The organism is Mycolicibacterium sp. Y3 (assembly GCF_051188035.1).
In the GTDB taxonomy this organism is placed as follows: domain Bacteria; phylum Actinomycetota; class Actinomycetes; order Mycobacteriales; family Mycobacteriaceae; genus Mycobacterium; species Mycobacterium fluoranthenivorans.
Genome location: NZ_JAVQLT010000001.1, coordinates 2,117,581 through 2,175,251, shown reverse-complemented (window position 1 = coordinate 2,175,251; position 57,671 = coordinate 2,117,581). Strand labels below are relative to the sequence as shown.

The following is a 57,671-nucleotide window of genomic DNA, read 5'->3' as shown; positions in this document are numbered from 1 at the left end:
CACTTCCTGCAATCGGCACAGGCGTTGGTCGATCGTGGCGTGCTGACCGTCCCGGAGGGGGCGGCCGAATGACCGCAACGCCGGCCTCCGATCGCGCATCGCAGCTGTACGCGGCGGCCGTCGAGTTGTTCATGGCGAACGGCTACCGCGAGGTCGACGTCGCCGAGATCGCGGCAGCTGCCGGCGCCAGCCACGGCACGTTCTACAACTACTTCCGCAACAAGCGCGACGTCCTCACCGCCATCCAAGCGACCACCGAGGCCGAGATCCTCGCCACGGTCAGCCCTGCCGAAGGTGCGCCGCCCCCCACCGCCCGCGAGGACTTCATTGTCCAGTTCCAGGTTCGGATCTCCGGCGCCATAGCCTATTTCGTCGAGCGCGCAGAGTTCATGGCATTCATCGCGCTGACCGCCGCCGGGGTCGATGACGCCGCACTCGCCGCCACCCTCACCACCTATCAGCGCGCGGCCCAGCAGTTCACCCGGCTCTTCGAGCACGGCCGCGAACAAGGCTGGGTGCATCGCGATCTCGATCTCGATGTCGCGGGACAAGCTGCGGTGTCCGCGATCATCACGACGGTGCTGCCTGCCCTGGTCGGCGGCGCCGACGAGGTGGACGTCGAGGAAGCCACGGCGCTGTGCACCAACTATCTCCTGCACGGGATGCGCGGCCTACCGCATCCTCGTTGACTCCCACTGCGCGATGCGCCGGCCCATCGCGGTGGCCGGCTCCCCGCCCAGAATCCACTCCTCCGAGATCGCCCGCCAAGGCCCACTGGACTGCAGATCGCCCAGTAGCGCACACACACTCATCTCGGTTCGGCGCGAGAACAGGTGCTCACGCGGAACTCGTTGGCGGTATATGCCTTTGCGGAACTCCGAGCGAGGCAGGATCGCCTGGGACAGCGACCGGTAGGCCACCTTGGGAGTCAAGGTGACCACACCGGGCGCAAGATGCCAAGCAGCCACAGTGGTCAGGTAGTCCATCACCATCTCTTCGGGCATCGCCGTCTCGTCGACGATGAATCCGCCGGCGCGGGCGAACTCATAGGCCGTCCGAGAATCCCCGGCGAGCACCGCACCGAGAACCTTCCGTTCCAGCTCGAGCTGCGCCGAGTCCATCGCCAGGTACAGTCCGAAATCCACGAATCCCACCGCACCGTCGGCAAGCACCACGATATTGCCCGGATGGGGATCAGCACAGAACCGCCCGGTGGTGTGCACACCACCGCAGTAGAAGCGGTAGACGGCCTCACCGAGGTGGTCCGCCACTTCCGGTCGCACCGGACCGAGTTGGTCGAGCGTGGTGCCGTCCAGATACTCACTGGTCAGTATCTTTGCCGTACAGAGACTTTCAATGGGTTCAGGGATACGGAACACCGGATGGCCGAGGTGGTCCTGGTACGCCTGGCGGTGATTGGCGAACTCCCGCCGATAATCCAGTTCGAGCAGAATCTGATGACTCAGCTCGTCGACCAACTCCTCGAGGCCCACATTCGGTAAATCGCGGGACCGCAAACGGACCAGCAGCGCAAGGTTTTTCAGATCGGCGCGCACCGATGACTGGGCCGACGGGTACTGCACCTTGATGGCCACCGCCCTGCCGTCGTCGAGTTCGCCGCGGTAGACCTGTCCCAGCGAGGCCGACGCCAGCGGTTCGGGTTCGATGGACACCAACCGCCTTCGCCGGTCCCCCAGTTCGCGGTCGATGACGCGGAACATGGCCGCATTGGCGACCGCGGGTGCACGCCGGTACAGCGGGGCCAGTCGCCGGGAGAACTCATCGCGCGCCTCGGCCGAACTGAGCCCGAGGTTCAGCAGCGACAGCGCCTGCCCGAGTTTCATCGCGGCGCCCTTCATCGCGCCGAGCGCCGACACCAGATCGTCGGCAAGCCGCAGCACCTCGGCATCCCGGGCGGCGGCTTTCTCGTCGTCGGACATGAACGGTTCTCGCGCCCGCCGGAGGGCCCCGCGCGATACGTGCGTGACCGCCACTTTGCTCAGACGTGCGCCGCGGGCCACCCGGCCATGCGGCTGCCGATCGTCAGGCATCCTCACGCCCACATGTCAGTACAGCAATCATGTTTCAGTTGCCGTTGCGGCGAGATCGTCATCAGAGGATGACCAGCAGCAGCTATGACCACGTCTGTACGCCCCCCATTGGCCGTAACTTGGCGAATTCGCACGTCGGCGATCCGTCGACGGTGGCACAGAATTTTCCTGAGTGCAACTTTGTGCGCGGAGTCGCCAGCGCGCCGCAGCAACCTTCTGGAAATTAGTCGACTGGGATGTCAGTATTGGTCAGATTCGCGGCCCGCGGTACGGGAGGACCGACAGGGCTGCACAGGTGACACCACAGGGGGAGACAGATGACGACGGATATCACACGCATGGCGTGGCGATCAGGCTGGACCGGTACTGGTGCGCGGCGCCGCAACGACGCATGAATCCGAATGATACTCGACCGTTGCTGCAGAAGATCGACAAGGGCTTGGCGTCGTCAGCCCGCCCGGCGCTGGTGTTCATCCACGGCGCCGGCCATTCGGCTCAGTGCTGGGACGAGCATTTCCTGGACTACTTCGCCGACCGCGGTTACCGAGCCATCGCCCCGGACATGCACGGGAGAGGGCGCGGCGCCTCCGTCGCCGACCGCGTCAGTCGCGTCCACGCCCTCGCCGCCGATCTGCCGTCCGCACCGATCCTGATCGGCCATGCCAGCGGCGGGTACCTCGTCCAGGAATACCTGCGCACACACCGCAGTCCGGCGGCGGTGTTGCTCTGCTCCGCCCCATCGCGTACTCACCTGTCGGCGATGATGCGCGAAACCCGCCTGCGCGATCTGCTCTTCGGCGCGGGCACTGCGGATGCACTCGTCGAAGCGTGCTACGCCGACAGGGACGACGACGCCCTGCGCTCACTGTCCCCCGCCCTGGACCCGACGCACGCACTCAGACCGAAGCTGCGACTGCTCAGGCCCTATGACACGCTGACCCCCCTGCTGGTCATCGACGGCAGCCGGGATTCCTGGGACCCCTCGGTGGCCCAGTCACTGGCCCGCGACTACCACACCAAAGCCGAACTGATGCCCGGCCTGCGGCACGACGCGATGCACGGACCCGGATGGATGGCCGTGGCCGAACGCATCCGGCGCTGGGTCGAGGCCGTACACCTTCGGGTCTCCGCTGCGCGGACCATCGGCCCACCGGATCGGGTACACCGATTCGGCGTGGTGGGCACGTCGGCCCACACCACCGTCACACCGAGCAGTCCCCCGTGGGGAGGACGGCGATGACCGCGGTGCAGCACTCGCCGCCACATTGATGTCGTTTTCCCGCTAGTAGTGTCGGTGGGTGCGTGTCAGGCTGAAGGCATGCACGACGATTTCGACCGCTGTTACCGGGCCGTCCAGTCCAAGGACGCCCGCTTCGACGGCTGGTTCGTCACCGCCGTACTCACCACTGGAATCTATTGCCGCCCAAGCTGCCCCGTCCGCCCGCCACTGGCCCGCAACGTCCAGTTCCATCCGACGGCGGCGGCCGCGCAGCGCTTGGGCTTCCGAGCCTGTAAGCGGTGCCGCCCCGATGCGTCGCCGGGGTCTCCGGAATGGAATGTCCGCGGCGATGTGGTCGCCCGCGCCATGCGGCTGATCGCCGACGGCACCGTCGATCGGTCCGGCGTCACCGGACTGGCGGCCCATCTCGGCTACACCACCCGGCAGTTGGAACGGCTCCTCCAGGCCGAAGTCGGCGCCAATCCGCTGGCGCTGGCCCGGGCGCAGCGCACCCAGACCGCGCGCATCCTCATCGAGACGACCGACCTTCCCTTCGGGGACGTCGCCTTCGCCGCCGGGTTCGCGAGCATCCGCCAGTTCAACGACACCGTCCGTGAGGTCTGCGCCCTCACCCCCACCGACTTGCGCCGACGGGCGCGGACCAGGTTCGGCCGCGAGGACCATGCCACCTCCGATGTGCTGTCGTTGCGGCTGCCGGTCCGGACGCCGTTCGCCTTCGAAGGACTGTTCGGGCATCTGGCCGCCAGCGCGGTACCCGGCGTCGAGGAGGTCCGCGACGGTGCCTATCGCCGGACGCTTCGCCTTGCCTTCGGGTCAGCAGTGGTGAGCCTGACACCGCAACCAGACCATGTCCGCTGCCGCCTCGTGGTCGACGACTTCCGTGACTTGTCGGCGGCCATCGCCCGCTGCCGGCGGCTGCTCGATCTCGATGCCGACCCCACGGCCGTGGTGGAGGCGCTGAGCACCGACTCGCACCTCGCTCCGTTGGTGGCCAAGGCACCTGGGCAGCGCATACCGCGCACGGTGGACGAAGACGAACTCGCGATCCGGGTGGTTCTGGGGCAACAGGTGTCCCTCAAGGCCGCGCGCACGCATGCCCACCGGCTTGCGGTCCGGTACGGCACGCCCATCGCAGATGCGGGTGGCGCCCTGACACATACGTTCCCCTCGGTGGAACAACTGAGCGAGATGGACCCGCACCGGTTGGCCATGCCCGGGGCGCGACGCCGAACCCTCATCGCCCTGGTGGCCGCCCTTGCCGCCGGCGAGGTGGAGCTCGATGCCGGCGTCGACTGGAACCGGGCCCGGGCTCAGCTGCTGGCCTTGCCGGGGATCGGTCCGTGGACGGCCGAAGTGGTGGCGATGCGTGGGCTCGGGGACCCGGATGCCTTCCCCGTCACCGATCTCGGCGTCAGGGCGGCAGCCGCGTCTGTCGGGCTGCCTGCCGCAGCGGCCGCCCTCACCGCGCACAGCACGCGGTGGCGACCTTGGCGTGCCTACGCCACCCAACATCTGTGGACCGCATTGGACCATGCCGTCAACGACTGGCCGCCCACCGAGAATCAACAGGAGAAACGATGATGAGGTTCCGCTCGATCGGCAGTCCCGTGGGGCTGCTCACGTTGGCGGGGCGAGACGGACGATTGATGCACCTTCGTATGGTGGATCAGACGTACGAGCCGGACCGCGCCGAGTGGCAGCTCGACGAACACGCCTTTCCCGAGGCGGTGGAGCAGTTGAATGCCTATTTCGCCGGTACTCGCACGCATTTCGACCTGGATCTCGAATTGATGGGGACCGCATTCCAACGCAAGGTGTGGCAGGCGCTGCTGACCATTCCTTTCGGCGAAACTCGGTCATACGGCGAAATCGCGGAGCAGATCGGCTCGCCCACCGCATACCGGGCAGTGGGATTGGCCAATGGTCATAATCCGGTGGGCATCATCGTGCCGTGCCATCGAGTGATCGGCGCCAATGGCAATCTCACGGGTTATGGCGGCGGATTGGACAAGAAAAGGGCGCTCCTGGAAATGGAGAAGAGCAGGAATTCGCCGGCACTGTTCTGAAAACGTACGGAGGGTTTTGGCAGGGACGAAAATGCCCCAATACACAAATGCCTCGGCCCTCCAACTTTGTGGTTGGAGGGCCGAGGGCTTTAAATTGTGTTCGGCGGTGTCCTACTTTTCCACCCGAAAGGGTAGTATCATCGGCGCTGGTAGGCTTAGCTTCCGGGTTCGGGATGGGTCCGGGCGTTTCCCTACCGCTATGGCCGCCGTAACTCTATTCACTTTTCAGTGACCCCCTTCTTGAGGGGGAAATCTGTGGGTGTGTTTTGGTGGTGGGGTGCAGTCAAAATATTGTTTGATCTGCTGTGGATATTGTGTGGTTGCGGGCAATGTGTTGTGCGTCTTTTTTCTTACACATGGTTTTGATTTGTTACCCCACTTTTGTTGGGGTGTGTGTAAGTTTTCGGCCGGTTAGTACCAGTTCCCTGAACCTATTACTAGGTGTACAGGTCTGGCCTATCAATCCCGTGGTCTGCGGGGGGCCTTATCCCTCTAAAAGGGTGAGAAGCCTGGTCTTGGAAGAGGTTTCCCGCTTAGATGCTTTCAGCGGTTATCCTGTCCGAACGTAGCTATCCAGCCGTGCCCCTGGTGGGACAACTGGTAAACCAGAGGTTCGTCCGTCCCGGTCCTCTCGTACTAGGGACAGGTTTCCTCAAGCTTCTGACGCGCGCGGCGGATAGAGACCGAACTGTCTCACGACGTTCTAAACCCAGCTCGCGTGCCGCTTTAATGGGCGAACAGCCCAACCCTTGGGACCTGCTCCAGCCCCAGGATGCGACGAGCCGACATCGAGGTGCCAAACCATCCCGTCGATATGGACTCTTGGGGAAGATCAGCCTGTTATCCCCGGGGTACCTTTTATCCGTTGAGCGACACCCCTTCCATTCAGAGGTGCCGGATCACTAGTCCCGACTTTCGTCCCTGCTCGACATGTCCGTCTCGCAGTCAAGCTCCCTTGTGCACTTACACTCAACACCTGATTGCCATCCAGGTTGAGGGAACCTTTGGGCGCCTCCGTTACATTTTAGGAGGCAACCGCCCCAGTTAAACTACCCACCAGGCACTGTTCCTGAACCGGATATACGGTTCGAGGTTAGAGGCCCAATACGGTCAGAGTGGTATTTCAACAATGACTCCACACACACTGGCGTGCATGCTTCACAGTCTCCCACCTATCCTACACAAACCGAACCGAGCACCAATACCAAGTTGTAGTGAAGGTCCCGGGGTCTTTTCGTCCTGCCGCGCGTAACGAGCATCTTTACTCGTAGTGCAATTTCGCCGAGTCTATGGTTGAGACAGTTGAGAAGTCGTTACGCCATTCGTGCAGGTCGGAACTTACCCGACAAGGAATTTCGCTACCTTAGGATGGTTATAGTTACCACCGCCGTTTACTGGGGCTTAAATTCTCCGCTTCACCCTTACGAGTTAACGGGTCCTCTTAACCTTCCAGCACCGGGCAGGCGTCAGTCCGTATACATCGTCTTGCGACTTCGCACGGACCTGTGTTTTTAGTAAACAGTCGCTTCTCACTGGTTTGTGCCACCCCCCACCGCTGCCGGCCGCAAAGACCATGACAGTAGGAGGTCCCCCTTCTCCCGAAGTTACGGGGGCATTTTGCCGAGTTCCTTAACCATAGTTCACTCGTACGCCTTAGTATTCTCTACCTGACCACCTGTGTTGGTTTGGGGTACGGGCCGTGTGTGAGCTCGCTAGAGGCTTTTCTCGGCAGCATAGGATCACCGAATTCGCCTCAATCGGCTATGCATCACCTCTCAGGATTCATGAGACCCGGATTTACCTAGGCCTCTCCCTACCGGCTTGCCCCAGTATTACCACTGACTGGTACGGCTACCTTCCTGCGTCACCCCATCGCTTGACTACTACCAGAGAAGGTCCCGCGCAGCCTGTGCAATCCTCACACCCGAAGGTGATCGGTAACGCACATTTTGGGCGGTTAGTACCTCTGATTCATCATGGGCGCGCACACACGGGTACGGGAATATCAACCCGTTGTCCATCGACTACGCCTGTCGGCCTCGCCTTAGGTCCCGACTCACCCTGGGCGGACTGGCCTGCCCCAGGAACCCTTGGTCTTTCGGCGGGCAAGGTTCTCACTTGCCTTATCGCTACTCATGCCTGCATTCTCACTCCCACACCCTCCACAGCTCCATTACCAGGCTGCTTCACTGGGTGCAGGACGCTCCCCTACCCATCCAACAAATGTTGAATGCCGCGACTTCGGCGGTGTGCTTGAGCCCCGCTACATTATCGGCGCACAATCACTTGACCAGTGAGCTATTACGCACTCTTTCAAGGGTGGCTGCTTCTAAGCCAACCTCCTGGTTGTCTTCGCGACTGCACATCCTTTTCCACTTAGCACACGCTTAGGGGCCTTAGTCGGCGATCTGGGCTGTTTCCCTCTCGACGCACGGAGCTTATCCCCCGCCGTCTCACTGCCACGCTTACACTTACCGGCATTCGGAGTTTGGCTGACGTCAGTAACCTTGTGAGGCCCATCGGCCATCCAGTAGCTCTACCTCCGGCAAGAAACACGCAACGCTGCACCTAAATGCATTTCGGGGAGAACCAGCTATCACGGAGTTTGATTGGCCTTTCACCCCTACCCACAACTCATCCCCTCAGTCTTCAACCTAAGTGGGTTCGGGCCTCCACGCGGTCTTACCCGCGCTTCACCCTGGCCATGGGTAGATCACTCCGCTTCGGGTCCAGAACACACCACTACACCAACCCCTACGGATTGGATACGCCCTATTCAGACTCGCTTTCGCTGCGGCTACCCCACACGGGTTAACCTCGCGACATGTCCCTGACTCGCAGGCTCATTCTTCAAAAGGCACGCCATCACCCCACGACAAGTCGAGGGCTCTGACGGATTGTAGGCACACGGTTTCAGGTACTATTTCACTCCCCTCCCGGGGTACTTTTCACCATTCCCTCACGGTACTAATCCGCTATCGGTCATTGGGAAGTATTCAGGCTTACCGGATGGTCCCGGCAGATTCACAGCAGATTTCACGGGCCCGCTGCTACTCGGGGACAGTTCCACAACAGGGTGCACATTTTCGCGTACCGGGCTCTCACCGTCTACGGCAGGCCATCCCAAGACCACTTCCGCTAACACACACCTTTATCACTGTTGCCCTCATCGGCGGATGAGAGAAGAAACGCCCCACAACCCCGCACACACAACCCCCGCCGGGTATCACATGCATACGGTTTAGCCATCCTCCGCTTTCGCTCGCCACTACTCACGGAATCACTTTTGTTTTCTCTTCCTACGGGTACTGAGATGTTTCACTTCCCCGCGTTCCCCCCCACACCCTATATATTCAGGTGTGGGTAACACGACATCACTCGTGCTGGGTTTCCCCATTCGGACATCCTCGGATCCACGCTCGGTTGGCAGCTCCCCGAGGCATAACGCAGCCTCCCACGTCCTTCATCGGCTCCCAATGCCAAGGCATCCACCATGCGCCCTTAAACACTTACAACACAAAAAAACCAGAATAAAGAAAAAAGAAATTGCACATCACAACACACAAAACAATGAAACCACCAACCCGAAGGCCAACAGCCACACATTCTGCGTGCAAGATGCTCGCAACCACTATCCACAAATCAAACACCACACCCCACCACCAAAGCAGGGCAACAACAAACACCACCAACCCCAACGGGTCGAAGGCCGACAACCCCACCCCAAAAGGTCGGGCATCGCAGGGCCTGTTGTCTCAAAGCCCAATAGTGTGTCTGGCAGTTCTAGCCCCCGAAAAAGGGACCGAAGTTTGTCGTGCACCAGACCAACCTCCACTACAGAGGCCGGCCATCCAACGAATCGACCAAGGTCACCGAACTCCCACACGATGTGGGCGGGCCTGGTTCTCGTGGTGCTCCTTAGAAAGGAGGTGATCCAGCCGCACCTTCCGGTACGGCTACCTTGTTACGACTTCGTCCCAATCGCCGATCCCACCTTCGACGGCTCCCTCCACAAGGGTTAGGCCACCGGCTTCGGGTGTTACCGACTTTCATGACGTGACGGGCGGTGTGTACAAGGCCCGGGAACGTATTCACCGCAGCGTTGCTGATCTGCGATTACTAGCGACTCCGACTTCACGGGGTCGAGTTGCAGACCCCGATCCGAACTGAGACCGGCTTTACAAGGATTCGCTCCACCTCACGGCATCGCAGCCCTTTGTACCGGCCATTGTAGCATGTGTGAAGCCCTGGACATAAGGGGCATGATGACTTGACGTCATCCCCACCTTCCTCCGAGTTGACCCCGGCAGTCTCCTACGAGTCCCCGGCATAACCCGCTGGCAACATAGGACAAGGGTTGCGCTCGTTGCGGGACTTAACCCAACATCTCACGACACGAGCTGACGACAGCCATGCACCACCTGCACACAGGCCACAAGGGAACCAATATCTCTACTGGCGTCCTGTGCATGTCAAACCCAGGTAAGGTTCTTCGCGTTGCATCGAATTAATCCACATGCTCCGCCGCTTGTGCGGGCCCCCGTCAATTTCTTTGAGTTTTAGCCTTGCGGCCGTACTCCCCAGGCGGGGTACTTAATGCGTTAGCTACGGCACGGATCCCAAGGAAGGAAACCCACACCTAGTACCCACCGTTTACGGCGTGGACTACCAGGGTATCTAATCCTGTTCGCTCCCCACGCTTTCGCTCCTCAGCGTCAGTTACTGCCCAGAGACCCGCCTTCGCCACCGGTGTTCCTCCTGATATCTGCGCATTCCACCGCTACACCAGGAATTCCAGTCTCCCCTGCAGTACTCAAGTCTGCCCGTATCGCCCGCACGCCCACAGTTAAGCTGTGAGTTTTCACGAACAACGCGACAAACCACCTACGAGCTCTTTACGCCCAGTAATTCCGGACAACGCTCGGACCCTACGTATTACCGCGGCTGCTGGCACGTAGTTGGCCGGTCCTTCTTCTGCACATACCGTCACTCGCGCTTCGTCTGTGCTGAAAGAGGTTTACAACCCGAAGGCCGTCATCCCTCACGCGGCGTCGCTGCATCAGGCTTGCGCCCATTGTGCAATATTCCCCACTGCTGCCTCCCGTAGGAGTCTGGGCCGTATCTCAGTCCCAGTGTGGCCGGTCACCCTCTCAGGCCGGCTACCCGTCGTCGCCTTGGTAGGCCATTACCCCACCAACAAGCTGATAGGCCGCGGGCCCATCCCACACCGCAAAAGCTTTCCACCACACCCCATGAAGAATGCGGTCATATTCGGTATTAGACCCAGTTTCCCAGGCTTATCCCAAAGTGCAGGGCAGATCACCCACGTGTTACTCACCCGTTCGCCACTCGAGCACCCCGAAGGGCCTTTCCGTTCGACTTGCATGTGTTAAGCACGCCGCCAGCGTTCGTCCTGAGCCAGAATCAAACTCTCCAAACAAAAACCCCCACACCCAAAGGCGCAGGCAGAATTCGAATCAGAAAAATCCGATCACTAACAAAAGACACCAAAACTGGCATCCAAAAAAACAGCCACCCACCAAACTCAGGAAGACGGGAATCCCCCCAAAAACGAGTGGCCAAAAAACAACAAACAAAAACCACCAAACACACTATTGAGTTCTCAAACAACAGACTTGATTTTGTCGAAGCTACCCGTTTCGGGGCAACCCTGCCAGCTTAAACTAACTTGTCCGGCGAGTCAAGCTTCTCTGTCTCGCGTTTCCGCGGCGACTTCAAAAGATTAGATCCACGTCCGCCGCGAAGTCAAATCCCCTGGTCAGAGGCTTGTGACGGTGGTACGCCCGTCTCAGATCAGCTTACCCGCTCGATCTCCGCGCCCAGGCTGGCCAGGTTCTCGACGAACAACGGGTAGCCCCGATCGATGTGGTAGACGTCGTGCACCTCGGTATCGCCGTCGGCGACGAGGCCGGCGAGCACCAAGCCCGCCCCGGCCCGGATATCGGACGCCCACACCGGAGCGCTCGACAACTGGGGCAGACCACGGACCACCGCATGGTGACCATCGGTCCGCGCGTCGGCACCGAGCCGGATCATCTCCTCGACGAAGCGGAACCTCGCCTCGAACACGTTCTCGGTGATCATCGAGGTCCCCTCCGCGATGCACGCCAATCCGATCGCCATCGGCTGCAGATCGGTGGGAAATCCCGGGAACGGCAGCGTCGCCACATTGACCGCTTTGGGCCGTTCGTACTGCACCACCCGGAAGCCGTTGTCATGTTGGGTGACCGTCGCCCCCGCATCGTGCAGCTTGTGCAACACCAGCTGCAGGTGGGCCGGGTCCACACCCGTGACCGAGATGTCGCCGCGTGTCATCGCCGCCGCGATCCCCCAGGTGGCCGCGACGATGCGGTCACCGATGACGCGATGTTCGGTGGGATAGAGCCGGTCCACACCGGTGATCGTCAGCGTCGACGAGCCGGCCCCTTGGACCTGTGCCCCCATCTGGTTGAGCATGTCGCACAGGTCGACCACATCGGGTTCACGGGCCGCGTTGTGGATCGTCGTCACACCCTCGGCCAACACCGCGGCCATCAGGATGTTCTCGGTCGCACCCACGGAGGGAAACTCCAGCTGGATCTCGGCGCCGCGCAGATGATCGGCCTCGGCCACGACACAGCCGTGCTCGATATTGCAGCGGGCCCCGAGTTGGCGCAGGCCCGCCTGGTGCATGTCCAGCGGCCGCGATCCGATCGCGTCGCCACCGGGCAACGCCACCTTGGCGCGTTTACCGCGCCCGACCAGCGGACCCAGCACACACACCGAGGCCCGGAACTGTCTGACCGCGGCGAAGTCGGCGTCGTATTTGGGTTCGTCCGGAGACGCGATCCGGACCGTGGAGCCGTCGAGTTCGACGGTCGCCCCCAGGCCGCGCAGCACCTCGGCCATCAACGGCACATCCAGGATGTCCGGACAGTTGGTGATGGTGCTGGTGCCCTCGGCCAGCAAGGACGCGGCCATCAACTTCAGGACGCTGTTCTTGGCTCCCCCGACGGCGACTTCGCCCGATAACCGACTACCACCGGTCACCACGAAACGCTCGCTCACGCGGGCCAGTGTAAGCAGATCAGCGGCCAGAATCAGAACGCGTGGCCAGGTTGCGATGCGGCTGTGACCGGTACGGTTCAACCATGGCCGTGCACCTGACCCGCATCTATACCCGTACCGGCGACGACGGGAGCACCGGGCTCAGTGATTTCAGTCGCGTCTCGAAGAACGACGCCCGATTGCAGGCATATGCCGATTGCGACGAGGCGAACGCCGCCCTCGGTGTGGCCATCGCCCTGGGCAGTCCCGCCCCCGAGATCGTGGCCGTCCTCCGCCAGATCCAGAACGATCTGTTCGATGCCGGCGCCGATCTGTCCACCCCGGTCGCGGAGAACCCGGAGTACCCGCCGCTGCGTGTGCCGCAGGAGTACATCGACCGGCTGGAAGGGTGGTGCGATCGGTTCAACGAGGGCCTGGCTCCGCTGAACTCGTTCATCCTGCCCGGCGGCACCGCGCTCTCGGCCCTGCTGCACGTGGCACGCACGGTCACTCGCCGCGCCGAGCGCTCGGCGTGGGCCGCGGTCGAGGAGTACGGGGATTCGGTGAACGTGCTGCCGGCCAAGTACCTCAACCGGCTCTCGGACCTGCTGTTCATCATGTCGCGAGCGGCCAACCCGGATGGCGATGTGCTGTGGAAGCCCGGCGGCGGGCAGGCCGACCAGCCGAAAGAGGATCGCTAGCCGGTTCGACGCCGAGTGCGGCGGGACGGGCGGGACTCCACCCAGGAGGTGAACGCGGTGAGCGCGCCGCGGTCGAGGGCGACCTCGTAGCCGTGGCCGGAGTCGCGTAGTTCCAGGATCACGATTTCCTTGGTCATGATGTCGAACTCGTCCCCCCGGGGGGAACGGCGACCGACCACTTCCAAGGCCAATCGGCTGAGCCGCCGATCGGGCCACCAACGAAGGCTGGACAACCGGTAGAAGCCGGCTTCGCCGCCGCGATAACGCATGACGCCGTGCCGCCAACCCTGCCCTCCGACGGCGGGATAGTCGCGCAGGATGGCGGCGGTGCCACCAACCTGTCGCAACTTCCACAATCGGTACACCAGGGCGGCGACCGCCAGCATCAGCACACCAATGAGCGCGACCATGATCCACATGAGCGCGCTCATCGGCCGTGACCTTTAGTCGAGCTGCCCGACGGCGCGCAGACGAGCACGCCCCCACGCCGCGGTGGCGGGGTCGTCGGATTCGGAATCCCGCTTTGCCGAGTCGGCATCCACTTCCGATTCGAACTCGGCGTTCTCGACCAGGATGCTCACCCCGGTCTCGGAGACCGACAGGAAACCGCCGTCGATCGCGATACGCAGATCGTCCTCGCCCTCGCGCTCGACCCGGACCATGGCGTCGTCGACCAGCTGAGCCACCAGCGGGATGTGCCGCGGCAGGATGCCGATCTCACCAGCGGTGGTACGGGTGAACACGAACGTCGCCTTACCCGACCACAGCGCGCGCTCGACTGCGACGATCTCGACGTCCAGTTCAGCCATTGGACACCACCAATCCGCTCTTCGCGTGCATCACAGCTTGGCGCCGAGGCTTTCGGCCTTCTTCGCCAGGTCGTCGAGACCACCGATGAGGAAGAACGCCTGCTCGGGCAGGTGGTCGAACTCGCCCTTGGCCAGCTTGTCGAAGGCCTCGATGGTCTCCTTGAGCGGCACGGTCGAACCCGGCTGACCGGTGAACTGCTCGGCGGCCATCATGTTCTGGCTCAGGAAGCGCTCGATCTTACGGGCCCGGTACACCAGGACCTTGTCCTCTTCGGAGAGCTCGTCGATACCGAGGATCGCGATGATGTCCTGAAGATCCTTGTAGCGCTGCAGGATCCGGATGACTTCCTGGGCGACCCGGTAGTGCTCGTCGCCGACCACGCTGGGGTGCAGGATCGTCGAGGACGATGCCAGCGGATCCACCGCGGGGAAGATGCCCTTGGAGAACACCGCACGAGAGAGCTCGGTGGTGGCATCCAGGTGGGCGAACGTGGTTGCCGGCGCCGGGTCGGTGTAGTCGTCGGCGGGCACGTACACGGCCTGCATCGAGGTGATCGAGCGACCACGGGTCGAGGTGATCCGCTCCTGGAGTTCACCCATCTCGTCCGCCAGCGTCGGCTGGTAACCCACGGCCGAGGGCATACGACCGAGCAGGGTCGACACCTCGGAACCGGCCTGGGTAAACCGGAAGATGTTGTCGATGAACAGCAGCACGTCCTGGCCCTGCTCATCGCGGAAGTACTCCGCCATGGTCAGCGCGGACAGGGCCACGCGCATACGCGTGCCCGGCGGCTCGTCCATCTGGCCGAACACCAAGGCGGTGTCCTTGAGCACGTTGGCATCCGCGAGCTCGACCCAGAGGTCATTGCCCTCACGGGTGCGCTCCCCCACGCCGGCGAACACCGAGGTGCCACCGAAGTTGCGGGCGATACGGTTGATCATCTCCTGGATCAGCACGGTCTTGCCGACGCCGGCACCACCGAACAGGGCGATCTTGCCGCCGCGCACATACGGGGTGAGCAGGTCGACGACCTTCAGACCGGTCTCCAGCATCTCGGTGCGGGGCTCCAGGTCGGCGAAGGCCGGCGGCTTGCGGTGGATCGACCAGTGGTCGAAGTCCTTGCCGTAGCCCGGCTCGTCGAGGCAGTCGCCGAGGGCGTTGAACACGTGGCCCTTGACGCCGTCACCGACGGGCACCGAGATCGAGGCACCGGTGTCGGACACCTCGGTGCCGCGTACCAGGCCGTCGGTGGGCTGCATCGAGATGGTGCGCACCAAGTTGTCACCGAGGTGCTGGGCCACCTCGAGGGTGAGGGTCTTGGCCAGCGCGCCATAGGTGATCTCGGCGTGCAGTGCGTTGAACAGTTCGGGTACGGAGCCGCGCGGGAACTCCACGTCGACCACGGGGCCCGTGATTCGCACGACCCGGCCTGCGGTCTTTTCTGCGGTAGCAGTCATATTCTTCTTCGCTTTCCTACGAGGCCTACTTGGCGTCGGCGAGCGCGTTGGCGCCACCGACGATTTCGCTGATTTCCTGAGTGATCTGCGCCTGACGTTCACGGTTGGCCGCCAACGTGAGCGCCTTGATTAGATCGTCGGCGTTGTCGGTGGCCGACTTCATGGCGCGCCGGCGCGACGCCGACTCCGAAGCCGCCGCCTCCAGCAGCGCGGCGTACACGCGGGTCGCGATGTACCGCGGCAGCAGCGCATCGAACAGGTTCTCGGCGCTGGGCTCGAACGAATACAGGGTGTGCGGTCCGGTCTCCTGCACGCCGACGTACTCGACGACCATCGGCGCGATCCGCAGGGCCACCGCTGTCTGCGACAGCATGGACCGGAATTCGGTCGACACGATGTGCAGTTCGTCGACGCCGAGGATGCCGTCGGCACCCGCGTCGTCGCCGTCGTCGTCCGCACCGGACTGGAAGGCCGCCACCAGGGTCTCGGCGATGTCCTTGGCGTGCTCGTAGTCCGGCCGCTCCGAGAAGCCGGTCCAGGACTCGGCCACGGCACGCTGCCGGAAGCTGTAGTAGCCCAAGGCCTTTCGACCGACGACGTAGAGAACCGGCTTCTTGCCCTCCTCACGGAGCAGCGAGAACAGCTCCTCGGCGCGGCGCAGCACGTTGGCGTTGTAGCCACCGCACAGGCCGCGGTCCGAGGACACCACCAGGACACCGGCCCGCTTGGGGTTCTCCCGCTCGACGAGCAGCGGGTGATCCAGCGCGCTGGCACCGGCGAGCTCGGTGAGCATGTTGGTGATCTCGGTGGCGTAGGGCCGGGCCGCGTCGACCCGGGCCTGCGCCTTGGCGATCCGCGACGTGGCGATCAGCTCCTGTGCCTTCGTGATCTTCTTGATCGACGAGGCGGATTTGATACGTCCGCGTAGCTCGCGAAGTGTGGCTGCCATGGGTTACCTAGGCCTTCTTGGGAGCCGGCTTGCGGACCTTGACCGATTCCTTCTCCAGGTCCTCGGGGTCCAGTGCTTCGGCCTCGGCGTCCTTGACGACCACCGAGCTGCCGTCGGTCGCCGAGAAGCCCTTCTTGAAGTCGTTGATCACCTTGACCAGGTTCTCCTCGGCCTCCTCGGAGAGCTTCTTGGACTCCTTGATCCCGGTGAGGATCTCGGAGTGGCTGGCCTTCACGTGCTCCAGGAACTCGTCGACGAAGCGCGAGACATCCTCGGCCGGAACCGAATCCAGATGGCCCTGGGTGCCGAGGAAGATCGACACGACCTGATCCTCGACCGCCAGCGGGCTGTACTGCGCCTGCTTGAGCAGCTCGACCAGGCGCACACCACGGTCCAGCTGGGCCTTGGATGCGGCGTCCAGGTCGGAGGCGAAGGCCGCGAAGGCCTCCAGCTCGCGGTACTGCGACAGATCCAGACGCAGCGAACCGGCGACCTCTTTCATGGCCTTGATCTGCGCGGCGCCACCGACGCGGGACACCGACACACCGACGTTGACGGCCGGTCGCACACCCTGGTTGAACAGGTCGGACTCCAGGAAGCACTGGCCGTCGGTGATGGAGATGACGTTGGTCGGGATGAACGCCGAGATGTCGTTGGCCTTGGTCTCGATGATCGGCAGCCCGGTCATCGAACCGCCACCGAGCTCGTCGGAGAGCTTCGCGCAACGCTCCAGCAACCGGGAGTGCAGGTAGAACACGTCACCGGGGAACGCCTCGCGGCCCGGCGGGCGACGCAGCAGCAGCGAGATGGCGCGGTAGGCGTCGGCCTGCTTGGAGAGATCGTCGAACACGATCAGCACGTGCTTGCCGTCGTACATCCAGTGCTGCCCGATGGCCGAACCGGTGTAGGGCGCCAGCCATTTGAAGCCGGCGGGGTCGGAGGCCGGGGCCGCGACGATGGTGGTGTACTCCATCGCGCCGCCCTCTTCCAGCGCCCGCTTGACGCTGGCGATGGTGGTGCCCTTCTGGCCGATCGCGACGTACACGCAGCGCACCTGCTGCTTGGGATCGCCGGTCTCCCACGCCTCGCGCTGGTTGAGGATGGTGTCGACGCAGACCGCGGTCTTGCCGGTCTTACGGTCACCGATGATCAGCTGGCGCTGTCCGCGGCCGATCGGGGTCATGGCGTCGATGGCCTTGATACCGGTCTGCAGCGGCTCGCCGACGCCCTGACGCTGCACCACCGAGGGCGCCTGCAGCTCGAGAGCGCGGCGGGACTCGGCGGCGATGTCACCCTGGCCGTCGATCGGCTGGCCCAGCGGGTTGACGACGCGACCCAGGAAGGCGTCGCCGACGGGCACCGAGAGCACCTCGCCGGTCCGCTTGACCTGCTGGCCCTCTTCGATCTTCTCGAACTCACCCAGGATCACCGTGCCGACGCTGTGCTCGTCGAGGTTCAGGGCCACGCCCAGGACGCCGCCCGGGAATTCCAGCAGCTCCTGCGTCATCACCGAGGGCAGGCCCTCGACGTGGGCGATGCCGTCACCGGCGTCGACGACGGTGCCGATCTCTTCGCGCTCGGTGGCGGCGGAAAACGAGGATACGTAGTCCTCGATGGCACCTTCGATATCAGCAGCCGAGATTGTCAACTCTGCCATGGTTTTTCGTCTTCCTACCTTGGGTTTTCTGGGGGTTCGTGGGGTGTCAGTCCGGCAGGCCGGTTTGGGCGGCAGCCAGTCGTGACGCGATGGAGCCGTCGATCACCTCGTCGCCGACGGCGATCGTGAGACCGCCGAGCAGGTTCGGATCGACATGCAGCTGGATGGCGACCGGGTGGCCGTAGATGCCGGTGAGCACCTCAGCCAACCGGGCATGCTGGGCCGCAGTCAGATCGGCGGCGGCCGTCACATGGGCGACGAGCTCACCGCGTCGCGCCACGGCGAGCTCGGCCAGGTCGATGACCGCCTGGTCGGCGCGCTCACCGCGCAGCAGTCCGACGGTCTGCGCCAGCAGCGCCCGGGCGGTGCCGTTCGCGGTGCCGAGAACCTTGTCCAGCAACGCAACTCGGCCCTCAGCCGGCGTCGTGTAGTCACTGAGCAGGGCGGACAGCCGGGGCTCGGCGTCCAGAACACGACCGAACCGGAAAAGCTGGTCCTCCACGTCGTCGACCTCACCGTCGACCTGCGCACGCTGCAGCAACGCCAGCCGTGCGGTGTACTCGATACCGTCGACCAGGTCGGCCTCGGCCGACCAGCGCTGCGCGACGGCGGTGCGGACCAGAGCGAGCGCGGGCTCACCGATCTTGCCGTTCAGCAGCCGGTCCACCAATGCGATCTTGGCGTCGGCCGAGTCGGACGGCTCGGCGAGGTGTTTGTTGAGCGCACCCTGGGTGATCAGCAGACGGGCCACCGCAGCCAGATTGCCGGCCAGCGCGGTCAACCCGTCGGCGTCCAGGCCTGCTGCGACAGTGTCGAACTCACCGGTCAGCGTCGCCACCGCCGCACGACTGGCGGCCCGCAGACCGGCGGTCGCAGCGGTGTCGATGACCACCGTGGACGGCGCCATCGCAGCCAGATCGGCCAGGAAGCGGTCGACCGTTGCGGCCTGCGCCGAGGGATCGGCCACGTGGCCGCGCACCAGGTCACCCGCCTTCACGACGGCCTCGTCACCGAGGCCCTGGCGCAGCTGCCGGACCAGCTGCTGGCGTGCCAGCTGAACCTGTTGTGCGCCCTGGGCTTTGATGCGCTCGGCGTCAACCCCGGCCTGCTCGGCCAGCGAGGCGGTGATCCGCACAGAGTCCTGGCGGGCCTCCTCGGTGACCTTCGAGGACTCGGCGGCGGCATCAGCCAGCGCCTTGGCGTGCATGGCGTCGGCGTCGGCGAGCCGCTGTGCTGCCTCGGCACTCTCGGCCAGAGCGGTGCGGACGGCGTCCTGCTGCTTGGCCATGAGCGTCTTCACCGGCGGCACCACATAGCGCCACAGGATGTAGGCGATCACGGCGAAGCCGATCAGCTGCCCGATGAAAATCGACATCTACTTGTTCCGTCCCGATTTCACGTCGACGCCGAGGATGCGGCTGGCCAGGGTGGCCGACAGTCCGTCGACCGAGGAGGCGAGCTCACTTTGAGTGGCCGAACCCTGTTGGGACAGCTGCTCATTGGCCTGGCGGAGGGTCTCAGCGACCTCACCGCTGGCCTCGGCCCGCTTGGCGTCCACCACCTCACGACCGGCTGACCGGGCCTCATCGCGAATCGCGGAAGCCTCGGTGCGTGCGCCGGCCATTGCCTGGTCGTAGTCGGCCTGTGCGGCCGCTACCTGCTCGGCCGATTTACGGCTGTCCGCAGCGGTCTTGGCGAGCATCGTCTCACGCTCGGCGAGGACCTTGCTGACCGGCGGCACAACCCATTTCCAGATCACGCCGAGCGTGATCAGGAAGATGATCAGCACGGCGAAGAAGGTGCCGTTGGGGAGCAGGAAGTTGCTCTGCCCCCCGCCGCCTTCTTCCGCTGCCTGGCTGGACGCCAGGATGTTGATGCCGTCCGCGAGGACAGTCGAAGCGAGTTCACCCATGCTTACGGATTACTAGCCCGTGTAGGCCGGCGTGGCGAAGACGAACAGCGCCATGAATGCCAGGTTGATGAAGTAAGCGGCTTCCACCAGACCGACGGTGATGAAGAACGGGGTGAACAGCCGGCCCTGGGCCTCGGGCTGCCGGGCGATGCCGGAGATCAGCGCGTTACCGGCGATACCGTCACCGATACCGGCGCCGATCGCGCCGCCACCCATGATCAGGCCGCCGCCGATCAGCGCACCCGCCGTGATGAGGGCGTTTGCATCCATTCCTATTTCCTCCTTGATAGCTGGTGGCGTTGCCACCAGGACTTCTGGTTCGTACGGTTCAGTGCAGTGGTCGTGATGTGGATCAGTGGTGCGCGTTCTCTTTGGTGTCGTGGTCGTCGTGGTCCAGCTCCATCGACTGGCTGAAGTACAGGATCGTCAGCAGTGCGAAGATGAAGGCCTGGATCAGACCGACGAAGAGGTCGAACGTCTTCCAGATGGCGTTCGGAGCCCACTGGATGTACCAGGGGAACATCGCGATGAGTGACACCAGGATGCCGCCGGCGAAGATGTTGCCGAAGAGTCGCAGTGCCAGCGAGATCGGCTTGGCGATCTCCTCGACGATGTTGATCGGCGCCAGGATGCTGACGTGGCCCTTGAGCACCTTGATCGGGTGACCGATGAGCCCGCGGCGCCAGAAGCCGGCCGCGTGGTAGCAGAGGAACACGAACAGCGCGAGCGCCAACACGAAGTTGATGTCCGAGGCCGGCGGCTTGTACCACTCGGCGGCGGCCCCGTCGGCCCCGCCGTACTGCAGCGGGAGCACGGCCAGCCAGTTCGAGACCAGGATGAAGGCGAACAGCGTCACCGACAGCGGCAGCACGAAGGGGGCGATCTTCATGCCGATCGACCCTTCGATCTGCTGGCGCATCTGGATGGTCAGTGCCTCCCAGAACAGCTGCACCCCGCCGGGCACACCCGTCGACGTCACCTTGGCCTTCAGCACGAAAGCCAGCCCGATGATGATGACGGCCGTGATGGCGGTCGCGAGGATGGTGTCGCCGTTGAACGTCATGCCCAACCACTCGAACACCATCGTGTGGTGCCCCACGTGGATGGCGGCGCCGCCGCCTCCCTCGGCGCCCTCAGCGGCGAGAACGATCTCATTCATCTGTGTCAGCTCAATCCTTCGATTCCGTGCCGGAGGTGTCGGGAGTGCCTTGGACGTCCAGTCCGTCTTTGCGGATCTTCTTCAGCACCGGCAGGCTGGTGGACAGCACCAGCAGCGCCTGGAAGATCGCCAATCCGAACAGGACGGCGATCCCGCCGTGTGCTTTGAAGCCGATCGCGACGGCCAGTGCGACGGCGGTGATGACCAACAGTCGCGTCGCGGAGTTTATGGCCATCTTCTTCTTGAGTGGGTGGTCCTCCGCCGTGATCGACTCGACGGCGCGGCGCACCAGCAGTGCGTTGAGCAAACCCAGTCCGAGGCCGACACCGAAGAAGACGCCGAAGAAGATGTGACCGGTGTACCCGGCGGCAAGAATGGCCAGGGCGGTGAGAACGAGGCAGACGACGAGCAGACGCAACGGGCGAAATGCCACGGAGGGGAACACCAACGGCGCATCCTGCGCTGGCGTCGTCACCTGGCTCACCTCAATCCCGCGTCGTCGAGGGCGTTACTCATCTGTCCTGCAAAATTCCTGTGCGTGCCCGCCGAGCGTATCGGAGGGCGACGGGCGCGCTGGAATCACCCAAGGGGTAGCTCCCTTTGTCGGTCGTAAATCGGTGCCAATCGGTCTTTCGACCGACGCGCCGGGCCGGCAACCCGTGAGGTTTTTCGGGTTATGGGCAGAACCGTACCACAAGGTAGGAGGCCCAAAAACAGGCCTACTACTTTTTGTCGTACAAACCCTCCGGACGGTCAGTCGACGGACTGTTCCCTACGCCGCAGCAGGGGAATCAGGGTGACGATGCCGGCGACCACGATGGCCGCCAGCATCACCGCGCCGGTGTATCGAGGGTCGAAGAAGATGGTGCTCGCGGCTCCCAACGCGACGATTCCCACCCACAAGTAGATGAGCAAAACCACCCGCCGATGCGAGTGCCCGATCTGCAGCAAACGGTGATGCAGGTGCATCTTGTCGGGGCTGAACGGGCTCAGGCCCTTGCGGGTGCGACGGATGATCGCCAGCAGCATGTCCAGGGCCGGCACGAACATGACCGCGACCACCAGCAGGAACGGCGACAGCAGCGCGAACACGTCGCGGGCACCGTAGGCGTTCTGCGAGATCGGGCCCGCGGCCGTCGTCGACGCCGCGGCCAGCATGAGTCCGATCAGCATCGAGCCCGAGTCACCCATGAAGATCTTGGCGCGGTGGAAGTTGTGCGGCAGGAAGCCCAGGCACGCGCCGGCCAGCACCACCGAGATCATCGCGGGCGGATAGAACAGGACGTCGCCGCCGTGGTCACGCAGCAGCCCGACGGAGAAGATGCAGATGGCCAGTGCGGTGATCAACCCGAGGCCGGCCGCCAGCCCGTCGAGCCCGTCGACGAAGTTCATCGCATTGACGATCGACACCGTCAGCGCCAGGGTCAGCAGGATCGAGGTGACTTGATCGAGGACCAGCGTGCCCACCCCGCCGATCGGGATGTAGAGGACGCTCCACGCCACCCCCATCGTCACCAGCACACTGGCGGCGGTGATCTGGCCGGCGAATTTGGTCAGTGCGTCCAGCCCCCACCGGTCGTCGATCAGGCCGACGAGCATGATGAGCCCGCCCGCGACGACGACGGCGGGCATACCGGTGGAATAGACGAAACCCCGGTTCAGCGCCGGTAGTTGCGACGCCAGCAGGATGGCGGCGGCCACCCCGATGTACATGGCCAACCCACCCATCCGGGGGGTCGGCTGCAGATGGACATCGCGTTCCCGCGGATAGGCGACCGCGCCGACCCGAGTGGCGATCACCCGGGCCCAGCCGGTGGCGAAGTACGTGATGATCGCGGCGGTGAGACCGACCAGGGCGAGCTCCCGCAGCGGGACCCCGGCGCCCCGGTCCGACAACGCCAGCACGGCTACGTTCACCACCCGGTGAACCGTACGCGACGAAGCTGAGGGTCAGATTCGGCGGGCTGGAGCGCAGCGACCCGGGAGATCAACCCAGCAGAGTCTCGGGTTCGGCACCGAGCACCTTGGCGATATCGGCGACGCTGACGGGTCCTTCGCGCAGCACCCGGGGGCTCTCGCTGGTGAGGTCGACGATCGTCGACGCCGCACCCTGCGGGGACGAACCGGCGTCCAGGTAGACCTCGACCCGCTCCCCCAGTTGACTCCGGGCCTCCTGAGCTGTCACCGCGGCCGGGCTACCCGAGATGTTGGCGCTGGACACGGCCATCGGCCCGACCTCGCGCAGCAGCTCGATGGCCACCGGATGCAACGGCATACGCAACATCACGGTGCCGGCCGAGTTGCCCAGGTCCCATTGCAGGGACGGGGCGTGCCGCACCACCAGGCTCAGCGCGCCGGGCCAGAACGCCTGGATCAGCTCGCGCGCCGCCGGCGGCACCGCGTACACCAGACCGTCGATCGTGTGCCAGGAACCGACCAGCACACCAACCGGCATATCCCGGCCGCGGCCTTTGGCGGCCAGCAGCGCGGCCACCGCGTCGCCGTCGAAGGCATCGGCACCGATGCCGTAGACGGTGTCGGTGGGCAGGACGACCAGCCGGCCGCCCTTGGCGGCGCTTATCGCGGAGGCCAGCCCGGTGGCACGCTGATCGGGGTCGGCGCAGTCAAACAGCTCAGACATAACGTCAGCCTCTCACCCGTTCCTGGTAGCCGTCACGAAGCGGGGCCGCCCGGTGAGATCTCGGCGGGCGGTGATGTCGGTGAATGCCGCCGACCGGTCGAACAGTTCGACCGTGGCGGATGAGGTGGTGTCGTCGTGTTCGACGCCGATTCGTCCACCCGGCCGCAGGAGCCGGGCCGCCGCTGTCACGATCGGCCCGATGACCGACATGCCGTCCGCTCCGCCGAACAGGGCGTGCTCCGGATCATGTTCTGCGACTTCGGGATCCAGCTCGGCACCGAGCGGGATGTAGGGCGGATTGCTGACGATGAGATCGACGGCTCCGTCGAGTTCGGCCAGCAGGCCGTCGGCGGTGACGTCGGCACGGATGAGCTGCACCGCCGTGCCACGGCAGTTCAACTCGGCGTAGCGCAACGCCTCGGCGGAATCCTCCACCGCGATGACCCGGGCGTCCGGCCGGTGCCGAGCCAGCGCCAACGCGAGTGCGCCCGACCCCGTGCACAGGTCGACGATCACCGCATCGGCCGGCAGTGGCTGGGCCTGCGCCCATTCCAGCAGCGCCTCGGTCTCCGGGCGCGGGATGAACACCCCGGGCCCGACATGCAGTATCAGCGGACCAAACGCTGCGGTTTCGACGATGTGCTGCAACGGAATTCGCAGCGCACGACGGGACACCAGGGAGCGGTAGCGGTCGATGAATCCGGGATCCGGTTCGAATACCGCGAGCCTGCCACGATCCACACCGGCGACGTGGGCGGCAAGCGACTCGGCATCCGCACGCGCGGAATCGATACCGGCGGCCGACAGCGTGGCGGTCGCGTCAGTGATCGCCTGCCGGACCGTGGGGCTCATGCCTGTTGCAGGCGCGCCTGCTTGTCGGCGGCGGCCAAGGCGTCGAGCAACGCGTCCATATCACCGTCGAGCACCTGATCGAGGTTGTGTGCCTTGAAGTTGATGCGGTGGTCGGCGATCCGATTCTCCGGGAAGTTGTAGGTGCGGATCCGCTCGCTGCGGTCGACGGTGCGGATCTGGCTGGCCCGGTCGGCCGACGCGTCCGCCGACGCCTGCTCCTCGGCGAGCGCCTGCAGCCGGGCGGCGAGCACCACCATGGCGCGGGCCTTGTTCTGCAGCTGTGAGCGCTCGTTCTGGCAGGTGACGACGATGCCGGTGGGCAGGTGGGTGATCCGGACCGCCGAGTCGGTGGTATTAACTCCTTGGCCGCCCTTCCCTGAACTCCGGTAGACGTCGATACGCAGATCGGACTCGTCGATCTGTACGGCCTCGACGTCTTCGGGCTCGGGATAGACCAGCACGCCGGCGGCCGACGTGTGCACCCGGCCCTGGGATTCGGTGACCGGGACGCGCTGCACGCGATGCACGCCGCCCTCGAACTTCATCCGGGCCCACACACCGTCGGCGGAATCGCCCTTACTGGCGATGGTGATGGTGGCGTCCTTGTAACCGCCCAGGTCCGACCAGGTCTCGTCGAGGACCGTGACCGTCCAGCCGTGCCGCTCGGCGTAGCGGATGTACATCCGCGCGAGGTCGGCGGCGAACAGCGCCGATTCCTCGCCACCTTCACCGGACTTCACTTCGAGCACGACATCGTCGGCATCGTGCGGATCGCGCGGGGCGAGCAGGTCGACGAGCCGGGCGTCGAGTTCGTCGACCCGGGCAGCCAGCTCGGGCACCTCGGCGGCGAACGCCTCATCCTCGGCGGCGAGCTCGCGGGCGGCCTCCAGGTCGCCGCGGGCGGCCTCCAACTTGCGGTAGGTCGACACGATCGGGGACACCTGCGCGAAACGACGACCGACACGTCGTGCCGCACCGGCATCGGCGTGCAGCGCAGGGTCGGCGAGCTGGCGTTCGAGATCGGCATGCTCGGTCAGCAACGCTTCGATCGGAGAAGGTGAACCGGTCATCGTGACCTCCAGTAAACGCAGATCGGCGCCCGGCCTGACAAGAATCTGACAGAACGGGCGCCGATGGGACAGCTAGTTGTCGGCAGCAGCCTTGGTGTTGCGCTTGCCGTACCGCTTCTCGAAGCGGGCCACGCGGCCGCCGCTGTCGAGGATCTTCTGCTTACCGGTGTAGAACGGGTGGCACTGCGAGCAGACCTCGACCACGATGTGGCCGCTGTCCTTGGTGCTGCGGGTGGTGAAGGTGTTGCCGCAGCCGCAGACCACGGAGGTCTCGACATAGTTGGGGTGGATACCCGATTTCATGGTTTTCCTCTTCAATCGTTGGCCGCCGGGTCGCCCGCCTCTGACCTGAGGACGTACGGACGTGAACCGGAACCGAGGGTCGACGGTCCATTATGCCAGGTCAACCGTCAAGTGCGAAAACGCACGATCACCGGCCGCTATTCCCGGTCCCGCGCCGCTATCCGAGGTGCGCCGCATACGCGGTGCCGTCACGCCTCCAGATGGTCCGGCCCTGCGGATCGGTGCCCATCGCGACCAGCTCGCGTTTGAGGATCTTGTTGGTCGCCGTGCTCGGCAGATCCGCCGCGATCCACAGGTAGCGCGGCCAGGCCTTCGGCGAGAGATCGGGCTGGGCGGCCAGGAACTCGCTGAATTCCGCGGGCGTCAGTTCCGCGCCGTCGCCCAGCACCACGGCAGCCATCACCTGGTCACCGACCAGCTCGTCGGGCACCGGATAGACGGCGACCCGGTTGACCGCGGGCAGTCGCAGCAGGATCCGCTCGATCGGGCCGCTGGTCAGGTTCTCGCCGTCCACCCTCATCCAGTCCGCGGTGCGACCCGCCAGGTAGATCCAGCCGTCCGCGTCCTGGTAGGCCAGGTCGCCGGACCAGTACACGCCGCCGCGCATCCGTTCGTCGGTGGCGGACTTGTCGTTGTAGTAGCCGCGGAACAGCCCGCTGCCCGAGGTGTTGACCAGTTCACCGGTGGCTTCGTCGGCGTTGATCAGCGCACCGGTGTCGTCGAAGCGCGCGACGGCGCACGGTTCCCCGGTCTCCTGGTGGTAGATCGCCACCCCCGGGAAGCCCTTGCCGATGGAACCGGCCGGGCAGTCCTCGGTGCGGGTGATGATCACGGCGGTCTCGGTGGAGCCGAACCCGTCCCAGACGGTGCAGCCGAAGCGGCGGCTGAACGCATCGATATCGCGGTCGGCCGCCTCGTTGCCGAAGGCCACGCGCAACGTGTTGTCGGCGTCGTCGGGTTGTTCGGCGGTCGCCAGGATGTAGGCCAGCGGCTTGCCGACGTAGTTCATGTAGGTGGCCCCGTAGCGGCGGATATCGGGCAGGAAACCCGAGGCGGAGAAGGTCGCGGGCGCCATCGCGGCCCCAGCGTTGAGCGCCACGCTCCATCCGGCGTAGACGGCGTTGGAGTGGAACAGCGGCATGGACAGGTAACAGGTGTCGGTCGAGTCCAGTTCGTAGCGCTGCACCAGGGCACTGCCCGCGAAGAGCACCGTCGCATGGGGCACCTCGACGGCCTTGGGATCGCCACTGGTTCCCGAGGTGAAGATCATCATGAACGTGTCGTCGGCGGTGACCTCTTTGTGCGGTGTGAGGTCCGGGGCCCCGGCCAGGAGCTGCGCCCACTCGTCGCTGCCGGTGTCGTACACCGTGACGCCGGCCAGATCGATCCCGTCGAGCAACGGCTTGTGCTCCGCATCGGTGATCAGGATCTGGGTGTCGACCTTCGCGATATCGCGGGCCAGTGCGTCACCGCGCCGCGTGGTGTTGACGCCGCACAGCACATATCCCCCGAGTGCGGCCGCCGCGAGCGCGGTGAGCATGTCGGGGGTGTTGCCCAGCAGCGCGCCGACATGCATCGGCCGCTCCGGATCCGCACGTCCGATGAGTGCCGCGGCTTGCCGCGTGGCGTCTGCCACGTGCGCACGCCAGGTCCAGCTCCGGTCGCCGTGTTTGACCGCGACGGTGTCCTGGTCGGCCCGTTCGCGCAACAACTGCTGGAGCGTGTCGGCCACAGCTGACCCTCTCGACGACGGTGAACATATTTGTGAAAGTGTCTACCATGGCGGAGGGTGTGCACCACAGCCGCGCCGCCATTGGCACAATCAGTACAGCCCCACCCCGTACATATGACCAGGAGCCGGCACCTTTGACGAGCACCACCAGCACCACCACCGCTCGCGGCGTTCGTGATCGGCTGATCGACGCCGCCGAAGTCTGCCTGCGCGCCAAGGGCATCCGGGCCACCACCGTCTCCGAGGTGGCCGAGGGCGCAGGGGTGTCCCGCGGCTGGCTGTACCGACACTTCCCCGACAAGGTGACCCTGCTGGGCGCCGCGATCGTCCGCCTCAACGAGGCGTACTGGTCCGAGGCGCACGCTGTCCTGGAGCAGGTCGAGGGCCTGGATCAGCAGATTGCCGCGGGTATCCGGCACGGCCGCACCGCGTATGACGACCCGGGCGCACTCCTGATGAAGCTGCGGATCGACGAGCCCGATGAGTTCGCCGCGTGTGCGGGCGCCGGTGTACAGGGTCTGGTGCCCGACCTGGCGAGCTTCTGGTCCCGCTACCTGATCGCCGCGCGCGAGAAGGGCGAGATCCACCCGGACGTCGTCATCGCGGAAGCCTCCGAATGGGTGGCGCGCGTAGTGATCTCGCTGGCCACCGTCCCGGGCGACACGCTCGATCCCGGCGACTCGAATCAGCTACTCACCCATATTCGGCGCTATCTCATGCCCGCGCTGCGCAGCGCTCCCGCATAAGCCGAATCGACAAAAGAGTCCCGCTTCTCACGAAGCGGGACTCTTTTGTCGGTCGATCGGCGCGGACTAGTCGTCGCCGTTGCTACCGGGCGCGTTCTTGGAAACCTGGACCAGGAACTCGTAGTTGGTCTTGGTCTTACGCAGCTGGCTCATCAGCAGGTCGATGGCCTGATGCGAGTCCAGCCCGGAGAGCACCCGGCGCAGCTTGTGCACGATTGCGAACTCCTCGGACGACATCAGCAGCTCGTCCTTGCGGGTGTTGGACGGATTGACATCGACGGCGGGGAACACCCGACGCTCGGCGATCTTGCGGTCGAGCTTCAGCTCGGCGTTGCCGGTGCCCTTGAACTCCTCGAAGATCACGGTGTCACCGGTGGAGCCGGTCTCGACCAGCGCCGAGGCGATGATCGTCAGGGAGCCACCGTGCTCGATATTGCGGGCCGCGCCGAGGAACCGCTTGGGCGGGTACAGCGCGGTGGAATCCACACCACCGGACAGGATGCGACCCGAGGCCGGCGACGCGTTGTTGTATGCGCGGCCCAACCGGGTGATCGAGTCGAGCAGCACCACGACGTCCTTGCCCTGTTCGACCAGGCGCTTGGCCCGTTCGATGGCCAACTCGGCGGCCTGGGTGTGGTCTGACGGCGGCCGGTCGAAGGTCGAGGCGATGACCTCACCCTTGACCGAGCGGGTCATGTCGGTGACCTCTTCGGGGCGCTCGTCGACGAGCACGACCATGAGGTGGCATTCCGGGTTGTTGGTGGAGATCGCGTTGGCGATGTCCTGCATGATCGTCGTCTTACCGGCCTTGGGCGGGGACACGATCAGGGCGCGCTGGCCCTTGCCGATCGGCATGATCAGGTCGATCACCCGGGTGGTCAGCCGCTCGGGCGTGGTCTCCAGGCGCAGCCGCTGGTTCGGGTAGAGCGGCGTCAGCTTGGTGAAATCGGGCCGATTCTTGGCGTTCTCGACCGGACCACCGTTGACGGTGTCCAACCGCACGAGTGGGTTGAACTTCTGGCGCGGGTTGTTTCCGCCGCCGCCTTCACCCTCACGGGCGACGCGCACCGCGCCGGTCACGGCATCGCCGCGGCGCAGGCCGTTCTTGCGCACCATGTTCATCGACACGTAGACGTCGTTGGGGCCGGCCAGGTAGCCGGAGGTGCGGACGAATGCGTAGTTGTCGAGCACGTCGAGGATGCCGGCGACCGGCTGGACGACGTCGTCCTCGCGCAACTCGGTGTCGCGGTCTCCCCCGCCGCCGGAGCTGCCCGGACCGTCGCCGGTGCGCTCGCCACGGCGCCTGCGATCCCGGAACCGGCGTCCGCGCCGGCCCTGGCGGCTGTCGTCATCGTCATCGCCGCTGTTGTCGCCGCGATTGTTGTTCTCGCCGCGGTTGCTGTTCTCACCGCGGTTGTTGTTGTCGCCGCGGTTGTTGTTGCGGTTCTGGTTGCGGTTCTGCTGACCGCCGTGCTGCTGGTCGCCGCTGCCGGCGCCCTCGGCCTTGTCCTGCTTGTCCTGGCCAGCGGACTTCACCTCTTCACGAGGTGTCGCGTCACCAGCCGGCGCGTCCTGGCTCTTCGCCTCGGCGTCCTGCTTGGGTGCGGCGTCCTGCTTGGGTGCGGCGGCCTGCTTGGACTCGACGTCCGGCTTGGGTGCGGTGTCCGGGCCGGCCTCGGCACTGTCCTGCGACGCAGGCTCCTGCGCTGCGGCGGGCGCGCCCGTACCCCGGGAAGCGCCGCGGCGCTCACGCCGCGGCCGTTCGGTCTGCTCCGGCGCATCGGCTGCAGCGGCAGGGGCGCTCGCGGCCTTTGCCGCTGGTGCCGCGTCGGCTGCAGCGGCCGTGCCGCCACCCCCGCTGCGGATTTCCTTGATGGCAGAGATGAGTTCGCTCTTGCGCATACCGGACGTGCCCTTGACGCCGGCCTCATTGGCCAGTGCGCGCAGGTCCGGGAGCAGCATCGACGTGAGCGAGCCGCCACGGCCACCGCGAGTAGCGCCCGTACTGGGCGCATCGGTGGTTTCCACGACTGGTTGCGCGGCGACGGCCACGTCGCTGTCGCTTGTCGTGAAGAGGTCCGTATCAGTCACGGATTTCCTTTCTTTCCTCGCCGTCCATCCGACGCGAGGGGTCCCCGAAGGTCATGTGCAGTCAGCCAAACAGCCGATTGCGTTGTCTTCCACGGCGCCACCGTCACCATTGCAACGATGACCACCAGGATTCGCCGCCATGCGGAGGACCGTCAGCCCACGAGTGAAATACGAGAAGATGAGGTAGTCGTCCTAGTGTCGGCGCAGCTAGAGACGCTGCGATTGCTGGACAATTGCGAGAATAACTCGCATCACTGCCGGAAGCAAGAAACGCCTGTTTCGCGTGTTATCCCGAAGCGGCGTTTCAGGCGATGCCGGGTGACCAGCGAACACCGTGGCCCACCGACATTTCGGTGACGGCGAATCCCTTCGCGGCGCCGAACTCCAGAGCCTTCTCCGGTAGATCCGTCCCGTTGGTCAGAGCTATCACCGCAGGTCCGGCTCCTGAAAGCACCGCTGGTATGTTCAACCGCCGCAAGGCCGCGAGATATTCCGCCGATGCCGGCATCGACGGCGCCCGCTGCGGCTGATGCAGCCGGTCCTCGGTCGCCTCCAACAACAGATCGGGCCGTTGAGTGAGGGCCACCACAAGCATCGCCGCGCGGCTGAGGTTGAACCGGGCGTCGGTATGGGGCACCTGCGTGGGTAGCACGGCGCGGGTTTCGGCCGTCGATGACCGGTTCTCCGGGATCGCGGGGAACAACCGGATATCCGGGTGCAGGTCCAGCTGGGCGGCGCCGTAACGAGCCGGACAGGCCTTGCCCCCGTCGCTTCGCTCGCCCGTGCCGATTTCCCCGTCGCTTCGCTGGCCCCGGTCCCCTGAAACGGTCCAGGACACCACCGCGCCGCCGAGCACGGCAGCCGCTGCGTTGTCGGGGTGCCCCTCGAACTCCGAAGACAACTGCACCAGTTCATCGCGGCTCAGTTCCGGCGAACCTACTTGCACGGCAAGCCCATTGACGACGGCCAATCCGCCCACCACGGCTGCCGCCGAGGATCCCAGCCCACGCGAATGCGGGATCACGTTGCGGCAGGTCACCTTCAACCCGCCGACCTGCAGGCCGGCTGCCGCCAGGCCACGATTGATGGCCCGCACCACCAGGTGCGATTCGTCCAGCGGAACCTGACCGGCGCCCTGCCCTTCGACATCGATCTTGAGGCCGGATTCCGTTGTCTCCACGAAGATTTCGTCGTACAGACCGAGCGCGAGACCGAGACTGTCGAAGCCGGGTCCGAGGTTGGCACTGGAGGCCGCCACAGCGGACGAGGCCGTCAACCCGGCCCGCAGAATCTGGGTCACGAGAGTTCGTCCGCCCGTCAGACCAGGCCGAGCTTCTCGACGACGGCCACCGGATCAACCGGCACCGGTGTCACCGGCGGCATGCCCTTGAGGGCGGTGTCGGGGTCCTTGAGACCGTTGCCCGTCACCGTGCACACCACCGTGGAACCGGGCTTGACCCAGCCGTCCTCGATCGACTTGAGCAGCCCGGCGATGCTGGCCGCCGATGCCGGCTCGACGAAAACGCCCTCGGCGCGGGCCACCAGGTGGTACGCCGCCAGAATCTCCTCGTCGGTGGCCGCCACAAACCGGCCGTTGGACTGCTGCTGCGCCTCGACGGCCGAATTCCAGGACGCCGGTGAACCGATCCGGATGGCGGTGGCGATCGTCTCCGGATGGCTGACCGGCTGGCCCGACACCAGCGGCGCGGCACCGGCGGCCTGGGTGCCCAGCATCCGCGGCAGGCGGTCGCTCACGCCATCACGATGATACTCGCTGTACCCACGCCAGTAGGCGGTGATGTTCCCGGCATTGCCGACCGGCAACGAGTGCACGTCCGGTGCGGTACCGAGCGCGTCGACGATCTCGAAGGCCGCGGTCTTCTGCCCCTCGATGCGCACCGGGTTCACCGAGTTCACCAGGGCGATGGACGGAAAGTCCGCCGTCAGCTTGCGGGCCAGCTCAAGACAGTCGTCGAAGTTGCCGTCGACCTGAATGATCTTGGCGCCGTGCATGACTGCCTGGGCCAGCTTGCCCATCGCGATCTTGCCCTGGGGTACCAGCACCGCGCAGGTGATGCCGGCTTTGGCGGCATAGGCGGCGGCCGACGCGGAGGTGTTACCCGTCGAGGCGCACAGCACCGCCTTCTGCCCGCGGGCCAGCGCATCGCTGACCGCCATGGTCATCCCGCGGTCTTTGAACGACCCTGTCGGGTTGAGTCCTTCGACCTTCAGGTGCACCGTGCAGCCGGTCTGCTCGGACAGTCGCTTGGCATGGATCAGCGGGGTGCCGCCCTCCAGCAGGGTGACCGGCGTCCATTCGTCGGTGACCGGCAACCGGTCCCGGTACGCGGCGATCAGACCGGGCCAGGGGATGTGCACGGGTCCGGTCCCCGTCGCTTCGCTCGCCTCGGCGGTCTTGCTCATTCTGCGGTTCCTTCCAGTCGCAGCACGCTGTTGATGCGCTCCACGGCGTCGTGGTCGGCAAGAGCGGCAACGGTTTCCGACAGTGCGGCGTCGGTGGCCTTGTGGGTGACGACGACGATGCGGGCACCGTGGCGCTGCCCGTCCTCGTCGACGGTGCCCTCCTGGCGCACCTCGGCGATACTGACCTCGCGCTTGCCGAACTCGGCCGCCACCGAGGACAGCACGCCCGGTTTGTCGGCGACGTTCATGCTCACGTAGTAGCGCGTGGGGATGAAGCCGATCGGCGCGATGGGCAACTCTGCGTACTTGGACTCACGCGGGCCACGGCCACCCTGAACCCGGTTGCGGGCCGCCATCACGACATCGCCCATCACCGCGGACGCGGTCGGCGCCCCGCCGGCACCCTGCCCGTAGAACATCAGCCGACCGGCGGCCTCAGCTTCGACCACCACGGCGTTGAAGGCCCCGCCGACGGTGGCCAGCGGGTGCTCCAGAGGCACCAGCGCGGGATAGACGCGGGCCGAAACCCGCTGCTGCCCTTCGTCGTTGGTCAGCCGCTCGCAGATGGCCAGCAGCTTGATATTGCAACCCAGCGCCCTGGCCGACTCGAAATCGGCGGCGCTGACCTTGGTGATGCCCTCGCGATACACGTCGTCTGCGGTGACCCGGGTGTGGAAGGCGATCGACGCCAGAATCGCCGCCTTCGCGGCGGCGTCGTAGCCCTCAACATCGGCGGTGGGGTCGGCCTCCGCGTAACCCAGGGCGCTGGCATCGGCGAGCGCGCTGGCGTAGTCGGCACCGGTGTCGTTCATGGCGCTGAGGATGTAGTTCGTGGTGCCGTTGACGATGCCGGCCACCCGCAGCACGGTGTCACCGGCCAGCGACTGGGTCAGCGGCCGGATCACCGGGATCGCACCGGCCACCGCTGCCTCGAAATACAGGTCGACACGCGCCTTTTCGGCCGCCTGGGCAAGTTCGCCGGTGGACTGGGCCATCAGCGCCTTGTTCGCGGTGACGACGGACTTGCCGGTCTCCAGCGCTTTGAGGATGGCCTTGCGCGCCGGTTCGACGGGGCCCATCAGCTCGATGACGATATCGACGTCATCGCGGGAGACCAGGGCGTCGATATCGTCGGTGAGCAACTCGATCGGCACCCCGCGGTCGGCGGAGACGGTGCGGACCCCCACACCGCGCAGTTCCAGTGGCGCGCCGATGCGGGCGGCCAGGTCCGGAGCGCTTTCGTTGATGATGCGCACCACCTCGGTGCCCACATTGCCCAGACCCAATACCGCTACGCCGATGGGCTTGTCCTTCTTGCTCATTCGCCGCTCACCTCCAAACTCAATAGATCGTCGACGCTTTCCCGCCGCAGAATCAGCCGGGCCCTGCCCTCGCGGACGGCGACCACAGCCGGCCGGGTCACCAGGTTGTACCGGCTTGACATCGAATAGCAGTAGGCGCCGGTCGCGGCCACCGCCAACAGATCACCGGGGGTGATGTCATCGGACACCCAGGTATCACGGACCACGATATCGCCGCTCTCGCAGTGCTTTCCGACGATTCGCGCCAGCGCGGCCGGGGCATCGCTGACCCGCGACACCAGCCGCGTGTCGTACTCGGCGTCATACAGCGCGGGCCGGATGTTGTCGCTCATCCCACCGTCGACGCTGACATAGCGCCGCTGCGCGGCGTCGCTGATGGCGACATCCTTGACGGTGCCCACCTCGTAGAGGGTGATCGTGCCCGGCCCCGCGATGGCCCGGCCCGGCTCGACCACGAGCTTCGGCGTGGGCAGCCCGACGGCCGCCGATTCGTTCTTCACGATCGCCTTGAGCTTGTCGGCCAGCTCCTGCATCGGCGGCGGATCATCGGACGGCACGTAGGAGATGCCCAGTCCCCCACCGAGATCGAGGATGTTCATCTGCGTGGTCTTGTCCACGCCGAACTCGGCGACCACATCGCGGAGCAGCCCGATCAGGCGACGCGCGGCGATCTCGAAGCCGGAGACGTCGAAGATCTGCGAGCCGACGTGGCAGTGCAGGCCGACCAGGCGCAGGTTGTCGGTGGCGAACACCTGGCGTACCGCGTCCAAGGCGGCGCCGCTGGCCAGCGACAGCCCGAACTTCTGGTCCTCGTGCGCGGTGGAGATGAATTCGTGCGTGTGCGCCTCGACTCCGGGGGTGACCCGCACCAACACGTCTTGGACGATGCCCGCCGCACCGGCGATGGCATCGAGGCGCTCGATCTCGATCTCCGAGTCCAGCACGATATGCCCGACCCCGGCCTTCACCGCCATACTGAGCTCGTCCACGGACTTGTTGTTGCCGTGCACGGTGATCCGCTCGGCCGGGAAGTCCGCGTGCAGCGCGACGGCCAGCTCACCACCAGTGGCGACATCCAGCGACAGACCCTCGGCTTTCACCCAGCGGGCGATCTCGGTGCACAGGAACGCTTTCGACGCGTAGTGCACGTACTCACCGCCACCGAACGCCGCGGCGATATCCCGGCAACGCGAGCGGAAATCGTCCTCATCGATGACGAACAACGGGGTGCCGAACTGTGCGGCCAAGTCGGTGACCGTCACCCCGGCAATCGAGACGACACCATCGGCACCTCGAGCCAGGTTGCGCGGCCAGACATTCGGGGCCAGAAGCAGGATCTCGTCAGGTGTCTGCGGCTTCTCCGGCACGGCAGCACCGGCGGCCTGCGCACTCACATCCGCTCCGGCGCACTGACGCCGAGGATCGCCAGACCGTTGGCGATGACCTGGCGGGTTGCCTCACACAGCGCCAGTCGGGCCGAATGGAGCTCTGCCGGCTTTTCGTCGCCCTGGGGCAGCACCCGACAGGAGTCGTAGAACCGGTGGTAGTCACCGGCCAGGTCCTCCAGGTACCGGCACACCCGGTGTGGTTCCCGAAGTGCGGCTGCGGTTTTGAGCACCCGGCCGAACTCACCGATGGTGCGCATCAGGGTGGCTTCACGGTCGTGGCTGAGCAGTTCCAGGTGTGCGGTGTCGGCGGCCAGGCCCAGGTCGGCGGCGCTGCGGGCCAGAGCCGAGAGCCGGGCGTGCGCGTATTGCACGTAGTAGACCGGGTTCTCGCTGGATGCCGAGGACCACAACGCCAAGTCGATATCGATCGGGCTGTTGACCGAGGACCGGATCAGCACATACCGGGCGGCGTCCACCCCGATGGCGTCGACCAGGTCGTCCAGGGTGATCACAGTGCCGGCGCGCTTGCTCATCCGGACCGGCTGGCCATCGCGGACCAGGTTGACCATCTGTCCGATCAGCACCTCGACGGTGTCCGGATCGTCGCCGAGGGCGGCGGCGGCCGCCTTGAGCCGGGCGATGTAGCCGTGATGGTCCGCACCGAGCATGTAGATGCACAGGTCGAAGCCGCGTGCGCGCTTGTCCAGGTAGTACGCGAGATCGCCGGCGACATAAGCGGGATGGCCATCGCTCTTGATGACGACCCGGTCCTTGTCGTCACCGAACTCGGTGGTGCGCAACCACGTTGCGCCGTCCTTCTCGTAGATGGCACCGTTTTCCCGCAGTTTCGCGATGGCCTGGTCGACCCGGCCGGAGGTGTGCATCGAGTCTTCGTGGGTATAGACGTCGAAGTCGGTGCCGAAGTCGTGCAGCGACTTCTTGATGTGGGTGAACATCAGGTCCACGCCGATCGCCCGGAACTTCTCCTGCCGCTCGTCGGCGGGCAGGCTCAACGCGTCGGGCGCCTTGGCGAGCACGGCTGCGGCGATCTCGTTGATATAGCTGCCGGCATAGCCGTCTTCGGGCGCGGGTTCGCCCATGGCCGCGGCCACCAGCGAGCGGGCGAAGCGGTCGATCTGGCCGCCGTGGTCGTTGAAGTAATACTCGCGGGTGACCTCGGCACCCTGGGTGGTCAGCAAGCGGCCCAGGGCGTCGCCGACGGCGGCCCAGCGGGTGCCACCGATGTGGATGGGCCCGGTCGGGTTGGCCGAGACGAATTCCAGGTTGATCTTCAGGTCCAGATCGACCGAGTGCCCGTAGGCGGCGCCGGCGGTCAGCACGTTGGTGACGACGACGCCTTGGGCACCGGCCTCGATCCGCAGGTTGACGAAGCCAGGGCCCGCCACCTCGGCGGCGGCGATCCCGTCGGCGGCGGTCAGCGCCTCGGCCAGCCAGCCGGCCAGCTCACGAGGATTGGCACCGACCTTCTTGGCGAGCTGAAGTGCGACGTTGGTGGCGTAGTCGCCGTGTTCGGGGTTGCGCGGGCGCTCGACGGTCACCGTTTCGGGCAGCGCGGCGGTGTCCAGGCCGTGTTCGGCCAGGACCGCGGCGGCGGTGGTCTTGAGCAGGGCAGCCAGGTCGGCGGGTGTCACAGGGGTCCATCCTATGGTCTGGGGTGGTCAGCACCCGAATCCATTCCGATTCACGGGGGCGCGCTCCCATGCGCTAGTCTTGCTCCGCTAGTCTGACAAAGCCCTAACGGCGCGAGTTTCACGCGCCCCCGTAGCTCAGGGGATAGAGCGTCTGCCTCCGGAGCAGAAGGCCGCAGGTTCGAATCCTGCCGGGGGCACCACATCAGAGCCTGTTTTCTGGTGACACGGGCAATATTCGGGCAATACGTTCGATCGGCCCGAATGGCGTTATCTCCCAAAAAATCCGCGCGCCTCGGCGGTCGGCTTCTTGAGGACGATGATCCCGTCGTCGCCAGGCAAGCTGATCTCGAAGTACTCGGCGATGAGCGGTAGCAGCTCCACCTTCGCCGTTTCTTCATCGACGTCGAATCTTGTCGCCATGGCTTCGAATGTGACGGCGCGGCCATTCTGGTCCAATAGCTGGAGCGCCGCCTCCAGGACGGTCAATTTGTCATGAGTAGTCACGGGCACCATTATGCGATCGACCGCCGACAAGCCTTACTGATAACCGGTCGCCTCCGCCTACCCGGTCATGAGGTTGCCCCCAGCGCCCCCAAGCGCTCCGATCGCGACCTGGGACAGCGCGCCGGTCAGCCACAGCCCGACCTGCTTGGCACGGCTACGCTCCACCTCGGGGAGTGATTCGTCGTCGGCGGCTGCCGTGAATGCGGCGACCAACCGTTCGACTTGGACCTCCGGCGACGGCCACAGTCCGCTGACTCGCATAGCGGCACCGGTCGGCGGACCGACCGCGAGGATGTCTCCGCCGAAAGCCTGCATCCCCTTCTCAAAAAACGGCTCCCTGTAGAGGGCGCGTAGCGCCCGTTGCACGGTGTCCTTGTCAAAGCCGCATGCGTTTTCGAGTTCAGTTGCGCGGGCATTACGGCCCGTCTGGTCGTACAACTCGACTGCCGCCCTGAGAACGGGCAGGTCTCGCGTCGTCCATGTGTCGGTCATGGGCGTGAGTATCCTCCCACCGACCCACACCGTCTGCTGGTAGATCTCGGCGTGCCGGGGCCAGCGTTTCCTGCCTGGTATCCGTATGTGCTCCCATAGTCACCGGTTGCAGTTAGGTTTGACGAATGGCAGCCACCGGTCTCGAGGTGACACTGCACCAGGGGCGTGAACGGGCCGAGGTGTCGCGGTTCACGCATACCCTTGATGAGATCGTGCGCTCTCTGAGAGAGATCGACGAGGTTTACGTTGAGCATCAGACTCGTGCGACCTGGGTGCTGGCAGGCGTTCAAAGGCGTTATAGCAATCTGATCGTGAAGCTTGAGGCCAGGAATGTACCAAGCAAGCGCGATTTCTCCGACATGCTGGTCCCGGTTACCGCGCTCGTGAATGGCGCGAGGGTATTGCAAAGTGAGCCAACCGTGCCACGACTATTCAAGCCAAGGACGGTAACTCGGCTTGCCGAGCTGTCGACACCAAGCCACGGGGTCCAGACGGTGTCCCTCGCCGCGTACAACGGCGAGCGCGGACAGCGGGTCAAGCTGAACGAGCGGGTACAACAGAACGCCGAGGCGGCTGTACAGCCGTTCGAAATCTCGTACGGCGCGATTACGGGCAAGCTGTTCGGTCTTCGCGAGAAGAACTCCGGTGTCGGCCTGACCATTCGAGACGAGACACGCGGTGATGTCATCAGCGGATGGGTGCCTGAACGTATGGTTGAAGAGGTCCGCTCCGCTTGGCGTCACCGCGTCGCAGTTGGCGGAAAGATTCGCCGAAATGAGCGCGGTCAAGCGATTGCGATGAACATCGATCGCGTCGAGTTGATGCCCGAGGACGATAGCGGGCGACCGTCGACCGATCTTCTACTAGGCGCAGCATCTGACGCATTCGCCGACATCTCAGTCGATGAATTCGTGGATCGGATACGGGGTGAGTAAACAACCCGTGAAGGCTTCTCCGCCGCTCATTTATGTCGATACAAGTGTGTATCTCGACCTGCTGGCCAAAGAAACCCAGCCACACCCGAAGACACAACGCCCCCGCTGGGAAAGCGCCAAGGTATTGCTTGACGCAGTAAATGACGACCGTGTTGTGCTCGCGGCATCTGCTCTCATCGAAGCTGAGGTGAACTGCATTTCGTTGGTTCGCGACGGCGACGAAACAGTGCAGGATCTAGTCCGGGGCTGGTTCACAGCGAAATCTACGCGGTGGACAGAAGTTGACCGATTTCTCGCCCGAGAGGCGGCGAAACTGGCACGGAAATGGCAGCCGTACGCGGCCAAGGGAAAAAAGCTCGGTGGAGCTGACGCGACGCATCTCGCAGCGGCGGTTCGGTTGGGTTGCCAATACCTGATGACCCAAGACAGCGGCTTTCCGGTGGGGCACACGGTCGACGGTGTCCAAGTCATGTATCCCGATGAAGTTTGGCCACGCGACCTCCTCGACGAGCTCGCAGACCAGACGACGGCGAAGAAGGCTCTCCCGCAAACCAAGCCTCCGGCCGCCATCGCAGGTTTACGACGAACCGGCGACCCGCCGGGGCCCATCGCCGCGCTACCACCGGGCAAGTCTGAGAGTAGATCGCGAAAAAGCTAGCTAGGTCCGAGCCTCGGATTACCCGCAGCTACAGCGGCTCTGCAGTCAGACGGTATGTCGTGATTATTGATTCAGGTCTTCCGCCTCCTCCCGGCGGAGTCACCAATTCGGCGTTGGCCGCGGCGGCAAGGTTCAGCTCCAACAACTGCGCAAGTAAATCTTCGTCTGGGTTGAAACCGTAGGCGTCGAGAACCGCCGCGTTGAGGACCGCGTGCATGTCGCGCAACACGGATTTCCCCGGTTCTCGCAACACGTCGTACTGCTCGCCAAGAGTGATGCCCTCTGCGAGTCGCGCGGCCCGGTACTCCGTAATATCAGCCATCGCCCTAGCTACCTTCGTAACGGTCGACTTCGACGGGTGTACCGGCCAGGGGAACGAGTCCCAGACCGTCGTGGACGTATAGCGAGGATCCACCCTCATTTTCGAGCATCGCTCATCGAACCACGTCCTATGCAGCTCGGACGAGACAATGCCGAGCGAGTAGTCGTCATCCAAAGCAATTACCGACATAGAGTCGTCAGGTCGAATGGCCGAATCAACGAATTGAAATACAGAGATTCGTTCATCCAGCGCGACCCGGGAAGTCGCGATGTACCGGGACAGCGAACTGATCGCTTCGACCATCTCGGCTCGCCTGTACGCGTGCTGCCACCATTTGCTGAGGAAGTTTGCGTTATGCCGATTAACTCTCGCCCTTGGGTTCCTTGCCAAGATGGGTGCATTGGCGGCAGCTTCTGCATCAGCGGCGGCCTGGCGCTCGGGCAGCACAAACTTGCGAAGCCGAGTGAATGCGCCCGGCGCGCTGGTGGAGGCCTCGAGAGCGTCCACATGCGGAAGGTCGATGACGAAGTTGGATGGCACCAACGAGTGGAGTAGTACTTTTCCGCCCAGGACGGGATGGAGATACGGGCGCGAACGCGGATCTTTCTCCACCAGCATTGCGGCATCCACCGCGCTGAGGCGAAACACGTCTATGGCGCCGGTGGTTTGACCTTGGAAGATTCGCTTCGGCATCTTGTTCTGCTGTAACGAAACCGCCGCACGGACATCAGTGGATGGTCGCAGTGTCGGTGCGATCACGTCGAGCTTCAGTTGACGCTCGCCGTTGTCCAGCCACAAGACCTTGGAGGTGGGAGCGTATTCCGTACCTTTCACCCAATTCACTATCGATACCTCCACGACAGCGTCACCCGACCAAGGCATTGCCGAAACGGCGTTAAAGATGACACCTCCGTCATTTACCACTGCTTCAAGCGATGTACGACGGGAATCGCCGTTACGAATTGCCTGTGTCGCGACAAACCCGGCTCTGCCGCCATCGGATAGCGTCTTCTGCGCCAACGGAAACCAATACGAGACAAGGTCGCTAACACCGGGATTCGGATACTTCTCGTCCAGTCGTGAGCAGTAGTCGGCCCCCAATTCCTTCAACATATTCCGCCTCCCGTTATAGGGAGGATTCCCAATGATGACATCAGCCTTTGGCCAAGGCACGAAAAGCGCATCACCGCAGAAAATGAACTTGTCAAGATTGTCGAGAGGCAGCGCCTCTGTGTCTTCGTCAAGTTCGTCTGCAGAGAGTTTCTTAGCCATCATCATTGTCACCTTTGCAACCTCGACCGCAAAGGGATTACTGTCAATTCCAAGAAAATGATCTGGAGTGACGTACGAGATCATCACCTGATCCTGTTTGGATCGCTGACGCGCTCGAATCCGATTCTTAACCTCGGCCTCCAGTCGCCGCATCTCTCGATATGCGACATAGAGGAAGTTTCCTGATCCGCATGCGGGGTCCAAGACACGGTAGCTTCCCATGCTGAACCGGATTGCCTCAAGTTCAGCTATCGTCCTCGCCGCTTCGATCTTTTCTGTCCAGGGGTCGACAATGCAGGGGATCACAACTCGTGAAATGTCCGCCTGAGACGTGAAGTGCGCACCATATGCATGCCGCTGCCCAAGTTCCATCGACGTCTCGAATAAGGTGCCGAAAATCTCGGGACGCACGTCGGACCAATCCGTCTTGGAGGCGGTTCGCATTGCAGCGAGTTCACTATCGGTCATTTCTATGGACGCTATTGTGTCGAACAATCCTCCGTTGAAAAATGGGGTTCCTGCGAAACGCCCACCGGCCGTTCGGCCCGGGGAGTTCATCTCGTGAAAAAGGGATCCAATCAAATCGTATGCTTCACGCCCTGACGCGGCGTCCTCGATGGTGTTCGAGTAGAATTTGTCCGGCAGCAGTTCAATGTCTTCGGCAAACATCGCCACAACCGACTGGAGAACGAAGCGTTGGGCCACAGTGCGGGAGACACCGCGAGCTGTCATCGATCGAAATACCCCAGAAACTTCTGCGGCCGCATCACGTGTCACCTTGACCAGATCGTTGCCAAAGCGGGGCTTTTCGTTACTAGGCAGTAGGAATGACAGCACATCGCGACGCTTTACGAGATCTTCGAGTAGGAGCCGGTCCATCGGCTCTTCAAGCTGCTTATTGAAATCGTATATCCAGAATTCATCAAAGTTGCAAAGTACTACATACTCGGGGCGATTCGGCACTGCTCCGAGCCAATATTGAAACGCTTGCCTGAAGTGTTTCGAGAGATCAGATCCGGACTTTTTCATTTCGATGATGCAGCGAGGTTTCCACAACAGGTCTGCGAAAGAGATTCTCTTCTCTTCCACCTTTCTAATTCGCGCTTCAAGAGTTGCTCCGGCTTCACGCACTCCGACGAGACCAAATGCCTTGAATAGTCGATCCAGAAAGATCTGAGCCTCGCCTTTCTCGTCACCCAGAAGGTGTTCCCTGCGGTACGCGACGAATTCAGCGAGGTCTGCTTTGAGCGTTTCGGGTTGCACGGGCCCAACCCTACGAACTAGGGCCGACTATTACCGGTAGGCACGGCTGGACATTGCCGGAGACTGTTTGACGTCGGAGTTCCGGCGAGCGAGGATTCGTCAACGCCTCGTGGTCGCGCTGCGCCGACATCAAAGGTTCGACCAAGGCTCGTCGTCTAGGGGCGATGGATGCACTCGCTCATACTGCGGACGTTCGCGCGCTACCCGCAGGGCACCGTGATAGGGGCATCGCCCATTTGCCAACGTGCCCGGCGTTGAATTCGGCGCATCGGTGAGGTGAGGAACCCACCCACCGCATACATCGCACTCAGTGCATCCGTGTAGTTCTACCTTTCCCAGCGCGTAGAGGACAGCAGCCCACTCCGAAAGATGCATATCCACGCTGCTGGCGTCGGCATCAGTGAAGGGTTCAGCCCGGCGCCGACACCGATCACATGGGCACCCAGACAGGTGATCTTCGTTCGGCGTCGTCAGGAAGCTACGTAGTTGATCCCGACCGGCCCGCGCGAAATTGCCGTCCCGGTCAGCGAATTGACACTCCTGGTCGCCGCACGCGGGCAAAGCAGTAGGTCGGCAGGATGGTGTGACGTCGTCGCTCATCGGCGCAGACTAGCGCGACTCAAAGGAATGATGCAGCTGAACACGAGGCTATCGACTATCCCCTAGTCGCCGCGCCAAGGGACTGTTGTAGCTCGCCATTGACCGGCCACCGGAGCTGGGGACAGCCGACCGGTCGGCGAAGCGCTGGCCGATCGGGGTGACGATCTGCATGCGCGCTCCGGCGGCGTGGGCCAGCACGTCGTGGGCGATCATGGCGGCGGCGATTCGGTCAGGCTGGTGCTGTCCGGATTGCCACTGCACCGCCTGCTGTTCCCAGTCTGGGTGATGCCCGGCCAGCCGAAAGGTCCCGACCTCCAGCGCCTGGAGTAGTGCGGCAGCTCGGGCTGCAGCGTCTCCACGCCCGCGTCCACTGCCTTTCGGCGGCCACGCGGTCACGGGGATATAGCGGTCGGGCTTGGCGCGCGCCAGAGCCTCTCTGACCACGCGCACGTAGGTGGTCCCGGCGGCGAAGGCTTCCACCGCGATCTCGCTGGCGCCGGTATCCAGTGCTAGCCGGACGGCCTTGGTGGCCCACTGGTCGCTGGTCATGTGCCCTGATGCGTCGGCAATCATCGACACCGTGGCGTCGGCGGCCAGTGATGCGGCGATGATGCCGGTTTCGTCGCCTTCGCCGCTGTCGGCCGGGTCGACACCGACCACTGTCTTGATCGGGGCCGATGGTGCGATGGGCAGCCGCCACTGATCAATCCAAGCCGACTTGATCAGCCCGCCCTCGGGCGTGCTTGGCACGCCGAGATACATCGCCGCCCAGACCCGTTCGCCCACACCGCGTCGGATTTCGGCGAAGTCATCGGCGGTGCGGCCGATGGCCGACACCATCGCCACGCCGGAGGTCTTCCGTTCAAGAGCATCGGGCACTCCCGCTGTCGACACCGCCGGGATGTTGATGTGCTCCCACCGGCTGCCTGGTTCGGCCAATAGCTCACCGGCGATGTCCTGCTCGTGCCAGCGGGTCAGTACGACGATGGCGCTGCCGCCAGGCATCAGCCGGGTCAGCAACGATGCCCGGAATTCGGCGATGAGGCGACGGCGGTAGGCAGCGCTGTCGGCTTCCTGCGCGCCCTTGATGGGGTCGTCCACGATCAGAAGGTCCGAGCCAAAGCCCGTGGTGCTGCTGAGGATTCCACCGGCGAGCAAGCCGCCACGGTGGCTCTCGACGCGCCATCTGCCTACGGCTTTCTTGTCGGCGGCCAACGCTATTCCGACGACGTCAGGGTGGTCGGCCACCAGGCGGCGCGCGGCTGCGGAGTGTTCCTCCGCGAGATCGTCCCCATAGGACTTGACGATGACCTCGGTGTCGGGGTTCACCATCAGCGCGTGGACCGGTAAGACCTGGGACACCAGGACGCTCTTGCCGGTGCGCGGCGGGCACGTGACGATGTAGCGACCATCCGGTTCGGTGACGGCCCGCTCCAGAACATCAGACAGCATGGCGATCGACGGGGTGACGCGGTACCCGGGCACGAGTCGTGCCGCCAATTCGGCCGGCGTTTGGGGTCGGCGTCGGCCAGCAACGGCGAGAAGGGCACGGGCAGCGGTGAGGGTGCTCACCGCCGGAATCGGTTTGGGTGCGAGCGCCTTGGTCACGTTCTATATAACCCGGAAATCTCTTGGGTTCCGCTGTGGGCCAGGCGCATTCGCTCCGTGCTGCAAGCTCAGATAGTTCTTGCCGCCGATTTTGATGCAATAGATCGCACCGCTTTCGAACAACCGGGTGACGGCCTGGGCGTGGCGCCACCAATCGCCGGGTACCTGATCTCGAATGCTGCGCCACGCGACGATCTCGCCGTCGGTCGGTGCGAGTGCGGCCAGGACGGCGGCATCAATATCGGCGTCGGTGACGGGGACCACGGCTGTGGTCATTGGCGGGTTCTCCTCGGGGTGTTGTTTTGAATCAATTGGCGATCGGGTGGGTCGTCATTGCCGCGTCGAGGCCCCGCGGCGATGGCGTGCTAGAACAACTGGCGTCCGGCGCTGAGCTTGCCCGGTTCCGCCCCGGCTCGGATGGCCGCTGCGTAGCGGTGCTGCTCGGCGTGGCTGGGGATATTGAGGACGTCCAGCACGGCCCGGTGATCGATTGGTCCGGTGCGGAACATGGCCAAGCTCAGTTTCGCGATCTGCGGCCACAAACGACTGACTAGCGGCAGCACCTCGTCCACGGCCGCGAGCGGGTTACGGCCCTTGGCCAGCGACATCTTTGTCATCTGGTCGAGATCATGGACATTTTTGGCTGTCAGCAGCTTCATGACCTGAGTGAGCGTCGGTTTGCCGCCGTTGTCGTATACCGCCTCCCCGGCGCTTCCGGCCGCGGTGATCACCGGCACGTAGGGCTTCACGGCGGCCTCCCAAGGCATGTAGCGGGTGTAACCCGCTACAGCTTCGCCGGTCGTGCGAGGCCCACCGCGCAGCACCTCGGCGCGATCGATGGTCCCGCCGTGAACCGCGGCGATGACCGCGTGGCTCGCCTCGTGCGTGGCGGTGCCCAGATGGCGGCGTTCGCCAGGCGTGAGGTGATCGAACATGGGGGTCTCCTATCGAAATCGGGTTGTTCGGGCGCGGCGGCGCCGGACGGTCACGGGGCCCACAGCCACTCCGTGGTCCCGTCCGGCGCCGACGGTCACCCCGAGAGCGCCACTGCGCCGAACGCGTGCTCGTAGGCGACCAGCACCGACCGTTCGGCGATGACGACGTGCTTGTTCCACTCGGCCTTGATCGTCTCGCGGACCTGGACCTGATCCCGCCACCCATACAGCCCGGAGGTCGCCACCAGCTTGTTGTCGAGCTCGTCGACGTAGCCCCCGCCGAACACCCACCGGTGACCGGACGGTGTCGTGAAGCCGCTGCCTGTCCGCACCAGCAGCTGCTGGAAGCTCGCGAACGCAACCGTCCGCGCGCTGGCGTGAATCGTGCCGACTATCCCGCGTTGAGCGAACTTCGCCTCGAGAATGCTCACAGCCTCGACAAGGCTGCCGGTCGCCGTCGGTGTCCCGGCGTCGGCCAGCAGGCGGGCGGCGAACTCCCTCTCGACCATCTGCTGCTCGTTCAGGCGCAAGTTCTGCACCGCGCGGTCGCGCGTCTCGGCCTGGCTGGATTCAGTTAGGTCGCATTGCGCGAAGCCCCACACCGTCATTGGGTCATACGGCGCCGGATCAGCCGCGCGGACGCCGTCCTTGACGTCGTCGGGGCCGAGGTCGTCGGGCTGTGCGCACCAGTCAGCGCCCCACACTCCGGCGGCATCCTGTCCGTCGTAGTTGGCCGTCAGCACCTGGACGCCGGTCAGGAACCGGCTGGGCTCGTCTTCGGCGGTGTCGGTCCACTGTGTTGCCGCGTAGAGCCCGGGCGGCGACGGGTTGACGAGCGGTGCCCGGAAGAGGATCGGGTTCAGTGTGCCGGTCTCGGTGGTGATGGTCATGCTGCTCCCTGCATAGCTTCGGATTTCGCGGCGTTCTTCCTGAATTGGCGAGCGGTCTCAGCCGCCGCCCTGGCTTTGGCGCGGGCGGAACCGACGGCGAGATACCGGTCAATGCAACTGCGGCAACGCCATCCGTGCTCACTGCCCTTCCAGGTCAGCGACGGCCCATGACAATCCGGGCAGACATGGGGTGTTTCCGGCGGGTGATACGCCACGATCACACCGCCCCGAGCTTGGTCAGCGCCCGTTGGCGGCGCTCGGCATCCACGCGCTTCTCCTGTTGAGAATTGAATTCCTCGACTGTCGGGAGCTGTTGGCGTTCAGCGACTTTGACCAGGCGCCTTTCAGCGGTCGCCACAGCATGGTCGAGCCCGCGAAGGGCTTTTACTAGTCGATCAGAAGCACTAGGCGCCCCCTTCAGCCGCTGATCATCGGGAGGCAGTGCGACGGACAGCAGGTGCGCTAGGTCAGCGGCGTAGGGCTCGACGTACTGCACCAACGGGCTGACCCAAGTGCCGGAGACGATCTGTGTGTCGCCGATCTCAGGGAGCTGCGGCCGCACAGCGAGATCAGCTGCCGCTGTCCGAGATTGTGCGCGGATGTCTTCGGCGAGCGTGCGAGACTCCGCAATCAGGCTGACGTTGGTTACCTGTAGCTCGTGGACGGCATCAAGGATGTCCTCGATGTCTCGGCGCATGGACACCGGGTTTTTCAATCGCGAGATCTCGATGGCTAGCGGAGTGCACACGTCGCAGACCTCGGTGGCGACGTTGAAAGCGCCGGTGCACGTGGCGGGTTGATGATTGCGACGACGTGCACGTAGGAAAGCCTGGTCGACTCCGGTCGGGAGAGTTGAGAGATACATCGGCGGGAACGGGGGCAATGCTGGCTGGGTACGACGGCGACGAATCATCGAGCCACCGCCTCGGCGAGCGCCGCCCGCAGGCGATCGACTGCCGCCCCCGTCAGTTGTCCAGACTCGGCGGCGATGGCTTTCTTGGCTCGGTAGTACGCCAGCGCGTGTTGGCACTCCACTCGTTCGGGTGCCGCTTTGGGTAGCCCTCGACATGCGTAGTTAGCGTTCATCGCGACCCACACTGCCTGCGACTTCGACTCGGGGTCGGTCGACGCGATGGTGGCGTTCATGGTCTTCAAGATAGCGCCACCAGCGCTTGTGCGCTATAGGTAAAATTCCCAATAGTACTGTGCCAGAACGACTTTAATGCCGCCTTGTTGACGTATTGTCGGCGTCGTTTGCGGGGCTACCCAGTAGCTTTATTGATACGGCGGCATTGTGGCAGGGACAGAAAACGTCTGTCCCGATCGGCAAACTGGCCGGGGCAGACGGGCGTATGAGGCAGGTTGGCGTCTCAGCCCTCAGCTTCCTTGGCGGCCAACGCGCGGTAGACGGTCGCCCTGCTCACGCCGAGTGTTTCGGCAATGACGGGTACCGGTTCGCCCTGTGCGCGTAGCTTCTCGGCGATGGCCACCTTGTCCGGCCGCAGGGCCTTCGGGCGTCCGACGTCCATGCCGCGCGCCTTCCTGGCCGCCTTGGCGGCGGTCCGGCGCTCACGGCCCAGCTCTAGTTCCAGCTCGGCCAGGCTGGCTAGCACCCCGGCGATCATCCGACCGGTGGCATTGCTCGTGTCGATGCCTTCTCGCAGGCTGCGCAGAACGATGCCTTGCTGGTTCAGGTCTCGGATGGTGAGCATGACCTCGGCGGCATTGCGGCCGAGACGGTCGATGCCGACAACCACGATCGTGTCGCCCTCCCGGGCGTAGTCGAGCACCTCGGCTAGGCCCGGCCGCTGTTCCTTGGTCGAGGTGCCGGTGAGTTTGTCGGAATAGACCCGCTTCGGATCGACACCGGCAGCGGTGAGGGCGTCAGTTTGCTGATCGAGCGACTGATGATCGGTCGACACCCGGGCGTATCCCAACAGCGCGCCCGTCTTCGGCTTCGTGGTTGCGGCCATGCTGACGAGCATATCTCAAAATGTCTCTAAATAGGGTTTAGATATGCTACAAGTTTTGCGACGCTCTACCTGCGACTATGGTGCTGTCCAGCGGGTCAGCCAACCACGTTGCACAACTATAGAATTGAGACGCTGATCAGATGGGACGTAGGCCGCCGCCGTGAGGGACGCCGAACCCGCGAGCAGCGATGTGTCCACCACGTGGGCCGCGACTCGGGGCCGGTTCCGGCTCGGCATGTTCGAGTTCGGGTTCGTCCTCCACGGCATCGTTTTCGCCCCCCAGAACGGCCAGGCCAGGCGAAGCGTCGTCGGTCGGCGCATCGTCACCGGTGGTGGGCTCTGGGGCGTCTAGCGTCACCACGGCCTCCGAAGCGGAGTGAGCGTTGGGGATCTCGCGCCGTCGCTGTACTGCCAGCCATTCGCTGATCTCGTCGGCAGGCACGCCGCCTTCAGCCAGTACCCGGCGAGCTACCTCGATACGAAGCGTCGCCAGATCGGTACCAGGTTCGGGGGCCAGCAGCATCAGTGCCGAAAGCTCTTCCACGGCCTGGCGTTCCAGCGCGGCTGGGGTGATCTTGCCGTCGGCGGCGTCGGTGGCGACGGACATCGCTGCCGTGATGACGTCTTCTACGGTGGTGTTCATCTGACGATCTCCCCTTCGATGATGGTGGTGTTGGCCAGGGCGGACTGTGGTGGTCGGTCGGCCACCAGCGCCAGCAGTTCGTCGCGCATCCGCTCGATGATGGCCGAGGGCGATTGGTGCACGTTGACTTCAACCTCGGCCCGTTCGGGCATGTACGCCCCTGCCAGCTTCGCGCGTTCGGCGACGATGCTGCGCAGCTCTTTCGAGTACTTAACGGCGGTCTCGTCGTCCCCGCCCTCCATCGCCAGTAGGTAGCGGGTGAAGTCGGCCCGCTGCAGAAGTTGCAGTGCGGCGTCATGTTTCGCCCGCACGGACTCGATGGTCTCAGGCAGGGTGCTGCCTGTCAGTCTCGCCACCGCCTGCTGGGCTGCCTGACGGCTGCGGTAGTTCAGCTGGTCTGCGATCTCCTGCCACGTGGCGCCGGTCGCACTCATTCGCGCTGCGTGTTCAGCACGGTGCCGTGCCTCCAGTCGGGTGGACATGTCAACATCCTGTCAACAAACGGTGCAAACGAAAATGGCATCACACGGCGGCTTTGTCGTTGCGGACGTGACGGTTCCGCCGCAACGATGACCGAAACCGCCACAGACCGTGTGGCTGTGTTGCCGTCTGAAGTCTGACGCCGCCTGCACCGCCCATCGGGGTTTGAACTTCACCGCTCCTAATCCGGCTGCCTGTCGGTAGCCAATTTCCCTCTGCCCCTTCGGGTTATGGGGTGGAGGTTTATGTGCCAGCCCAAAGCCGCCGTTGACGTGCGGCTATAACACGAGCCAGCAGATTCCGGCACGTAAAGATCCGGGCTGCCAATAAGCCGCTGACCAGTGCGAATGTAGTTCTGGCAGGTAAACCTCCGATACCGGTTTACCTGCCAGCGTGAAGTGAATGCGATTCCGGCAGGTAAACACCCACCGCGGACGCCCGCCCGGCACACAAACCTCTGACCAGCACGAACAACCACCGAACTGGGGAAACGCAGACTCTGGTGGGTAAACCTCCGACCAGTACGAACGTGATCTGGCCTGCATCGACACATAAACCCCTACGGACAGGGGCGGGAGTTTACCTGCCGGCCGGTCATGGGGCCATGAACGTGACGTCCGTCGGGTCGACAGGTGTCAATGGCGATACATCCGTGGGATTGTCCGGTCGGTTGGCGTCAATCCACCGTTCCCAGGCGCCTGAGAATGGCTCGCGGGAAACGCCTTTGATGAAGTGGTCGCGTACGCGCGACATCGCCGTCTTGTCGTGAATGCGACCCTCACGCTTGAGCTTGCACAGCTGCACGATGGTGCGCTGGACGGCCCGCTCGTACTTGGGCGACCCGACGACGGTCACGCCGTCGGTCACCGGGGGCCGGCCACCCTTGCGTGGGTCGGGCATGTCGGTGCCGTCTGCTGTTCCGCGTAGCCCCTTCGGACGCAGAATTTCCCACGACAGTGATTCGAGGGCGTAGCCGTGGATGTCGAGTACCGGCGCGCCCCGATCGAGCACTGGTGTGCTGTTCATACTGAATACGCCCCAGCGCCGGAGGTTGTCGCGTTTGATCTCGTCGTTGTCACCGTCGTCATCGGCCTCGGGAGCTGCGGTCTCACGGCGCACCGCGCCGGGGCGGTCTTTGTGGATCCACAGCGACGACACCCCGCCTTGTCCTGGCGTGAACTGCACGACGCGGAACACCCGCACCATTGCCCCGTTGAAGATGCGCGTTTTTCCGTAAGCCCCAACCGGTCCCAGCCGTCGCGATTCGGCATTTTTGGCCAGGTGGTCGATGAGTACGACCGCCGCACCCGCCTTGGCCAGCGGTGCGACCACGGCCCGGAACGCTGCGGTCACCTCGTCGTTGCTGTTGCTGCTGGCACCCATCAGTGGTAGCAGTTCGCCCACACTGTCCAGCAACGCCAGGTCCGGCGCCCATATCCGTAGATGGCCAACAGCGGCGCACAGCTGTGACTTGTCTTCCGGTTCCAGATATAGGAACCGGCTTGGGTCGGCCAACACCTCGTGCGCAATGCCGAGCATGTGCAACCGCTCCACCGTGGTGTCCACGCCATTGTGGTCCATGTCGATGAACACGAATCGACGGCCAGCACAAAGGACTTCGGCCCCGGCTGCCAGTGCGATCCAAGTCTTGGCCGTCTCGGGATCTCCGAACAACAGATTGACCTTGCCCTTGTAGAACAGGCATTTGTCGTCCGTCCTGGCCAACACTGAGGGCATGGCCTTGAGCGCTGCGTTGCCATCGATCACCGCGGCGATGTTGACAAATAGGCCGCCCGGCCCGACTCCATGCTGTTCGTTCTTCGCGGCTGCGTTGACCTGAGCGGCCCACCATGTTCCGGGGTCGTCTAGTTGAACGCCGGTCGTGTCAGAGACCCGCACCATCGCGGCGCGTTGCGTGTCCATGTCGGGCACCGCCCCGACATGGTCGGCGAAGATCGCTGCGGGTACGGCTTGGAACTCCGCGAATGTCGTTGTCTCGTCAAGCGGTATCCCGTACTTGTCGACGCACGCGGTCAGTGCATCCCATAGCTCGCCGCTGACCGCGTTGTAGATCGGTGAGTCGATGTCGGCGTCGTACTTGACGACCAGGGCTGCGATAGTGATCCAAGCAGCCTCAGGGTTCCCGCCCGCACCGCTCCCGTTGCGGCCGTTCATCGTCGGTCCCGCGAATGGCGCGGTGTTGCCCTCTGCTGCCGATCCAGGGCAAGCATCCCCGGACTTGGTATTCTTCACGTATCTAGTTCTCTCGGGTCGTGAGGATTGGGTGTCATTGGTCGCCCGGCGGGGTGGTGCCCGCCGGGCGCAACAAATCTCATGGCGGCCGTTGTGAGCGCAATCTGGTTGGCATGGAAGTCATTCCACTCGTCGGGCGCGCAGAAATCGGTCCGTCATCGGCTTGCCGCGATTTCGGTGGGGATGACCGGCTTCATAAGCGCGTCAACATCGGCGACCTTCACGCGGATGGCACTCCCAGGCTTATCGGATAGCCGATATGCGGGCAGCTCGCCACTGGCGATTTTGTCGCGAAGGGTGAAGACCGAGAACCCCGTACGGGTTGCGGCATCCCGAAGTGAGATGAAATGCGGGATTGGGGTGATGCGGGAGGCCATGTCGATCGGTTCCTCTGACTCGCCGTTCAGGGGGCACCGGTTGGTCCCTCAGTTACGGCGGGTCAATCCCGCTTGTCGTTTCCGAATATAGCGCACGGTTTTGTGTGAGCGCTACTGATTCTCGCCAGATAGGTGAGAACACCTATGACTAAGTCACATTCAGGCTATCTAGGCGGGGCGACGGCCAAAGCCGACAATCGATCAGCTAGTGCGGCCGCGCGCCCTTCAGCAGTGTGCTGGTAGCGCATGGACATGTTCGGGCTGGTGTGGCCCAACCGGTCCATCAGTTCCCGCAGCGTTGCACCGGTCTGGGCGGCCATGACACCGGCGGCATGGCGTAGGTCGTGAAAATGCAAGTCCGGTTGACCAATGGTCTCGCGTGCCGACTCCCAGGCTGTGCGGAACCGCTTCTCTCCTGCGAACGATCCTGTGGACGGTTCTACGAACAGCAGCGCCTCACCGGCCTTCGCCACATGCCGGTCTAGGTGGTCCAGCACGGCGGGCCGCACGTGCGGTGGCACGCTGACGACGCGCCGCGACTCGCGCGTCTTGGTCGGCCCGACTTCAAACTTGCCGTCCCGATATGTCACCGCCCGTTCAATCCGCACCGAGGACCCATCGGCAGCCACGTCGACCCGTCGCAGCGCGAACACCTCCCCCTTGCGTAGCCCGCACCATCCGGCCAGCAGCACCGCCAAGCGCGAATCGTCGGGCATGTCGTCGGCCAACTGAGCTAGCTGGGCAGCGTCCAACAGCACCACCGATCGCTTGGCGTGCTTCACGATGGCAGCACCCTTGATCCGGCACGGGTTCTTGTCGATCAGGTCGTCGGCCACTGCGGTGTTGAAGATGCCGTTGAGGACGGCGTAAGCCTGAGCGTTGCGTGTCTTGTGCTCGCTGCCGAGACCGGCGTGCCATGAGCGCACGTGCTCCGGGGTGATCTCAGTGATCCCAACGTCGCCCAGGGTCGGAAGTATGTTGTTGTCCAGATGACCTTGGTAGTTACTGCGGGTACGCCGCGCCAGATTCGTCTTGCTGTCCAGCCAGGTCTTGGCATAGCTGCGCAACGTCAGCTTCTCAGCCTGCCTTTTGGCCGCGCGTTCGGCGGGCGGTGTCCAGATTCCCGGATTCCGCCGGTCCAGCTCGATCAGCTCGCGCTCATCCTCCAGCCATGCCACTGCGCTCGCTTTCGTGGGGAACGTCGCCAGCGCGTTGTACACAGCCCCGTTGTGCGAGTAGCTGGCCTGCCAGCGACCGCTGTCGCGCTGCCGCAGACGTCCGAACTGGCGACGTGTGCGCTCGCCTACGGGCTTGGTCGGCGTTTTCGTGCGCGTCATGGAGGCTCCTCGCTGGGCAACTAACGGGCAATAGTGACCTACGCAGAACCTAACAGAACCTCACAGCACCTAGGAGCGTCTGACCAGGTAGTTGACGGTTTTCAGGAATGTTCGCAGGTAACGCCAGGTGAGCATATCGCGCTTCCGGCTACTTCGAATCCTGCCGGGGGCACCCTTGTTCTAGCAGTTCAGCCGGGCATGCGCGGGCTCCCCGCGGCCACCTACGACCACTCCGCGAGCACGCGCATCTTGCCGGCCTTCACCGCCGCCTCTCGGCGCCGCCGCTTGAGCTCGGGCGCGAAGGCGTTCCGCCCGTTCTCCTGGAAGTTCAGCGGCAGATCCAGGGCATCGATCAGCTTGGGTTCGAGATACCAGGGCTCGGGGTGCAGCACCCAGGACACCGCGGCGTTCTCGTCCATCCACTGGGTCAAGACGGCTTCGCCACCGGCGAAGGTCTGCCTCTTGCCCGACCCGATGCGGCGCAGCGCGAAGCCCAGCTGATCACCGAGAAGCACGCCCAGCGACTTGCGCAGCGTGGAGCCGTCCGCACCGGCATTGCCCGCACCGAAGTGATACCGGACGCGTTTGCGCAGATCCTGAGGGACGTGCGGTTTGCCGTCTGTCCGTGGCGGCCCGGGGCTGATACCGACGTACAGCAGTGTCCAGCCGTCGCGTTGTTCACAGCCGGAGACATCGATATCACCCGGGATGTCGCGGAACCACCAGCCGTACGCGCCCGCCGCACTGGGCACCGGGCACGGGTCGGCGAACACCTCGGCGCGCGTATACCGCTGAGCAGCAAGGAAATTCACGACCGCGTTGGCGCGGCGCTTCTCGGACATCGACTCAGCCATATCGCCCAGCCTAGTCGCCGGCGAGACCGATCGGACTAGCCGCGGCGACGGGTCTTGATGACTTCCAGACGCTCTTTGAGCAGGTCTTCGAGTTCTTCCACCGAGCGGCGCTCCAGCAGCATGTCCCAGTGGGTGCGCACGGCCTTCACCGGCTTCTGCTCGGCGGCCTCACCGTTGATGAGGATGCCCTCCTGCCCGTTGCGGCAGGCCCAGGTGCCCGGAAGGTCGGCGTCGTCGGCGAACGGCACATCGAATTCTTCGCCGTTGTCGGTGCGGTAACGCGCCACCTGGCGCGGTGCCAGGTTGTGGTCACGGTCGGTCTCGTAGCTGACGCCGCCGAGGCGGCTGCCCTTCATCACGCGATTCGACATAGCCAACAATCCTCATTTCACGTAACGGGGCTTCCCCGCAAGCTTACGCCCTGATAGGGGGCTTCCGTCCCCACGGCGACCTCGGGGGCGATGCGCTAAAGCACGTTGGCCTCGATCGCCTGGTTCTCCGCGATCACCTGCTCGACGGTGGCGACCGCCGGTTTGGGCGTCCAGTCCTGCCGGAACAAGCCGAACGAGGCCTGGGTCGGGTCGGGGTCGGGGTAATCCGCGAAGGTGTGCAGGAACGCCGGCCCGGCGAACTCCAGGGTGCGCCAGGTGCGCAGGAAGTCACCGATGTAGGCCGCCTGCGCGGTCTCTGAGACATCCGAGGTCGGCTCGCCGTACTCGGTGGCCCAGATCTTCTTGTTCCCGTCACCGTTGGCCACCATGACCGCGTACATCTGCTCGGCCTGAGTGATCGGCGTGCCGGCATGGCCCTCCCCCACCGAGAACAACAGCGCGTACTGGTAGGGATGGAACGACACCGCATCGAAGTATCCGCCCGCGCCCGCCGCGTACATCTGGGCCAAGAACGTCACCGGGTTGATCGCCACTCCCGGGGCCTCCGCCCCGGCGCCGACCGACGCCGCGATGACGACGGCATCCGGGTCGGCACCCTTGATGGCGGTGTAGGCCACCTTCAACAACGCGGTGTACTGCGCGGCGTCGGGAGCCGGCGCCCAGAAGATGCCCGCATTGGGCTCATTCCAGACCTCGTAGTCGGAGACCCGGCCCTGAAAGTGGGTCGCCACCTCGGTGACGAACTCCGCGAACGCGTCCAGGTCTGCCGGGCGGCCTTGGTACTGCGCTTGACCAGGAACCGCAGCCCAGTCCGGAGTCGTACCCAGCACCCCGAGCACCGTGATGCCGTTGCCCTGGGCGCTGTTGACGACGCGGTCCACCGCGGTCCAGTCATAGGTGCCGTCGGCGGGCTCGATTCCCGCCCAAGGCAACATGATCCGAATGGTGGTGATACCGGCATCCTTGAGCAACCCCATGGCCTTGTCGGTATCGGTCTGCGAATAGAAGTACATCTGCTGGGCGTTGACGGCGATCTCGGTGGGCCGCTGATCAACGGCGGTGGCCGACGGCGGCGCAATCGTGACCCCGACCGTGGCCGTGGTGGTCGCGCCGAACGCGTCGGTGACCGTGACGGTGAACGTGTCCGTATCGTCCCCGGGTGTCACCAGGGCGCGATACCGGGCGTCGACATCCGGGGTGTAGGTGAACTTTCCGTCGGACGTCACCTTGGCCGCCCCGAATGCCGGGCCGCTGCCCAGGCTGTAGGTCAGCGTGTCGCCGTCGGGGTCGTCGGCGGTGACTGTGCCGGTCACGGTGCCGATGGCACTCGACGTGTCGTCCACGGCCGCTTGGCCGTTGGTCGGCGCGTTGTTCGTAGTCGGGTTCGGGGCGATGGACACCTTCACGGATGTCGTTGTGGTGCCACCGAATCCGTCACCGATGGTGAAGGTGACGGTCTCGGTCTTGGTCGCCGCACTGGCTCCGGCTTTCGAGGCCGCCAACCGGGCAGCGGCCGTCGGCGTGTAGGTGAACGATCCGTCGGCGTTGACGACGACGGCGCCCTTGGTGGTCTTGCTCGCGGCATAGCTGAGCGTGTCGCCGTCGGAGTCGGTCGCGGTGACCGATCCGGTGACGAGGCCCGAACGGGGGTTCGTTTCCGCGATGACGGCTTTGGCCCCACCGGGTTTGACGTTGGCCGCGCCGATCTTGACATTCACCGTGACCGGCACGACACCGCCGTGGCCGTCGTCCACGGTGACCGTGAAGGTGTCCATCTTCTGGTCGTGAGTGGCGCCGGGCGCCAGTGCCGCGGCCCGGGCTGTCGCCGTGGGTGTGTAGGTGAACGCCCCGGCCGTCGTGACGCCGACCGTGCCCTTCGCCGGCTGCCCGCTCACCGTGTACGTGAGCTTGTCCTTGTTGCCGTCGGCGGTCGCGATCGTGCCCTTGACCACACCGGTCGATGCGTTCGGGTTGCCGATGGTCGTGGTGACGGTCGGGACCTTGTTCTCGGGGGCGATGGCCAGCGCGACGGTGGTGGTCATCGGGCCGTACCGACCGTCGGAGACCGTCACGGTGAACGAATCCTTCGTCACCGAATCGGGCGCACCGGGCACGGCTGCCGCGTGCCGGGCGGCGGCGGTGGGCGTGTAGGTGTAGGTCCCGTCGGCGTTGAGCACCAATGTGCCCTTGGTGGGCTTGGCGGTCACCGCGTAGGTCAGTGGATCACCGTCGAAGTCGGCGACACCGACGCGCCCGGCGAGCGCGCCGGTGGCCGGATTCGACACGGCCGCAACCGGATCGTTGAGGAAGGGCGCCTTGTTCTGCGGAACCAGGGACACCACGCGGACGGTGCCGTTGAGGGGATCGGTCACCCACATCTGCGTCCCGTCCGGGGTGAGTACCGTGCCGGATTGCGCCGATGTCGCGGCGACGCCGCTGTCGGCGACCCCGACGACCGCGCCGTCGCTGGTGCGCAGCGCCGCCACGAGGCCGGTCGAGGTGGTGACCATCAAGGCGCTGCGGTCTTTGGTGAGCGCGATACCAGACAGTGGCTGGCCGAGATCCAGTGTGCCCGTCGTGTGTGCGCCGAGATCGACGACGGTGAGGCCACCG

The 57,671-nt window shown here is 64.5% G+C and carries 51 protein-coding genes, 1 tRNA gene and 3 rRNA genes (2 of these 55 only partly in view); 10 read left to right on the top strand and 45 right to left on the bottom strand.

Going from position 1 to position 57,671, the window contains the following annotated elements:
• Positions 1–72 carry the 3' portion of a TetR/AcrR family transcriptional regulator gene (locus tag QN239_RS10660; RefSeq protein ID WP_499010138.1) on the top strand. The gene continues 603 nt to the left of window position 1, outside the view, so the window shows 72 of its 675 coding nt (coding positions 604–675); the start codon falls outside the window, past its left edge; the stop codon is at positions 70–72.
• Complete coding sequence (locus QN239_RS10655) at positions 69–689, top strand: TetR/AcrR family transcriptional regulator (RefSeq protein WP_499010136.1); 621 nt, start codon at positions 69–71, stop codon at positions 687–689. Before QN239_RS10660 ends, QN239_RS10655 begins: the two co-directional genes overlap by 4 nt.
• Here the strand turns inward: QN239_RS10655 and QN239_RS10650 are convergent.
• Positions 672–1,940, bottom strand: coding sequence for an AarF/UbiB family protein (locus QN239_RS10650; RefSeq protein WP_499010134.1), 1,269 nt, complete (start codon positions 1,938–1,940; stop codon positions 672–674). The two genes, QN239_RS10655 and QN239_RS10650, sit on opposite strands and share 18 nt — an antisense overlap.
• Positions 1,941–2,466: 526 nt before the next feature.
• Here QN239_RS10650 and QN239_RS10645 point away from each other — a divergent pair.
• The 3 genes from QN239_RS10645 (at position 2,467) to QN239_RS10635 (ending at position 5,357) form a co-directional block, all read left to right on the top strand.
• Entirely contained in the window at positions 2,467–3,291 is an 825-nt protein-coding gene (locus QN239_RS10645; protein WP_499010132.1) for an alpha/beta hydrolase, read from the top strand.
• A gap of 78 nt (positions 3,292–3,369) precedes the next feature.
• Complete coding sequence (locus tag QN239_RS10640) at positions 3,370–4,872, top strand: AlkA N-terminal domain-containing protein (protein ID WP_499010130.1); 1,503 nt, start codon at positions 3,370–3,372, stop codon at positions 4,870–4,872.
• On the top strand, positions 4,869–5,357 hold the full coding sequence (locus QN239_RS10635) for a methylated-DNA--[protein]-cysteine S-methyltransferase (RefSeq protein WP_499010128.1): 489 nt from the start codon (positions 4,869–4,871) through the stop codon (positions 5,355–5,357). The genes QN239_RS10640 and QN239_RS10635 overlap by 4 nt, the downstream gene beginning before the upstream one ends.
• Before the next feature lie 98 nt (positions 5,358–5,455).
• Here the strand turns inward: QN239_RS10635 and rrf are convergent.
• From rrf to murA, 4 genes are all read right to left on the bottom strand, one after another.
• Positions 5,456–5,568: ribosomal RNA gene (gene rrf / locus QN239_RS10630) — 5S ribosomal RNA — on the bottom strand.
• A 180-nt stretch (positions 5,569–5,748) separates the two neighbouring features.
• A 23S ribosomal RNA gene (locus QN239_RS10625) occupies positions 5,749–8,872 on the bottom strand.
• Between the two features lie 407 nt (positions 8,873–9,279).
• Positions 9,280–10,797 (bottom strand): 16S ribosomal RNA (locus QN239_RS10620).
• Together the 16S, 23S and 5S rRNA genes form the textbook arrangement of a ribosomal RNA operon.
• Before the next feature lie 374 nt (positions 10,798–11,171).
• Complete coding sequence (gene murA, locus QN239_RS10615) at positions 11,172–12,425, bottom strand: UDP-N-acetylglucosamine 1-carboxyvinyltransferase (protein WP_090363877.1); 1,254 nt, start codon at positions 12,423–12,425, stop codon at positions 11,172–11,174.
• A gap of 83 nt (positions 12,426–12,508) precedes the next feature.
• Here murA and QN239_RS10610 point away from each other — a divergent pair, with 83 nt between their 5' ends.
• Complete coding sequence (locus tag QN239_RS10610; RefSeq protein WP_090363879.1) at positions 12,509–13,105, top strand: cob(I)yrinic acid a,c-diamide adenosyltransferase; 597 nt, start codon at positions 12,509–12,511, stop codon at positions 13,103–13,105.
• Here QN239_RS10610 and QN239_RS10605 read toward each other — a convergent pair.
• The 16 genes from QN239_RS10605 to fadD1 form a co-directional block, all read right to left on the bottom strand.
• Positions 13,102–13,536 carry a DUF2550 domain-containing protein gene (locus QN239_RS10605; protein ID WP_499010126.1) on the bottom strand — a complete coding sequence of 145 codons (435 nt, stop codon included), beginning with the start codon at positions 13,534–13,536 and terminating at the stop codon, positions 13,102–13,104. The two genes, QN239_RS10610 and QN239_RS10605, sit on opposite strands and share 4 nt — an antisense overlap.
• Before the next feature lie 12 nt (positions 13,537–13,548).
• A complete protein-coding gene (locus QN239_RS10600) occupies positions 13,549–13,914 on the bottom strand; it encodes a F0F1 ATP synthase subunit epsilon (protein ID WP_090363880.1) in 366 nt (121 codons plus the stop codon).
• Positions 13,915–13,944: 30 nt separating this feature from the next.
• Positions 13,945–15,372 (bottom strand): F0F1 ATP synthase subunit beta, encoded by a 1,428-nt coding sequence (gene atpD / locus QN239_RS10595; protein ID WP_090363882.1) that lies wholly within the window; start codon positions 15,370–15,372, stop codon positions 13,945–13,947.
• Positions 15,373–15,397: 25 nt separating this feature from the next.
• The gene (locus tag QN239_RS10590) at positions 15,398–16,321 is read right to left on the bottom strand and encodes a F0F1 ATP synthase subunit gamma (RefSeq protein WP_499010123.1); all 924 of its coding nucleotides are present in this window, start codon (positions 16,319–16,321) and stop codon (positions 15,398–15,400) included.
• A gap of 7 nt (positions 16,322–16,328) precedes the next feature.
• Positions 16,329–17,978, bottom strand: a complete 1,650-nt coding sequence (gene atpA, locus QN239_RS10585) for a F0F1 ATP synthase subunit alpha (RefSeq protein WP_090363885.1) — start codon at positions 17,976–17,978, stop codon at positions 16,329–16,331.
• 46 nt (positions 17,979–18,024) lie between these two features.
• Positions 18,025–19,353 carry a F0F1 ATP synthase subunit B/delta gene (locus QN239_RS10580; protein ID WP_499010121.1) on the bottom strand — a complete coding sequence of 443 codons (1,329 nt, stop codon included), beginning with the start codon at positions 19,351–19,353 and terminating at the stop codon, positions 18,025–18,027.
• Positions 19,354–19,890, bottom strand: coding sequence for a F0F1 ATP synthase subunit B (locus QN239_RS10575; protein ID WP_499010119.1), 537 nt, complete (start codon positions 19,888–19,890; stop codon positions 19,354–19,356). It abuts the gene before it with no gap.
• A gap of 12 nt (positions 19,891–19,902) precedes the next feature.
• Positions 19,903–20,160: a F0F1 ATP synthase subunit C gene (locus tag QN239_RS10570; RefSeq protein ID WP_170847486.1), complete on the bottom strand. Its 258-nt coding sequence runs from the start codon at positions 20,158–20,160 to the stop codon at positions 19,903–19,905.
• Positions 20,161–20,242: 82 nt separating this feature from the next.
• Entirely contained in the window at positions 20,243–21,049 is an 807-nt protein-coding gene (gene atpB / locus QN239_RS10565; RefSeq protein WP_499010117.1) for a F0F1 ATP synthase subunit A, read from the bottom strand.
• Positions 21,050–21,059: 10 nt separating this feature from the next.
• On the bottom strand, positions 21,060–21,524 hold the full coding sequence (locus tag QN239_RS10560; protein ID WP_499010115.1) for an ATP synthase subunit I: 465 nt from the start codon (positions 21,522–21,524) through the stop codon (positions 21,060–21,062).
• 278 nt (positions 21,525–21,802) lie between these two features.
• Positions 21,803–22,969, bottom strand: coding sequence for a glycosyltransferase family 4 protein (locus QN239_RS10555; RefSeq protein ID WP_187096506.1), 1,167 nt, complete (start codon positions 22,967–22,969; stop codon positions 21,803–21,805).
• Positions 22,970–23,036: 67 nt separating this feature from the next.
• Complete coding sequence (locus QN239_RS10550) at positions 23,037–23,690, bottom strand: L-threonylcarbamoyladenylate synthase (protein WP_499010114.1); 654 nt, start codon at positions 23,688–23,690, stop codon at positions 23,037–23,039.
• A 12-nt stretch (positions 23,691–23,702) separates the two neighbouring features.
• Positions 23,703–24,542 (bottom strand): peptide chain release factor N(5)-glutamine methyltransferase, encoded by an 840-nt coding sequence (gene prmC, locus QN239_RS10545; protein WP_499010111.1) that lies wholly within the window; start codon positions 24,540–24,542, stop codon positions 23,703–23,705.
• Positions 24,539–25,612: a peptide chain release factor 1 gene (prfA, locus tag QN239_RS10540; RefSeq protein WP_499010110.1), complete on the bottom strand. Its 1,074-nt coding sequence runs from the start codon at positions 25,610–25,612 to the stop codon at positions 24,539–24,541. Before prfA ends, prmC begins: the two co-directional genes overlap by 4 nt.
• Positions 25,613–25,684: 72 nt before the next feature.
• On the bottom strand, positions 25,685–25,915 hold the full coding sequence (gene rpmE, locus QN239_RS10535; protein WP_090363897.1) for a 50S ribosomal protein L31: 231 nt from the start codon (positions 25,913–25,915) through the stop codon (positions 25,685–25,687).
• A gap of 157 nt (positions 25,916–26,072) precedes the next feature.
• The gene (gene fadD1 / locus QN239_RS10530) at positions 26,073–27,647 is read right to left on the bottom strand and encodes a fatty-acid--CoA ligase FadD1 (RefSeq protein ID WP_499010108.1); all 1,575 of its coding nucleotides are present in this window, start codon (positions 27,645–27,647) and stop codon (positions 26,073–26,075) included.
• Between the two features lie 134 nt (positions 27,648–27,781).
• Here fadD1 and QN239_RS10525 point away from each other — a divergent pair, with 134 nt between their 5' ends.
• The gene (locus QN239_RS10525; protein WP_499010107.1) at positions 27,782–28,393 is read left to right on the top strand and encodes a TetR/AcrR family transcriptional regulator; all 612 of its coding nucleotides are present in this window, start codon (positions 27,782–27,784) and stop codon (positions 28,391–28,393) included.
• A gap of 66 nt (positions 28,394–28,459) precedes the next feature.
• Here the strand turns inward: QN239_RS10525 and rho are convergent, their stop codons facing one another.
• The 6 genes from rho to argS form a co-directional block, all read right to left on the bottom strand.
• Positions 28,460–30,484, bottom strand: a complete 2,025-nt coding sequence (gene rho, locus QN239_RS10520) for a transcription termination factor Rho (RefSeq protein ID WP_499010105.1) — start codon at positions 30,482–30,484, stop codon at positions 28,460–28,462.
• 304 nt (positions 30,485–30,788) lie between these two features.
• A complete protein-coding gene (gene thrB, locus QN239_RS10515) occupies positions 30,789–31,784 on the bottom strand; it encodes a homoserine kinase (protein WP_499010104.1) in 996 nt (331 codons plus the stop codon).
• Between the two features lie 17 nt (positions 31,785–31,801).
• A complete protein-coding gene (gene thrC / locus QN239_RS10510; RefSeq protein ID WP_090363905.1) occupies positions 31,802–32,908 on the bottom strand; it encodes a threonine synthase in 1,107 nt (368 codons plus the stop codon).
• Positions 32,905–34,230, bottom strand: coding sequence for a homoserine dehydrogenase (locus QN239_RS10505; RefSeq protein WP_499010102.1), 1,326 nt, complete (start codon positions 34,228–34,230; stop codon positions 32,905–32,907). The genes thrC and QN239_RS10505 overlap by 4 nt, the downstream gene beginning before the upstream one ends.
• Positions 34,227–35,624, bottom strand: coding sequence for a diaminopimelate decarboxylase (lysA, locus tag QN239_RS10500; protein WP_499010101.1), 1,398 nt, complete (start codon positions 35,622–35,624; stop codon positions 34,227–34,229). The genes QN239_RS10505 and lysA overlap by 4 nt, the downstream gene beginning before the upstream one ends.
• Entirely contained in the window at positions 35,621–37,270 is a 1,650-nt protein-coding gene (argS, locus tag QN239_RS10495; protein WP_499010099.1) for an arginine--tRNA ligase, read from the bottom strand. The genes lysA and argS overlap by 4 nt, the downstream gene beginning before the upstream one ends.
• A gap of 124 nt (positions 37,271–37,394) precedes the next feature.
• Between argS and QN239_RS10490 the strand changes: the two genes are divergently transcribed.
• A tRNA-Arg gene (locus QN239_RS10490) sits at positions 37,395–37,470 on the top strand.
• A 67-nt stretch (positions 37,471–37,537) separates the two neighbouring features.
• Here QN239_RS10490 and QN239_RS10485 read toward each other — a convergent pair.
• The gene (locus tag QN239_RS10485; protein WP_499010097.1) at positions 37,538–37,774 is read right to left on the bottom strand and encodes a hypothetical protein; all 237 of its coding nucleotides are present in this window, start codon (positions 37,772–37,774) and stop codon (positions 37,538–37,540) included.
• A 57-nt stretch (positions 37,775–37,831) separates the two neighbouring features.
• A complete protein-coding gene (locus tag QN239_RS10480; protein WP_499010096.1) occupies positions 37,832–38,266 on the bottom strand; it encodes a hypothetical protein in 435 nt (144 codons plus the stop codon).
• Between the two features lie 125 nt (positions 38,267–38,391).
• Between QN239_RS10480 and QN239_RS10475 the strand changes: the two genes are divergently transcribed.
• Together QN239_RS10475 and QN239_RS10470 are read left to right on the top strand one after the other, a co-directional pair.
• Positions 38,392–39,201 (top strand): hypothetical protein, encoded by an 810-nt coding sequence (locus QN239_RS10475; protein ID WP_499010094.1) that lies wholly within the window; start codon positions 38,392–38,394, stop codon positions 39,199–39,201.
• Positions 39,194–39,859, top strand: coding sequence for a type II toxin-antitoxin system VapC family toxin (locus QN239_RS10470; protein WP_499010092.1), 666 nt, complete (start codon positions 39,194–39,196; stop codon positions 39,857–39,859). The genes QN239_RS10475 and QN239_RS10470 overlap by 8 nt, the downstream gene beginning before the upstream one ends.
• 28 nt (positions 39,860–39,887) lie before the next feature.
• Here the strand turns inward: QN239_RS10470 and QN239_RS10465 are convergent, their stop codons facing one another.
• The 16 genes from QN239_RS10465 to QN239_RS10390 form a co-directional block, all read right to left on the bottom strand.
• A complete protein-coding gene (locus QN239_RS10465) occupies positions 39,888–42,716 on the bottom strand; it encodes a DNA methyltransferase (RefSeq protein WP_499010090.1) in 2,829 nt (942 codons plus the stop codon).
• A gap of 648 nt (positions 42,717–43,364) precedes the next feature.
• Positions 43,365–44,768 carry a terminase large subunit domain-containing protein gene (locus QN239_RS10460; RefSeq protein ID WP_499016695.1) on the bottom strand — a complete coding sequence of 468 codons (1,404 nt, stop codon included), beginning with the start codon at positions 44,766–44,768 and terminating at the stop codon, positions 43,365–43,367.
• Between the two features lie 159 nt (positions 44,769–44,927).
• Positions 44,928–45,200: a hypothetical protein gene (locus QN239_RS10455; protein WP_499010089.1), complete on the bottom strand. Its 273-nt coding sequence runs from the start codon at positions 45,198–45,200 to the stop codon at positions 44,928–44,930.
• Between the two features lie 89 nt (positions 45,201–45,289).
• Positions 45,290–45,859 (bottom strand): hypothetical protein, encoded by a 570-nt coding sequence (locus QN239_RS10450; protein WP_499010087.1) that lies wholly within the window; start codon positions 45,857–45,859, stop codon positions 45,290–45,292.
• Positions 45,860–45,954: 95 nt separating this feature from the next.
• Positions 45,955–46,749 carry a hypothetical protein gene (locus tag QN239_RS10445; RefSeq protein ID WP_499010085.1) on the bottom strand — a complete coding sequence of 265 codons (795 nt, stop codon included), beginning with the start codon at positions 46,747–46,749 and terminating at the stop codon, positions 45,955–45,957.
• A gap of 217 nt (positions 46,750–46,966) precedes the next feature.
• A complete protein-coding gene (locus tag QN239_RS10440) occupies positions 46,967–47,662 on the bottom strand; it encodes a hypothetical protein (RefSeq protein WP_499010083.1) in 696 nt (231 codons plus the stop codon).
• On the bottom strand, positions 47,659–47,895 hold the full coding sequence (locus tag QN239_RS10435; protein WP_499010082.1) for a hypothetical protein: 237 nt from the start codon (positions 47,893–47,895) through the stop codon (positions 47,659–47,661). The genes QN239_RS10440 and QN239_RS10435 overlap by 4 nt, the downstream gene beginning before the upstream one ends.
• A gap of 224 nt (positions 47,896–48,119) precedes the next feature.
• Complete coding sequence (locus QN239_RS10430) at positions 48,120–48,734, bottom strand: recombinase family protein (protein ID WP_499010079.1); 615 nt, start codon at positions 48,732–48,734, stop codon at positions 48,120–48,122.
• Positions 48,735–48,858: 124 nt separating this feature from the next.
• The gene (locus QN239_RS10425) at positions 48,859–49,365 is read right to left on the bottom strand and encodes a hypothetical protein (protein ID WP_499010077.1); all 507 of its coding nucleotides are present in this window, start codon (positions 49,363–49,365) and stop codon (positions 48,859–48,861) included.
• Positions 49,362–49,799 carry a hypothetical protein gene (locus QN239_RS10420; protein ID WP_499010074.1) on the bottom strand — a complete coding sequence of 146 codons (438 nt, stop codon included), beginning with the start codon at positions 49,797–49,799 and terminating at the stop codon, positions 49,362–49,364. Before QN239_RS10420 ends, QN239_RS10425 begins: the two co-directional genes overlap by 4 nt.
• Positions 49,800–50,439: 640 nt before the next feature.
• Positions 50,440–51,768, bottom strand: a complete 1,329-nt coding sequence (locus QN239_RS10415) for an AAA family ATPase (protein WP_499010072.1) — start codon at positions 51,766–51,768, stop codon at positions 50,440–50,442.
• A 485-nt stretch (positions 51,769–52,253) separates the two neighbouring features.
• Complete coding sequence (locus tag QN239_RS10410) at positions 52,254–52,475, bottom strand: excisionase family DNA-binding protein (RefSeq protein WP_499010071.1); 222 nt, start codon at positions 52,473–52,475, stop codon at positions 52,254–52,256.
• Positions 52,476–52,639: 164 nt separating this feature from the next.
• Entirely contained in the window at positions 52,640–53,812 is a 1,173-nt protein-coding gene (locus QN239_RS10405; protein ID WP_499010070.1) for a tyrosine-type recombinase/integrase, read from the bottom strand.
• Positions 53,813–54,033: 221 nt separating this feature from the next.
• Positions 54,034–54,666: a GIY-YIG nuclease family protein gene (locus QN239_RS10400; protein WP_499010069.1), complete on the bottom strand. Its 633-nt coding sequence runs from the start codon at positions 54,664–54,666 to the stop codon at positions 54,034–54,036.
• A 35-nt stretch (positions 54,667–54,701) separates the two neighbouring features.
• Positions 54,702–55,037, bottom strand: a complete 336-nt coding sequence (locus tag QN239_RS10395; RefSeq protein WP_090363941.1) for an RNA polymerase-binding protein RbpA — start codon at positions 55,035–55,037, stop codon at positions 54,702–54,704.
• A gap of 95 nt (positions 55,038–55,132) precedes the next feature.
• A protein-coding gene (locus tag QN239_RS10390; protein WP_499010067.1) for a cadherin-like domain-containing protein crosses the window boundary here: on the bottom strand, positions 55,133–57,671 show its 3' portion. It continues 1,688 nt past the right edge of the window; 2,539 of the gene's 4,227 nt are visible here — the last part of the coding sequence; its start codon lies off the right edge, out of view; the stop codon is at positions 55,133–55,135.

Bases quoted from the DNA above. Each gene is read 5' to 3' on its own strand.
- QN239_RS10610 (WP_090363879.1), top strand. From the start codon at position 12,509: ATGGCCGTGCACCTGACCCGCATCTATACCCGTACCGGCGACGACGGG.
- QN239_RS10550 (WP_499010114.1), bottom strand. From the start codon at position 23,690: ATGTCTGAGCTGTTTGACTGCGCCGACCCCGATCAGCGTGCCACCGGG.
- QN239_RS10415 (WP_499010072.1), bottom strand. From the start codon at position 51,768: ATGGACACGCAACGCGCCGCGATGGTGCGGGTCTCTGACACGACCGGC.
- atpD (WP_090363882.1), bottom strand. From the start codon at position 15,372: ATGACTGCTACCGCAGAAAAGACCGCAGGCCGGGTCGTGCGAATCACG.
- atpA (WP_090363885.1), bottom strand. From the start codon at position 17,978: ATGGCAGAGTTGACAATCTCGGCTGCTGATATCGAAGGTGCCATCGAG.
- QN239_RS10445 (WP_499010085.1), bottom strand. From the start codon at position 46,749: ATGACCATCACCACCGAGACCGGCACACTGAACCCGATCCTCTTCCGG.
- prfA (WP_499010110.1), bottom strand. From the start codon at position 25,612: ATGACCGGTTCACCTTCTCCGATCGAAGCGTTGCTGACCGAGCATGCC.
- QN239_RS10505 (WP_499010102.1), bottom strand. From the start codon at position 34,230: ATGAGCAAGAAGGACAAGCCCATCGGCGTAGCGGTATTGGGTCTGGGC.
- QN239_RS10580 (WP_499010121.1), bottom strand. From the start codon at position 19,353: ATGTCGATTTTCATCGGGCAGCTGATCGGCTTCGCCGTGATCGCCTAC.
- QN239_RS10435 (WP_499010082.1), bottom strand. From the start codon at position 47,895: ATGAACGCCACCATCGCGTCGACCGACCCCGAGTCGAAGTCGCAGGCA.
- QN239_RS10605 (WP_499010126.1), bottom strand. From the start codon at position 13,536: ATGAGCGCGCTCATGTGGATCATGGTCGCGCTCATTGGTGTGCTGATG.
- QN239_RS10400 (WP_499010069.1), bottom strand. From the start codon at position 54,666: ATGGCTGAGTCGATGTCCGAGAAGCGCCGCGCCAACGCGGTCGTGAAT.
- QN239_RS10600 (WP_090363880.1), bottom strand. From the start codon at position 13,914: ATGGCTGAACTGGACGTCGAGATCGTCGCAGTCGAGCGCGCGCTGTGG.
- prmC (WP_499010111.1), bottom strand. From the start codon at position 24,542: ATGAGCCCCACGGTCCGGCAGGCGATCACTGACGCGACCGCCACGCTG.
- QN239_RS10460 (WP_499016695.1), bottom strand. From the start codon at position 44,768: ATGCTGTCTGATGTTCTGGAGCGGGCCGTCACCGAACCGGATGGTCGC.
- QN239_RS10635 (WP_499010128.1), top strand. From the start codon at position 4,869: ATGATGAGGTTCCGCTCGATCGGCAGTCCCGTGGGGCTGCTCACGTTG.
- QN239_RS10570 (WP_170847486.1), bottom strand. From the start codon at position 20,160: ATGGATGCAAACGCCCTCATCACGGCGGGTGCGCTGATCGGCGGCGGC.
- QN239_RS10410 (WP_499010071.1), bottom strand. From the start codon at position 52,475: ATGGCCTCCCGCATCACCCCAATCCCGCATTTCATCTCACTTCGGGAT.
- atpB (WP_499010117.1), bottom strand. From the start codon at position 21,049: ATGAATGAGATCGTTCTCGCCGCTGAGGGCGCCGAGGGAGGCGGCGGC.
- QN239_RS10425 (WP_499010077.1), bottom strand. From the start codon at position 49,365: ATGAACACCACCGTAGAAGACGTCATCACGGCAGCGATGTCCGTCGCC.
- QN239_RS10575 (WP_499010119.1), bottom strand. From the start codon at position 19,890: ATGGGTGAACTCGCTTCGACTGTCCTCGCGGACGGCATCAACATCCTG.
- QN239_RS10430 (WP_499010079.1), bottom strand. From the start codon at position 48,734: ATGCTCGTCAGCATGGCCGCAACCACGAAGCCGAAGACGGGCGCGCTG.
- QN239_RS10440 (WP_499010083.1), bottom strand. From the start codon at position 47,662: ATGATTCGTCGCCGTCGTACCCAGCCAGCATTGCCCCCGTTCCCGCCG.
- QN239_RS10655 (WP_499010136.1), top strand. From the start codon at position 69: ATGACCGCAACGCCGGCCTCCGATCGCGCATCGCAGCTGTACGCGGCG.
- QN239_RS10640 (WP_499010130.1), top strand. From the start codon at position 3,370: ATGCACGACGATTTCGACCGCTGTTACCGGGCCGTCCAGTCCAAGGAC.
- QN239_RS10450 (WP_499010087.1), bottom strand. From the start codon at position 45,859: ATGTTCGATCACCTCACGCCTGGCGAACGCCGCCATCTGGGCACCGCC.
- rpmE (WP_090363897.1), bottom strand. From the start codon at position 25,915: ATGAAATCGGGTATCCACCCCAACTATGTCGAGACCTCCGTGGTCTGC.
- QN239_RS10405 (WP_499010070.1), bottom strand. From the start codon at position 53,812: ATGACGCGCACGAAAACGCCGACCAAGCCCGTAGGCGAGCGCACACGT.
- QN239_RS10475 (WP_499010094.1), top strand. From the start codon at position 38,392: ATGGCAGCCACCGGTCTCGAGGTGACACTGCACCAGGGGCGTGAACGG.
- QN239_RS10395 (WP_090363941.1), bottom strand. From the start codon at position 55,037: ATGTCGAATCGCGTGATGAAGGGCAGCCGCCTCGGCGGCGTCAGCTAC.
- QN239_RS10590 (WP_499010123.1), bottom strand. From the start codon at position 16,321: ATGGCAGCCACACTTCGCGAGCTACGCGGACGTATCAAATCCGCCTCG.
- thrC (WP_090363905.1), bottom strand. From the start codon at position 32,908: ATGAGCAAGACCGCCGAGGCGAGCGAAGCGACGGGGACCGGACCCGTG.
- QN239_RS10420 (WP_499010074.1), bottom strand. From the start codon at position 49,799: ATGAGTGCGACCGGCGCCACGTGGCAGGAGATCGCAGACCAGCTGAAC.
- QN239_RS10480 (WP_499010096.1), bottom strand. From the start codon at position 38,266: ATGACCGACACATGGACGACGCGAGACCTGCCCGTTCTCAGGGCGGCA.
- QN239_RS10455 (WP_499010089.1), bottom strand. From the start codon at position 45,200: ATGACCACAGCCGTGGTCCCCGTCACCGACGCCGATATTGATGCCGCC.
- QN239_RS10650 (WP_499010134.1), bottom strand. From the start codon at position 1,940: ATGTCCGACGACGAGAAAGCCGCCGCCCGGGATGCCGAGGTGCTGCGG.